Annotated in this window: 48 protein-coding genes and 3 tRNA genes (2 of these 51 running past the window's edge); 29 read left to right on the top strand and 22 right to left on the bottom strand. The window is 44.5% G+C overall.

What is annotated here, in order from left to right:
- Positions 1-254, top strand: partial view of an arsenate reductase ArsC gene (locus PVA46_RS04390; RefSeq protein ID WP_167695541.1) — the 3' portion only. It extends 163 nt beyond the left edge of the window; only the last 254 of its 417 coding nucleotides appear in the window; its start codon lies off the left edge, out of view; it ends in the stop codon at positions 252-254.
- Positions 255-320: 66 nt separating this feature from the next.
- Here PVA46_RS04390 and PVA46_RS04385 read toward each other — a convergent pair whose 3' ends face one another.
- The 7 genes from PVA46_RS04385 to PVA46_RS04355 all read right to left on the bottom strand — a co-directional run bounded on the left by PVA46_RS04385 (position 321) and on the right by PVA46_RS04355 (position 11,042).
- Positions 321-2,759, bottom strand: a complete 2,439-nt coding sequence (locus PVA46_RS04385) for a DsrE/DsrF/DrsH-like family protein (RefSeq protein WP_167695540.1) — start codon at positions 2,757-2,759, stop codon at positions 321-323.
- A 94-nt stretch (positions 2,760-2,853) separates the two neighbouring features.
- A complete protein-coding gene (locus PVA46_RS04380; protein WP_167695539.1) occupies positions 2,854-3,954 on the bottom strand; it encodes a PQQ-dependent sugar dehydrogenase in 1,101 nt (366 codons plus the stop codon).
- Between the two features lie 14 nt (positions 3,955-3,968).
- The gene (locus PVA46_RS04375; RefSeq protein ID WP_167695538.1) at positions 3,969-5,066 is read right to left on the bottom strand and encodes an acyltransferase family protein; all 1,098 of its coding nucleotides are present in this window, start codon (positions 5,064-5,066) and stop codon (positions 3,969-3,971) included.
- 91 nt (positions 5,067-5,157) lie between these two features.
- Entirely contained in the window at positions 5,158-6,762 is a 1,605-nt protein-coding gene (locus PVA46_RS04370) for an alpha-glucoside-specific PTS transporter subunit IIBC (protein ID WP_167695537.1), read from the bottom strand.
- Between the two features lie 108 nt (positions 6,763-6,870).
- Positions 6,871-8,202 carry a 6-phospho-alpha-glucosidase gene (locus PVA46_RS04365; RefSeq protein ID WP_167695536.1) on the bottom strand — a complete coding sequence of 444 codons (1,332 nt, stop codon included), beginning with the start codon at positions 8,200-8,202 and terminating at the stop codon, positions 6,871-6,873.
- 107 nt (positions 8,203-8,309) lie between these two features.
- Complete coding sequence (locus tag PVA46_RS04360; protein ID WP_167695535.1) at positions 8,310-9,113, bottom strand: MurR/RpiR family transcriptional regulator; 804 nt, start codon at positions 9,111-9,113, stop codon at positions 8,310-8,312.
- 51 nt (positions 9,114-9,164) lie between these two features.
- Positions 9,165-11,042 (bottom strand): BglG family transcription antiterminator, encoded by a 1,878-nt coding sequence (locus tag PVA46_RS04355; protein WP_167695534.1) that lies wholly within the window; start codon positions 11,040-11,042, stop codon positions 9,165-9,167.
- A 217-nt stretch (positions 11,043-11,259) separates the two neighbouring features.
- On the opposite strand from PVA46_RS04355, the gene PVA46_RS04350 reads away from it, so the two are divergent.
- From PVA46_RS04350 to PVA46_RS04300, 11 genes are all read left to right on the top strand, one after another.
- On the top strand, positions 11,260-11,700 hold the full coding sequence (locus tag PVA46_RS04350) for a PTS sugar transporter subunit IIA (RefSeq protein ID WP_167695533.1): 441 nt from the start codon (positions 11,260-11,262) through the stop codon (positions 11,698-11,700).
- Between the two features lie 45 nt (positions 11,701-11,745).
- Complete coding sequence (nagB, locus tag PVA46_RS04345; protein WP_167695532.1) at positions 11,746-12,528, top strand: glucosamine-6-phosphate deaminase; 783 nt, start codon at positions 11,746-11,748, stop codon at positions 12,526-12,528.
- Positions 12,529-12,690: 162 nt separating this feature from the next.
- On the top strand, positions 12,691-14,655 hold the full coding sequence (locus PVA46_RS04340; protein WP_167695531.1) for a BglG family transcription antiterminator: 1,965 nt from the start codon (positions 12,691-12,693) through the stop codon (positions 14,653-14,655).
- A complete protein-coding gene (locus tag PVA46_RS04335) occupies positions 14,648-14,935 on the top strand; it encodes a PTS sugar transporter subunit IIB (protein ID WP_167695530.1) in 288 nt (95 codons plus the stop codon). Before PVA46_RS04340 ends, PVA46_RS04335 begins: the two co-directional genes overlap by 8 nt.
- A 1-nt stretch (position 14,936) precedes the next feature.
- A complete protein-coding gene (locus PVA46_RS04330) occupies positions 14,937-16,271 on the top strand; it encodes a PTS ascorbate transporter subunit IIC (RefSeq protein WP_167695529.1) in 1,335 nt (444 codons plus the stop codon).
- A gap of 35 nt (positions 16,272-16,306) precedes the next feature.
- Positions 16,307-16,594, top strand: a complete 288-nt coding sequence (locus PVA46_RS04325) for a PTS sugar transporter subunit IIB (protein WP_167695528.1) — start codon at positions 16,307-16,309, stop codon at positions 16,592-16,594.
- Positions 16,595-17,854 carry a PTS ascorbate transporter subunit IIC gene (locus PVA46_RS04320; RefSeq protein WP_212603847.1) on the top strand — a complete coding sequence of 420 codons (1,260 nt, stop codon included), beginning with the start codon at positions 16,595-16,597 and terminating at the stop codon, positions 17,852-17,854.
- Entirely contained in the window at positions 17,854-18,588 is a 735-nt protein-coding gene (locus PVA46_RS04315) for a sugar isomerase domain-containing protein (protein ID WP_167695527.1), read from the top strand. The genes PVA46_RS04320 and PVA46_RS04315 overlap by 1 nt, the downstream gene beginning before the upstream one ends.
- 28 nt (positions 18,589-18,616) lie before the next feature.
- A complete protein-coding gene (locus PVA46_RS04310) occupies positions 18,617-20,014 on the top strand; it encodes a PTS mannitol transporter subunit IIBC (protein WP_167695526.1) in 1,398 nt (465 codons plus the stop codon).
- A gap of 4 nt (positions 20,015-20,018) precedes the next feature.
- A complete protein-coding gene (locus PVA46_RS04305; protein ID WP_167695525.1) occupies positions 20,019-21,212 on the top strand; it encodes a mannitol-1-phosphate 5-dehydrogenase in 1,194 nt (397 codons plus the stop codon).
- A 45-nt stretch (positions 21,213-21,257) separates the two neighbouring features.
- The gene (locus tag PVA46_RS04300; RefSeq protein WP_167695524.1) at positions 21,258-21,761 is read left to right on the top strand and encodes a lactoylglutathione lyase family protein; all 504 of its coding nucleotides are present in this window, start codon (positions 21,258-21,260) and stop codon (positions 21,759-21,761) included.
- Between the two features lie 23 nt (positions 21,762-21,784).
- Here PVA46_RS04300 and PVA46_RS04295 read toward each other — a convergent pair whose 3' ends face one another.
- Entirely contained in the window at positions 21,785-22,942 is a 1,158-nt protein-coding gene (locus PVA46_RS04295) for a cation:proton antiporter domain-containing protein (protein WP_167695523.1), read from the bottom strand.
- 162 nt (positions 22,943-23,104) lie between these two features.
- Between PVA46_RS04295 and PVA46_RS04290 the strand changes: the two genes are divergently transcribed.
- The 3 genes from PVA46_RS04290 to eno all read left to right on the top strand — a co-directional run bounded on the left by PVA46_RS04290 (position 23,105) and on the right by eno (position 27,429).
- Positions 23,105-24,472: a hypothetical protein gene (locus tag PVA46_RS04290; protein WP_167695522.1), complete on the top strand. Its 1,368-nt coding sequence runs from the start codon at positions 23,105-23,107 to the stop codon at positions 24,470-24,472.
- Positions 24,473-24,594: 122 nt separating this feature from the next.
- Complete coding sequence (locus PVA46_RS04285) at positions 24,595-25,959, top strand: hypothetical protein (protein ID WP_167695521.1); 1,365 nt, start codon at positions 24,595-24,597, stop codon at positions 25,957-25,959.
- Positions 25,960-26,109: 150 nt separating this feature from the next.
- Positions 26,110-27,429, top strand: coding sequence for a phosphopyruvate hydratase (gene eno / locus PVA46_RS04280; protein ID WP_167695520.1), 1,320 nt, complete (start codon positions 26,110-26,112; stop codon positions 27,427-27,429).
- 56 nt (positions 27,430-27,485) lie between these two features.
- Here eno and PVA46_RS04275 read toward each other — a convergent pair whose 3' ends face one another.
- The 3 genes from PVA46_RS04275 to PVA46_RS04265 all read right to left on the bottom strand — a co-directional run bounded on the left by PVA46_RS04275 (position 27,486) and on the right by PVA46_RS04265 (position 31,212).
- Positions 27,486-28,235, bottom strand: coding sequence for a hypothetical protein (locus PVA46_RS04275; RefSeq protein ID WP_167695519.1), 750 nt, complete (start codon positions 28,233-28,235; stop codon positions 27,486-27,488).
- A gap of 69 nt (positions 28,236-28,304) precedes the next feature.
- Positions 28,305-29,303 (bottom strand): NAD-dependent epimerase/dehydratase family protein, encoded by a 999-nt coding sequence (locus tag PVA46_RS04270; protein ID WP_167695518.1) that lies wholly within the window; start codon positions 29,301-29,303, stop codon positions 28,305-28,307.
- A gap of 136 nt (positions 29,304-29,439) precedes the next feature.
- Positions 29,440-31,212: an aminopeptidase P family protein gene (locus PVA46_RS04265; RefSeq protein WP_167695517.1), complete on the bottom strand. Its 1,773-nt coding sequence runs from the start codon at positions 31,210-31,212 to the stop codon at positions 29,440-29,442.
- A gap of 102 nt (positions 31,213-31,314) precedes the next feature.
- Here PVA46_RS04265 and PVA46_RS04260 point away from each other — a divergent pair.
- The 4 genes from PVA46_RS04260 to PVA46_RS04245 all read left to right on the top strand — a co-directional run bounded on the left by PVA46_RS04260 (position 31,315) and on the right by PVA46_RS04245 (position 34,108).
- Positions 31,315-31,387, top strand: a tRNA-Ala gene (locus PVA46_RS04260).
- A 121-nt stretch (positions 31,388-31,508) separates the two neighbouring features.
- The gene (locus PVA46_RS04255) at positions 31,509-32,732 is read left to right on the top strand and encodes a hypothetical protein (RefSeq protein WP_167695516.1); all 1,224 of its coding nucleotides are present in this window, start codon (positions 31,509-31,511) and stop codon (positions 32,730-32,732) included.
- Positions 32,732-33,409: a hypothetical protein gene (locus PVA46_RS04250; RefSeq protein WP_167695515.1), complete on the top strand. Its 678-nt coding sequence runs from the start codon at positions 32,732-32,734 to the stop codon at positions 33,407-33,409. The genes PVA46_RS04255 and PVA46_RS04250 overlap by 1 nt, the downstream gene beginning before the upstream one ends.
- A 66-nt stretch (positions 33,410-33,475) precedes the next feature.
- Positions 33,476-34,108: a hypothetical protein gene (locus PVA46_RS04245; protein WP_167695514.1), complete on the top strand. Its 633-nt coding sequence runs from the start codon at positions 33,476-33,478 to the stop codon at positions 34,106-34,108.
- On the opposite strand, the gene PVA46_RS04240 is transcribed toward PVA46_RS04245, so the two are convergent.
- The gene (locus PVA46_RS04240) at positions 34,105-34,749 is read right to left on the bottom strand and encodes a carbonic anhydrase family protein (protein ID WP_167695513.1); all 645 of its coding nucleotides are present in this window, start codon (positions 34,747-34,749) and stop codon (positions 34,105-34,107) included. The two genes, PVA46_RS04245 and PVA46_RS04240, sit on opposite strands and share 4 nt — an antisense overlap.
- Positions 34,750-34,926: 177 nt before the next feature.
- Here PVA46_RS04240 and PVA46_RS04235 point away from each other — a divergent pair.
- The 6 genes from PVA46_RS04235 (at position 34,927) to PVA46_RS04210 (ending at position 39,592) form a co-directional block, all read left to right on the top strand.
- Positions 34,927-35,005: transfer RNA gene (locus PVA46_RS04235), tRNA-Leu, on the top strand.
- Between the two features lie 94 nt (positions 35,006-35,099).
- A tRNA-Leu gene (locus tag PVA46_RS04230) sits at positions 35,100-35,178 on the top strand.
- 66 nt (positions 35,179-35,244) lie between these two features.
- A complete protein-coding gene (tig, locus tag PVA46_RS04225; RefSeq protein WP_167695512.1) occupies positions 35,245-36,579 on the top strand; it encodes a trigger factor in 1,335 nt (444 codons plus the stop codon).
- Positions 36,580-36,611: 32 nt separating this feature from the next.
- Positions 36,612-37,217 carry an ATP-dependent Clp protease proteolytic subunit gene (locus tag PVA46_RS04220; RefSeq protein ID WP_167695511.1) on the top strand — a complete coding sequence of 202 codons (606 nt, stop codon included), beginning with the start codon at positions 36,612-36,614 and terminating at the stop codon, positions 37,215-37,217.
- A 2-nt stretch (positions 37,218-37,219) separates the two neighbouring features.
- The gene (gene clpX / locus PVA46_RS04215) at positions 37,220-38,521 is read left to right on the top strand and encodes an ATP-dependent protease ATP-binding subunit ClpX (RefSeq protein ID WP_167695510.1); all 1,302 of its coding nucleotides are present in this window, start codon (positions 37,220-37,222) and stop codon (positions 38,519-38,521) included.
- A 60-nt stretch (positions 38,522-38,581) separates the two neighbouring features.
- Positions 38,582-39,592, top strand: coding sequence for an HhH-GPD family protein (locus PVA46_RS04210; protein WP_167695509.1), 1,011 nt, complete (start codon positions 38,582-38,584; stop codon positions 39,590-39,592).
- Between the two features lies 1 nt (position 39,593).
- On the opposite strand, the gene pta is transcribed toward PVA46_RS04210, so the two are convergent.
- The 8 genes from pta to PVA46_RS04170 form a co-directional block, all read right to left on the bottom strand.
- Complete coding sequence (gene pta / locus PVA46_RS04205; protein WP_167695508.1) at positions 39,594-40,595, bottom strand: phosphate acetyltransferase; 1,002 nt, start codon at positions 40,593-40,595, stop codon at positions 39,594-39,596.
- Positions 40,596-40,618: 23 nt separating this feature from the next.
- Positions 40,619-42,361, bottom strand: a complete 1,743-nt coding sequence (locus tag PVA46_RS04200; protein WP_167695507.1) for a [FeFe] hydrogenase, group A — start codon at positions 42,359-42,361, stop codon at positions 40,619-40,621.
- A 3-nt stretch (positions 42,362-42,364) separates the two neighbouring features.
- Positions 42,365-42,925: an NADH-ubiquinone oxidoreductase-F iron-sulfur binding region domain-containing protein gene (locus PVA46_RS04195; RefSeq protein ID WP_167695506.1), complete on the bottom strand. Its 561-nt coding sequence runs from the start codon at positions 42,923-42,925 to the stop codon at positions 42,365-42,367.
- Positions 42,926-43,035: 110 nt separating this feature from the next.
- On the bottom strand, positions 43,036-44,325 hold the full coding sequence (locus PVA46_RS04190) for a sodium ion-translocating decarboxylase subunit beta (protein ID WP_212603846.1): 1,290 nt from the start codon (positions 44,323-44,325) through the stop codon (positions 43,036-43,038).
- Positions 44,325-46,118 (bottom strand): biotin/lipoyl-containing protein, encoded by a 1,794-nt coding sequence (locus PVA46_RS04185; RefSeq protein WP_167695505.1) that lies wholly within the window; start codon positions 46,116-46,118, stop codon positions 44,325-44,327. Before PVA46_RS04185 ends, PVA46_RS04190 begins: the two co-directional genes overlap by 1 nt.
- Positions 46,119-46,133: 15 nt before the next feature.
- Positions 46,134-46,364 carry an OadG family transporter subunit gene (locus PVA46_RS04180; protein WP_167695504.1) on the bottom strand — a complete coding sequence of 77 codons (231 nt, stop codon included), beginning with the start codon at positions 46,362-46,364 and terminating at the stop codon, positions 46,134-46,136.
- A gap of 61 nt (positions 46,365-46,425) precedes the next feature.
- On the bottom strand, positions 46,426-47,142 hold the full coding sequence (locus tag PVA46_RS04175; RefSeq protein WP_246226704.1) for a Bax inhibitor-1/YccA family protein: 717 nt from the start codon (positions 47,140-47,142) through the stop codon (positions 46,426-46,428).
- 111 nt (positions 47,143-47,253) lie between these two features.
- Positions 47,254-47,595, bottom strand: coding sequence for a hypothetical protein (locus tag PVA46_RS04170; protein ID WP_167695503.1), 342 nt, complete (start codon positions 47,593-47,595; stop codon positions 47,254-47,256).
- 177 nt (positions 47,596-47,772) lie between these two features.
- On the opposite strand from PVA46_RS04170, the gene PVA46_RS04165 reads away from it, so the two are divergent.
- The 3 genes from PVA46_RS04165 to PVA46_RS04155 all read left to right on the top strand — a co-directional run bounded on the left by PVA46_RS04165 (position 47,773) and on the right by PVA46_RS04155 (position 53,497).
- Positions 47,773-48,978 (top strand): acetyl-CoA C-acetyltransferase, encoded by a 1,206-nt coding sequence (locus tag PVA46_RS04165; protein WP_167695502.1) that lies wholly within the window; start codon positions 47,773-47,775, stop codon positions 48,976-48,978.
- 93 nt (positions 48,979-49,071) lie between these two features.
- Positions 49,072-50,313, top strand: coding sequence for an exonuclease subunit SbcD (sbcD, locus tag PVA46_RS04160; RefSeq protein ID WP_167695501.1), 1,242 nt, complete (start codon positions 49,072-49,074; stop codon positions 50,311-50,313).
- A 40-nt stretch (positions 50,314-50,353) separates the two neighbouring features.
- Positions 50,354-53,497 (top strand): SbcC/MukB-like Walker B domain-containing protein, encoded by a 3,144-nt coding sequence (locus PVA46_RS04155; RefSeq protein WP_167695500.1) that lies wholly within the window; start codon positions 50,354-50,356, stop codon positions 53,495-53,497.
- Between the two features lie 37 nt (positions 53,498-53,534).
- On the opposite strand, the gene PVA46_RS04150 is transcribed toward PVA46_RS04155, so the two are convergent.
- Both PVA46_RS04150 and PVA46_RS04145 read right to left on the bottom strand, forming a co-directional pair.
- Positions 53,535-55,616 carry an AMP-dependent synthetase/ligase gene (locus tag PVA46_RS04150; protein ID WP_167695499.1) on the bottom strand — a complete coding sequence of 694 codons (2,082 nt, stop codon included), beginning with the start codon at positions 55,614-55,616 and terminating at the stop codon, positions 53,535-53,537.
- Between the two features lie 32 nt (positions 55,617-55,648).
- Positions 55,649-56,224, bottom strand: a complete 576-nt coding sequence (locus tag PVA46_RS04145; protein WP_167695498.1) for a hypothetical protein — start codon at positions 56,222-56,224, stop codon at positions 55,649-55,651.
- A 127-nt stretch (positions 56,225-56,351) separates the two neighbouring features.
- Between PVA46_RS04145 and asnS the strand changes: the two genes are divergently transcribed.
- Positions 56,352-57,671, top strand: partial view of an asparagine--tRNA ligase gene (gene asnS / locus PVA46_RS04140; protein ID WP_167695497.1) — the 5' portion only. Its footprint extends 75 nt past the window's final position; the window shows 1,320 of its 1,395 coding nt (coding positions 1-1,320); its start codon is at positions 56,352-56,354; its stop codon lies off the right edge, out of view.

The following is a 57,671-nucleotide window of genomic DNA, read 5'->3' as shown; positions in this document are numbered from 1 at the left end:
AACGTATTTATGCGATTGATATGCGTGAAAGACAATACTCTAAGTTGATCGACGCCTTGCCACAAGTAGATATCGTGATTACGATGGGTTGCAATGTGGAGTGTCCGCATGTGGTGGCGAAGCACCGTGAAGATTGGGGATTGGCGGATCCCAGTGGCGAAGTTGATGCAATTTTTATCGAGACGATTGATCGCATTGAGCGAAATATCAAAGATCTTGCTCGTCGCATTAGAGTGGGTGAAATCACGCTATAATATGTAGTTAGGGGAATTTTATACAAAGAGCAAGCTAGATAACTTTAGCTTGCTCTATTATTTTATTTAGATAAATAAATTCTTGTTGGCTGTCTCTGCCTTGTTGAGGTAATACCCCACTCCACCCAGCGAGATGCCATCGATGAGCTCTTCGGCCTTAACGCCCATCACATCCATCGACATCGTGCAGGCAATCATCTCGATGCCATTCTCTTGCGCCTGTTGCATCAACTCCTCAAGGCTAATCACGCTCTTCTCCTTCATCACCGCGCGGATCATCTTGGCGCCCAGTCCACCCATATTCATCTTAGAGATGGGCAATTTTCCGCTGTGTTTGGGGAGCATCATGGTAAACATCTTCTCCATAAAATTCTTTTTGCCGACATGGCTAGGGTTGGTTTTTTTGATCACCGATAAGCCCCAGAAGGTGAAGAAGAGCGAGACTTTTTTACCCATGGCTGCCGCTCCGTTGGCGATGATGAAGGCAGCAATCGCTTTATCAAGGTCGTTGCTAAAGACAACAATCGTCTGATCCTCCAGTTTTACGCCAAGGGCACTCTCGGCTTTGGGGGGATTCTTGCGGATCTGGGCATGGATGATTCCCTTACTGCTGTTAACGCTCAAGAGTTCATTCCCCGTTGAGTCGCACCAGCCTTTTACGTCGTGCAAAAATCCGGGGTCGGAGACTTGCACTTGTAAAACCGCCCCAACTTCGACCTTATCGATCTGTTTTTTAAGCTCCATTAATGGACCAGGACACTGCAAGCCAGTAAGGTTGAGTTCCACCACTTTATCGCTCATCAGTGGGGTAACCACCGACGCGGTGGCTTTGTCGGCGTGGTTCTTGCTCGAGGTTTGGCTAAAGCCGGGTTCTAGCTTGATTCCGCCAAGAATATTGCGTGCGTTATAGCCTTTGGCAAGGAGGTAGCGTGTTGCCATATAGCCTCGCACACCTACCGCACAGTAGACAAGAATTTCCTTAGTTTTGTCGAGTTTATCCAGACCACGGCCATTACGTAAATCATTAAGGGGAATGTGGATGCTATGCTCAAGTTTTTTATTGGCAACTTCAATATCATCACGCACATCTAACAACTGTTGCGACGTTTGATTGAGGTTGAGCGCCTCTTCAAAACGGGCAACCGGCATGAGTTTTTCACTGATATTAAGACCGACAAATCCCGCCATATTGATGGGTGATTTTGCCGAAGAGAAGGGCGGTGCGTAGCTCAACTCGAGATCGGCAAGGTCGTGGAGCGTACCTTTAAAGTGAATAACGCTGGCAATAACATCGATGAATTTATCGACGGCTTCATAGCCTAAAACTTGCGCCCCGAGAATACGCTCATCGGTGGGATTATAGATCACCTTGATGGTGAGTGGCGTTGAACCGGGGTAGTATCCTGCATGGCTATTGGGGTGGATATAGAGGCTCTGCGTGGGGATATCGTGTGCGATAAGCACTTGTTCGCTACTTCCGGTGCAGGCTGCGTTGAGGTCGAAGACTTGCAAAATCGCGGTACCCATCGCACCGATAAAGGCTTGTGGTTTTCCGCAAATGTTATTGGCAACCAGACGCCCCTGTCGATTAGCAGGTCCTGCTAGCGGAATGGATGCAGGTTGATTGTAGACTAGATGATCGACTTTAATCGCATCACCTAGCGCATAAACCTCTGGATGGTTGGTTTGTAGATGCTCATTTACCTTGATAAAGCCACGTTCGTCGCGATCGATACCACTATCTTTTAGAAATTTGGTTTCAGGTTGAATGCCAATGGCGAGGATAACTAAATCGCTGGTGATGGTCTCGTTGGAGTCAAGTTGCACCACGATGCGTTCATTTTCGGGTAGAAACGCCGTTGCTTTTTTCCCTAGATAAAGATCAAGACCAGCGCGCGCGAGCTCTTTTTCTAGGAAGCCAGCCATCTCTTTGTCAAAGGTTGCTAAGACATGGGGAGCAGCCTCTACCAGCGAGACAGCTACGTCGCGTAGGGCGAGGTTTTCTGCCATTTCAATGCCGATAAATCCGCCACCAATGACGGTAGCATTCTTGATATTCCCGCTGTCGACAAGCTCTTTAATGCGATCGCTATCGGGGACATTGCGCAGGGTGAGGATGCGTTTGTGATCGACACCCGGTAGCGGTGGCACTAAAGGCTTTGCCCCTGGGGAGAGTACTAAATGCGTATAATTTTCGGTGTAGGGCACGCCACTGGCAGGCTTAATGGTGAGGATTTTGCTCTTAGCATCAACCTGCACCACCTCGCTTTGGGTGCGCACATCGATGTTGAAGCGATCTTTAAATTTTTGCGGATTCTGTAAGACTAGTTGGCTGCGATCTTTGATGACATCACCGATATAATAGGGTAATCCACAGTTGGCGAAAGAGACAAAAGCATCTCGTTCAAAGAGGATAATTTGTGCCTCTTCATCTAAACGCCTTAGTCGAGCCGCCACAGTAGCGCCACCTGCTACGCCACCTACGATTAAAATCTTTTTGTGCATAAAAGCATCTCCCTTAACTAAAACTAAAGTATATCTTTTATTGTAATATTTTTATTATAAAAGATCAAGGGAAGAGATGCTAGCGTTTTATCCTTTAGCGTGGGCGCAGACGATAGAGCTTGCCAGCATCGTTGACGAGGTAGATGATGCCGTTGGGTGCTGATTTTACATCGCGGATACGCCCGATTTCGCCTTTAATGATGGTGTGAACAGCGGTAACCTTATTCTTGTCGACGCTGATAACAAAGAGCGTTTCTGCCTTAAGGGAGGGGATGAGAAGTTTGTTGGTGAGAGAGGGAATCGCGTTGTGGGTGTATAGGAGGAGAGAGGAGAAGGCTGGGGATGGCGTCCACTCTTTAATGGGGTCAACCATGCCGGCTTTGGTGCGCACTCCGATGCGACCGCCGCCATACTCTTGACCGGTGGTAACTTCTGGCCAACCATAATTTTGTCCTGCACGAATGATATTGAGTTCATCCCCGCCCTGTGGTCCTTGTTCGCTTTGCCAAAGGGTGTTGGTACGTGCATCATAGGCGAGCCCTTGCGCATTACGAATGCCCCACGCATAAATTTCTTTGGCAACGTTATTCTGCTTAATAAGCGGATTGTCAAGGGGGATCGTCCCATCATCGTTAAAGCGTAAAATCTTGCCAATGGAATTGGTTAAATCTTGCGCCTGATGACGATTATTGCGATCGCCACTGGCAAGATAGAGTCTATTTTGGGAATCAAAGGCAATAGCACCGCTGTAATGCTGGGTACGTACCTCCGACGGTGTCTCATAGAGCTGGGTAATATTGATAAGCGTATGATTGTGCCACTCACCACGGATAAGCGCGAGGGAAGAGCCATTTTTTAATCTTTTGCTATAAGAGAGATAGATGTAATTATTTTGAGCAAAATTGGGGTGTAACGCAATATCGAGTAACCCAGCTTGTCCGCGATTTTCTATCGGAAGGGAGAGAGCAATGGTGGTAGTTTTGAGCGTATCATTGGTAAATTCCACCAAAAGAAGGTTTCCTGTCTTAAATTCGGTGAGGAGAAGATTGTTGTTAGGTAGTGAGGCGATGCCCCAGAAGCGTTCACCAGAGAAGATCTCTTCTAAAATAAAATCATAACCCTGCTTAATGACGGTGTTTGCAAAGAGATGTACTGGCGCAACCATAAGACATAAGATATATAAGAATGTTTTCACGCGATTACGATTCCTTACCTTTTATTATAATGTCTTGTAAGGTTTTTGTCAAATGAATTCTTCCTTTTACGGGTAAGCCATCTTTTGGCTAGAAGGTAGCTTGCAATAAAAATACTGGTTGCTAAGAGAAAGATAAGCCATCCTTGTGTAATTTCTTGGAGAAAGATGCCGAGTAGACCAAGCAGAAGAAAGTGAATAATGTAGATAAGATTGGTCATTTTGCTTGTGTTGCTGAGAAAAATCCAGCGACTTTTGACGATTTGTGTGACCAAAAAGATAAGTGCTAACCACCAGCCGATGAATGCTCCATACAAAATTTGTACAGGAAAGGCATGGTGATAATAGGCGACATCACTCGCATAACCTGTGGGTAGATCCCATTGCCAAACCCCTAAAAAATAGAGAGCTATCACGGCAGAGGTGATGAATCCTAGCCATAGATAAAGCGATCTTTTTTGGGGTCTCTTCTTTGCTAGCACCGAAAAGAGATAGCCCAAAATAGGATAGAAGATCCAGGTAAAGAAGGGAAAGTAGGAGGACTCATCGATACCAAACCATAAGGCATAGAAAGGATTTATCCAAAAACGATAAGGAAAGTGCTGTTGCAATAACCAAGAATTTATCCCCAAAAATAGCACGAGTAAGAGCAGATAACCTCGCACCTTTATTCCTATCTGCTTGGTAAGGGCGAAGAAGAGAAAGGCCAAGCCAGCAAATTGTAAGATATCGACAAAGAGCAAGTAATAGTAACCAATTTCAATAAGGCTAAAGGGATAATCCTCCCATAAAAGATACTTGATGAGCTCTGGCACCACCGCACGAAAAAAATTGAAGAGATAGGCACCGAAGAAGAGTGTCATACCACGTTTAGCTAAGGCTTGAGGCGTGCTATGCGTGGAGAGGTGAACACCTACCCCCAGCATAAACATAAAGACCGGAGCGGCGGGAACTCCGCCCAAAAAGCCAATAATTTCGCCAAACCAACTCTCTTCTTGCAAGGCTAGCGAACCAAGGGCGATAAGGGTGTGGACATAGACCATAAAGATAACGGCTAACCCTTTGGCAATATCGAGGGTACTATCGCGTGTGAGCGTTGTATGATTTTTTTCCATTTCTTGTTGTATGGTAGGCTAAATTTATCTTTTTGTCAAGGAGAATATTCCTAAAAAAAGAGCTAGGGATGTTGCCTAGCTCTCAGAAACGTTATTGTAAAAGTTGATCCAAAGAGGCACGTACGTTAGGCACGGTGGGACCTATGATGATTTGATAATTTTTATCTTGTGTCATGAGACCCATAGCTCCAACCTCTTTAAAGGCCTCTTGGGGAGCAACGATGTTACTATCGATGACTGTGATGCGTAGCCGTGTGGCGCAGTTGGTGGCATTCGCGATATTCTCTTTTCCTCCCAAAAGATCGAGATAGGCGATGGCTTGTTGCATGTATTTGTCGGTTGCTAGGGTAGCATTTTGCTTATTGTGCGCTTGTTGTGCTTTGTAGTCTTCTTTACGATAGAGTTTTGTTTCACCAACAATCTCGCGCCCAGGTGTGGTTAAATTGAACCTAAGGATAAGTGTTCTGAAGACTACGGTGTATAGTGCGATCCAGCCAAGTCCAATGCCGATATGCATGAGTACCGCAGCGGTATGTTTGGGGAGCATGGGTACCCAGAAGGTCGCCATTGCTTCGATAGCACCACTACTGGGTAAGACGATACCGATTGCATAATAGAGTGAGGTCATTGTTGCAGAGAGCAGGGCGTGAATGACGAAGAGAAAGGGTGCAACAAATAAGAAAGTGAATTCGATAGGCTCGGTGATACCGGTCAAAAAGGATGTGAGCGCCGCGGGAATAATTAAGCCCAATGTCTTAGTGCGATTCTCTGGCTTGGCGGTAAGATAAAAGGCAATGGCTGCCCCAGGTAGACCAAAAATTTTTGTACTACCATGCATCAAGAAGCCAGCAGAAGGGATAAGTTCGCGGAGATTTCCTGGAGTTTGAGCGAGGTAGGGAATATTTTTAATCCAGTTGGCTAAAGCGCCACCCTCCACTACAGCATCGCCATTAACAAAAGGAATGTAGATAAAGTGATGGAGTCCTGTCGGAATCAGGATGCGTTCTAAGAAGGTGTAGAGCCAAATGCCAAAGGTTCCGCTATGAATGAAGAAGTTTTGCATGCTAGCGATAGCACTTTGAATATTGGGCCAAATCAAAACTGTCACTCCAGCTAAAGGAATCATCGTAAGCATAGCGATGAAGCCTACAAGCGCCATCCCTTGAAAGAAGGAGAGGGCTTCGGGTAGTGGTTTATTGAAGAATTTGTTGTGAATCATTGTGGTGATGTAGCCTACCATCATGCCACCGATAATACTCATATCTAATGTTTTTACGGATGCAATCACAGTTAATCCACTTGTTCCGCCAACCTCTTGCGTAAAGTCGATGCCCAATGATGCTCCCCATAAGGTTAGGATGGCATTAATCGCATAATGAAAACTCATGAGGGTTACTAGCGTAACGATTACGGCGCGTTCGGGTGCTTGTTTTGCCATGGTGGCGGGAAATCCCAGTGCAAAGATGATGGGCATTTGTCGAAAAATCGTCCAAGCGGCCTCTTCTACTAAAAATAAGAATGCTTGTAAGCTTTCTGCCATGGCTAAGGGACCTACTAAGCTAGGATTTTTGAAAATTTGAATCACAGCAAGTAGTAATCCAACCAATGGTAGTAATGCAACAGGCACAAACATAGCTGCACCAAAACGTTGCATTGCCTCGAATAATTTTGTTTTAAGGGGTGAAGAGTGTTGCATATAAATGCTCCTTTTAATTACGATAAAAAGAATCAAGAAGCCATCGCCTTAACGCTAAGTAGTGGGGGTTAAGGTGCTCTTAAAGCGATGACTTATGTGGCTATGAACTTACTTGAGTGCGGGCCAGTACTCTTTATTTGCTGTAATGAGATCGTCTAAAATAGCCTTGGCAACGTCAGCACTGGGTACGGTTTTAGACATCGTAATAGCTTGCCAGAGTTTGAGGTAAGAGCCTTCGATCCAAGCATCTACGGTGAGCTTTTCTACCGCAACTTGTTGCTCCATGAGACCTTTCTGAAAGGTGGGAATGGCGCCAACATGGAGTGGTTCATAGCCATTAGCGCCGAGAAGACAAGGGATCTCGACCATGGCATCCCAAGTAAAGTTTGAGATATTCCCCCGATTTTCGACGATCAATAACATGCGCTCTTTGGTATTGTATGCGATAGCTCTTGCGAGATCGATAATATAAGAGGCGTGTGCGCCAATTTCAAAATGCGTATCTTTTGCATGACCTTGGGCAACTAATCGTTGGCATTCGTCAAAGACACGTTTTTCTCGTCCTTCCATCACCTCGTTGGCACGTGTGTGATGCGGATTACTGTGTGCAACCACGCGATCGGGATAGAAATAATACTTAAGATAGGTGTTGGGGAGTGTCGTGGGATCGAGGGTAGCAACATCTTTTACCATCTCGAAAGTTTCGCGCCAAGAGGCATCAAGATGCGGATCACTGGCTAATTGCGGGGAGAGATAGCCGTGTTTTTTGGTATACTCCTGAATTTCAGGCATGAGATCCTTGCCTTCTTGATCTCGAATGGATGTCCACCAGCCAAAGTGATTAAGACCATAATAGCGAATGTCGAGCTCTTTGCGTGATGGTAAGCCTAAGATAGCCGCGAAATTTTCTTCAATACCAATGGGCATATCACAAATATTAATCACCTTGGATGTCGGGCAGAGTCGACGTGTAGCCTCGGCAACAATTGCTGCCGGATTTGAGTAGTTGAGCATCCAGGCATTGGGCGAATATTGTTCCATATACTTGATGAGTTCGACCACTCCGCCAATGGATCGCATGCCATAGGCGATACCACCAGGGCCACAGGTCTCTTGTCCGACTACGCCATGTTTAAGCGGAATTTTTTCATCTTGCTCACGCATTGCATACTTACCCACGCGAATGTGTGCCATAACAAAATCGATGTTGCTAAATGCCTCTTTAGGATCGGTGGTGTAGCTAAACATGACTTCTGGGGCACGTTCTTTTACGAGTAGGGCGCACGCTTCGCCCACAATCGCTTGACGTTTTGCGTCATTGTCGTAAAGCTTGAGTTCCTTGAGCGGGAGATCAGCTTGTCTCTCTAACAGCAGTAGGACAATTTCGGGAGTAAAGGTACTTCCGCCACCGGCAATAAGAATAGACTGTTTTTGTAACATATAAAAACTCCTTGTTTGTTGATATATGTTCAGTCTATCATGAGAAAGAGGAGATCGATTAATCGATGAAAAAAATGTTTATAGTGCGTGATTTTTTGAAATTTTTTTCAAGATTTGTTCAATGCTAGAATTAAAAATTCACAAAAGAAGATCATCTTCAATTGAAAGAGTGAGGTTAGGTCAGGGCTGATACGTTGGGTGTAGTCGGCAATGGTAACAATTTTGTCGGTGTATTGGCATAGCAATCCTTTAGGATTTGTGGTGATCATAATGTTTGGTAGTTGGGCGCGTTGGATATCCTGCATGCGACGCTCCAAGACGGGAGTTTGTGCCGATTTGGATATTGTGATGACCAAGCTGTGGAATTTAAGAAGCTGTTGGAATGATTCGTCTGGCATGATAGTGTCGACACAGTTGCAGTACTTGCCCAATTGCTGGAGTTGATAAGCCAGCGACTGCGCAATGATCGCAGAGAAGCCCGTTGCGAGAATCACAATATGCTGTGCCGACCTTAGCGATGTTATTAGATACTCCAGACTGGCGAGATCTACATGATGAATAAAGTGTTGAAGTTGTTGACTAGAGAAGCGATAGAGTTGATGTAAATCTTGCTGTAGGGAAGCGTTTGCGGCGCTGGGCAGGATGGATTGCTGGATCTCTTGGTAGATCTGGTTTAAGGTGAGCTTGAGTTCAGCATAGCCACTAAAGCCCAGCGTATTGATGAGTCTCGCGATGGCAGAGATGGATGTATCTGCTTGGTTTGCAAGCTTTTGCATAGTGAAGTGCTTGTTCATAGCTTGTGGAATCAGTTGAAAAATAATCTCTTCCTCCACTACAGATAAGGTGGCTTGCGTGCGCCTTTCGAGCTCTTGCACGGTGAGTAAAATGAGATTTTCTTGAATATTCCGCATACTATGCTCCTATTAGAGTAGTATACGATGGATTTGACGAATGTGCAAGCTTTACGCGTGGGAGGTAAAAAGCTCTTTAATGATTTTGATGGGGTGAGGCTGACGCAGAAGGTCATAAATTTCGCGTAGTACTTGTGGCGTTTGGCGTTGATCTTCGGGGCATAGGCAGATTAGGAGGAGGTTGCGGACAACGTGATGATGCCATTGGATTGCCTTTTCTCCTAGGTAGATGGTTAGTGAGCTACGTCGAACATAGTGGGGTGGGAGTTGAAGGACGACCCAGTCGTGATTGGTGTCGACTTTTTGAAAATTGTCGGTGAGAGTGATCTCTTCTTGGAGATTGATTGTGGTAAAGTGATATTGTAGTAGGGCGCGAGCCACAAGCGCAAAGATTTTAGGTTTGGTGTGTAGGCGGGATTCGCTAAAGAAGAGATTTTTATGGATAAGTTGTGGGATGAGTGTAAATTGAGGTAGAGGCAGGGTTGTTGGCATGTTTTGAGGTGGATGGTGGCAGTAACAAAGGTATTTCTGGAGGAGATTTTCTTGAGCTTGGTGGGTGAGTTTAGGGGTGATGAGGTGATAGGAATCATGGATGGGCAGGGGGTAGGTGGAGATGAGGAAGCATGATTCTTTTTGTGTAGAGGATAAGAGATCGATGGCGGGGAGATCTTCTAGGTGCGCGCTGGCAGGGAGTATCGCGGTGAGCTCTTTTTTAAGGAGCAGGTGGGAGGGTTTGTCAAGGTTGCTTAGGAGATAGACCTTATGAGAGGTTGGTTTTTCTAGGGTGAGGATGAGATAGGCTAAGAAGGTGCAGGCACTAAGGGTGGTGTAGGGAAGATCGTGGTGGTGATGGTAGTAGGTGAGGGTGAGCAGGGCAATGTTGAGCATAAGACTATGATGCTGGAGCAGAATATTCGAGGTGTGAGGATCGACATCGATGGCAAGCTTGGCTTGGAGTTGAAAGAGCGTATAGGCACGGGTGAGTGCATTTTGCGTCTCTTTGGATGCAATGGTTGCATTATCTAGCGTGTGGGCGAGGAGCATGAGGATCTGGTACAGATGTCTTGATTGGGGTGGGCTAATGGTGGGGGCAGATGTGAGGTTAAGGGTAACTAACTGGGTGTAGAGAAAGCGCTTGTTATTATCGCTGTGCAGGTGTGGTGGGAGAATACGATTGAGTAGACACTCTAGCGGATGAGGCAGATAGAGTTGCATAATGGGTGGGAGGATGACACTGGTGGGGGATTCGTATAGAAAAATTAGAAAGATCACGGCCAAGCAGAGTTTGGCATGAGGGCTTTGCTGATGACGTGGTAGACTTTGGAGTAATTGATCGAGAGCTTTGAGCGCTTGATCCCGACAACCTTGGGGATAGAAGGCATGTAATTGGTTAAAGAGTTGTTGCGCGGTGGTGGGTGGTTGTGGAAGAATACGATTGATCTTTTGGATAAAGAGTAGATGGAGTTGGGCTTTGCCTAAAAAATTGTTAGAAATGTAGATCTTTTGTCGTACCAGTTGGATGTGTAGATTGGTGAAGGTGGTGAGATCGCCTAGGATCTTTTTGTAGTCGGCAAGGATCGATGTTTTAGCGACATTAAATTGTTGACTTAATTGCGTGACTGATGGACTCTCTTTATCCCTGATGAGCATGTGGAGGATCTTGATTTGTCGGTGTAGTGGAATGTTTTCTTTGATAATTTGATCGAGAAAAATCTCTTGATTGGATTGTTCTAAAAAGATGCCTTTACTGGGTTCTTTGTGTAAGGCGAATGTTTTTTGATCGAGTAAATGCTCTAGTTGCTCAAGGTAGTAAAAGATGCTTTTACTCGAGACGTTGAGGGCTTTTGCATAGAAATGCACGGGCTTGTAGGTTGACTCTTTGGCAAGAAGTCGAAAAAATTCAATGGCACGTTGATAGCTGTAAGACATAACGTATCTCCTTATATTATTAAATATTATATCCTAGGATACTTTCTTGTAAAGGCATAAAGTTGGGTCTAAATAGACAAAGTATCTCGCTAAGGATGAAGAAATGTTTTATTTTTTGTATATGCTAGGACAATAGTGGTTGCAATTTGTTGAAGAATGGCTTAAAATAGATTGAGGAGTAGATACTTCTTACTATGGACAAGAGGGGTAGACAAGGATGCTACAGAAATTCATCACTAAAGAGCGAATTCAAATTATCGAACAGGCAGCGGATTGGGTAGATGCCGTCAACATGGCAGGCGCGCCACTCCTTCAGCAGGGACTCATTATGCCATCTTATTTAGAGAACGTGATCCGTAACATCAATGAAAATGGCCCTTATATTATATTGAAAGAAGGTTTCGCCTTGCCTCATGCCCAAGCCGGTGAAGAAAATGTGAAAGAGACTTGCATGAGTTTACTGATTACACGTCAGGCGGTAAAATTTTCCGACGATCCTGCAGATGCGGTAAAAGTGATGATCTTATTAGCGTCGGTAGATGCCAATGCGCATATGGGGGCGATGGTCGACTTGGTGGAAAAGCTAGACGACGATGCGTGGCTTGAACAGCTAGGTGAGGCACAAAGCATCGATGAGGCTTATGCGTTACTGCGCTAATAAAAATAGGAAAATCACATAAATTTTATTTTTAAGGAGCAGAAGATGCAAGTTAAAATCAAAGCAGATGACAAAGCCGTAGGTACTTGGGTTGCCCAGTATATCGCCAAGCGCATTAACGACTTTAAGCCCACTGCCGATCGTCCTTTTGTCTTAGGACTAGCCACGGGTAGTACCCCCATCCCCACCTATCAGGCTCTTATTGAGCTACACAAGGCAGGTAAGGTGAGTTTTGCTCATGTGGTTACTTTTAATATGGATGAGTATGTGGGACTGCCTCAGTCGCACCCCGAGAGCTACTACTCGTTTATGTGGCGACACCTTTTTGATCATATCGATGTAAAGAAGGAGCAAGTGCATATTCTTAACGGTAATGCCAGCGACTTAGCCAAAGAGTGTGCCGATTACGAGCAGAAAATTCGAGACTTTGGCGGGATGGAGCTGATCATCGGAGGAATTGGTATTGATGGGCATATCGCCTTTAACGAACCGGGTTCGAGCCTCACTAGCCGTACGCGTAAGCAACCTCTTTTACACGAGACACGTGTTGCTAATAGTCGCTTTTTCGATAACGATATTAGCAAAGTTCCCACCCACGCACTTACCATGGGCGTTGCTACGGTAACCGATAGTCGGGAGGTATTGCTCTTGGTTACGGGACATAATAAGGCGGAAGCACTTGCCCGTATTGTCGAAGGAGCGGTAAGCCACTGGTGGACAGCTAGTGTCTTACAGATGCACAACCACGCATTGATTCTCTGCGATGAGTCGGCATGCGATCGTCTGCAAGTCGCAACTTACAAGTACTTTAAAGAGATTGACGTTTAATATTTCTCTTGATAAGATTTGTGAAAAGAGCACTTCTTCGGAGGTGCTCTTTCTGTTATTTTTGCACGGGACTTTTTCTTTGAAAAGGTTGACATAGGAGTGTCAAGTAGATTGCGCTTGCGTAAAATGTGATTGCCCGTTACAATGAAATTAGGTAAAGTGATGTTACATAAACGGCAAGCAGAAATCATTCAGAATCTCCTCTACGAAGGCATCTCGACGGTAACTTCACTGGCAAAGTTGATGCAGGTGAGTCGTCAGACGATTTATGAGGATCTCTATTGGATTGAGACTTGGCTTAAACAACGTAAAATGGGACGCGTGCAACGCAGTCGTAAGGGGCTTTCGATTGTAAAGGAGCAGAGCCACTCCACGCAGATGATTATTTTTGAGCTCTTTCATGATAAGAAGAGGCTCAATGCGACGCTTCCTAGAGAGCGTCAGGCGTTGCTTTTGGTCGAATTATTAATGAACAAATCTTTAACAATGGATAAGTTAGCACAACAATTGATGGTCAGTCGTACGACGCTGTTACATGACATCCAAGAGCTTCGGGCGATGCTTGCCGAGAGTGGGTTAGATTTAATTTATGATAAAATTCAGTATCGTTTTGTGGGTGATGAGTTAGCGATTCGTGCCTTTTGTATCCATTTTTTAGCGCCTTATACAGCACAATTACAGGCAATGCCTTTTTGGCAACCTTCTCACTATCAGGCTCTCTTTGCCGAGATTCAACAGAGTTCGGCGTTAGCGTTGGATGTGGCGTATTTAGCGCTTCATTTACAGTCGGTGCGGGTGGCCGGTGGCGAGTATGTGGCAAATCCATTGACGGCGCTGGAGTGGAGCGGATTGCTACCTTTGTATGAAAAAATCTCGACTTATTTTAATTTCACAGAAGAGGTTGAGTCTGTTTATGCTACGCTAGTGATTAGTAGCTTTTTTCGCTTTCCTGAGTCAACATTGCATCCCTCTTTAGCCATGCTTAAGGAGATGAGCCACAAGCTGGTAACGGCTTTTCGTACCATTTTCCAGCAAGAGTATCAAGATGAAGCACTTATCACGACCTTGAGCCAACATTTAAAGGCGACATTTTATCGCGATAAATTGGGAATTCTTTTAGAAAATCCGCTTTATGCCGAAATTAAAGAGCGTTATGCCCAGCCTTTTGCGTTGGTGAAATTGATCTTTGAGTCATATTTTTCACGCCCATATTTAATTGAACAGGAGTCGAGCTACCTTACCATTTTGCTCCTAAGTATGCAGGAAGATGTGCAATTGGAGGAGCGTCCTGCGCGCATTTTGGTCGTCTGTTACGAGGGCATTGCCATTGCCCAGCTGATTCGTCAACAGCTTTATGCCTTGGGTATAGGCGAGGGCATGGTGGTTTGTGGGAGCATCACGCCTTCTTCTTTGATGGATGAGGTCGATCTGATTCTCTCCACGAGTTCACTTTCGCTTACCACGCGTGCGCAACAATTGGTGGTCTCGCCGATCTTAACAGCACAACAGGTGAGCCGTATTTTGTCTCTTTTAGACTGGCAGATAGATTTTTTGCAAGATGGTAATCAATTTCAGCACTTTTTGCGAGGATTTCTGGGCGAGAAGGTCTACAGTGAGTGCATCGAGGCCTATATTAAGACCCATCATCTAGTTCCGATGCAGGATAGTCGAAACTATACGCTTAAAGCGCTCTTGCCGATAGAGCATATTCAGTATGTACCATCGGTATCTAACTGGGAAGAGGCGATTAGACTTGTTGCAGAGCCTCTTTTGGCACGAGAGATCATTCCCTTCGCCTACCTTGATGAAGCGATCAGGAATGTCCATAAGTATGGACCTTATATCGTGTTGAAAGAGGGCTTTGCACTACCTCATGCGAGCGTTAAAGTGGGCGGTGGCGAATTGGCGCTAAGTTTGTTGATTTTGGAAGAGCCGATTGCTTTCTCTCATGAAGATTTTGTGTGGGTTTTGTTGATGCTGGTTCCCAAAGATGAGGAGTCGCACTTGGTGGCAATTGCGGAATTTATTGACAAAATTGATCAGGATGATTGGTTTGGGGCGCTAAAAAAAGTGTCCTCAAGAGAAGAAATTTTACATTTAATCCAAAAGGAGGAGATAAATGAGTAAAAAAGTCAAAATTTTGACGGTATGCAGTAATGGGTTGGGGAGCTCCCTAATGCTCAAAGGCGTAGTGGAGGCGATTTTAGACGAACATGGTATTGCGCATGATGTAGAGCATTGTGATTATAATTTGGCAAAGAGCAAAGGTGCTGATTATATCATTACTGTAAAAGAGTTTACGAAACAAATGGAAGGATTACCTGTATTGGAAGTACGTAGTTTTATTAATCGTAAAAAGATCGAAGAAGATCTCGCCTCATGGTTGGAACAATTAAAAGGAGCATAAGATGCGTATTTTATTTTTATTACAGAGTATCTTGAGTGAACCCGCCTTGATTCTCGGCTTAGTGGCGATGATTGGTCTTATTGCTGGTAGAAAGTCGTGGGATAAAGTTCTGGTGGGAAGCATGGGACCGATTCTGGGCTATTTGATGTTAGGTGCTGGGGCAACCGTGATTGTGGAGAATATGGAAGCTTTGGGTCTAATGATCGAGAAAGGTTTTCATATTAAGGGCGTAGTGCCTAATAACGAGGCGATCGTTGCTACGGCGCAGAGCGTGCTAGGCATGGAAACCATGGCGATTTTAGTTGCAGGATTGGTTTTTAATCTCCTCATCGCACGGTTTACGCGTTACAAATATATCTTTTTAACGGGACATCATAGTTTTTTCATGGCAGCATTACTCTCTGCAGTGTTGGCAACGATTGGCTTGAGTGGCTTCCAGCTGATCCTTATTGGCGGATTTTTCCTTGGTGCTTGGAGCGCCATCTCGCCTGCGATTGGACAGAAGTATACCGAGTTGGCAACCGATGGTGATGGCATTGCGATGGGACACTTTGGTAGCTTAGGATATTATTTGTCGGCTTTTATTGGGGAGAAGATTGGCGATAAGAGTCAGAGTACGGAGAATTTAAAGATTTCTGAAAAGTTAGGATTTTTGCGCAATTCCACCCTCTCTACGGCGATTACCATGGTGGTTTTTTATAGTATTGCTGCGATGGTTGCAGGGTATGACTTTGTCTTGAGTTTATCTGGAGGGCAACATCCTGTGATTTTTGTCTTTTTGTCGGCATTGAAATTTGCCGTGGGCGTAGCAATCGTCTATAATGGCGTACGGATGATCGTGGCTGATCTTCTACCAGCGTTTCAGGGGATTAGTCAAAAGTTGATTCCTAATAGTGTGGCTGCTGTCGATTGCGCGGTCTTCTTTCCTTATGCCCCAACGGCAGTGATTATCGGGTTTGCCTTTAGCTTTTTAGGTGGAGTAATTGGCATGTTTATCTTAGGTGCAATGGGCTGGGTGTTGATTATTCCTGGATTGGTGCCACACTTTTTCTGTGGAGCTACGGCAGGAATTTACGGTAATGCTACGGGTGGTAAGCGTGGAGCTATGATTGGCGCGTTCGTTAATGGTTTACTGTTAGCCTTTTTACCTGCGATGCTACTCCCTGTTCTTGGTGCACTTGGCTTTGCTAATACTACCTTTGGCGATGTCGACTTCGCGGTGATTGGCATTCTTTTGGGACAAGTGGGACAACTACTAGGAACTGTAGGCATATATGGTTTGGTGGGTATTGTGTTGTTGATATTAATTACTCCTAATTTTATGCGTAGGAAGTGATTTTATGATTATATTTATCTTAACGGAGAAAGAAGATGAGTGAAAAGAGAAAAATTTTGGCCGTATGTGCCTTTGGCGTGGGATCTTCTATGGTATTGAAGATGCAATTAGAGAAGGCATTTAAGGCAAAAGGTATCGATGTAGATGTGGATAATACGGATCTCGCACAAGCTCCGAGCATGCAGGTAGATGCGATTTTTACCTCGCCACAATTTATTCCCGAGCTCGAGCCTAAGGTGACAGTGAAGGTTTTTGGCGTAGAGCAATTTATGAATGCCAAGCAGGTTGAAGCTGCGATTGATGCCTATTTAGGAGGCGCATAGATGCAACTCTTTGTGGAGCGATTGGTTAATGATATTTTTCGTCAGCCAGCTATTTTGTTGGGCTTAATAGCCATGCTTGGATTGCTTTTGCAACGCAAAAATTTTAGCGATGTCATTAAAGGTACCTTGCTTACTGCTATCGGTGTTAGCATTTTAACCTTTGGTACGGATATTATCGTCTCATCCATTTTACCGTTGCAGAGTGCATTTAGTAGCATTAGCACGCAGGGAAATGCGGTGGTAGATACCGTTGATGTGATTGCCGAATATGGTGGCAGCATTGGACTTGCGATGTTGATAGCTTTTATTATTAATGTTATCGTGGCACGTTTTACCCCGATTAAACATATCTTTTTAACTGGACACATGCTCTTTTGGATGCCTTATATTTTTGTAGCGGTTGCTGTAGAGAATGGTATGTCTGGCTGGTCGATTACGCTTTTTGCCGGCATGGCATCGGCGCTATACTTTGTGGTTATGCCGGCACTTTTGACCCCTTTTGTCTCCAAGGTTACCGGCGATCGTAGCTTTACGATTGGGCATCCTGCCGGATTTTTGGCGCTCATTGCCAGCTTGATCGCCAAAGTGGTGGGTAATCCCGCACGATCTACGGAGGATGTAAAAATTCCTGCATTTATGGGCTTTTTTAAGGAGATTGCTATTGCTGGAACGGTGGTACTCTTTTTGGTGTATACGGTGGTGGGTCTTTGGTTGGGGCGCGATGTGATGGGGGTTGAGGCTGGGCAGAGTCTATTTACCTTCAATTTTATGAATTCACTTAAATTTGGTGCGGGGCTTACCATTATGCTGTCGGGCGTTAGAATGATGATCCAACAAATTCTTCCCGCCTTTCAAGGAATTTCGGCAAAATTAGTGCCTAATTCGATTCCCGCACTCGATTGCCCGATTATCTTTAACTATCGCCCAAATGCTGTAATTATCGGCTTTATGGTTGCGATGGTTACTTCTACTATCGCTATTTTGGTCGTTAATAGTTTGGGGATTGTCTCCTTTTTGGTCTTACCTTTAGTTGTTACTTCCTTCTTTGAGTGTGGTACGGCAGCGGTTTTAGCCGAGGGTCAAGGTGGCTTACGTGGCGCAATTATTGGCACCTTTGTCGCCTCGTTGGTGATGGTTGGTTTGTTGATTCTTTCGATTCCTATTTTTGAGGGGACAATCGCTGCATGGATGATGATTTTCGGTGGTAACGACTTCTCCTTGTTTGGTTATATTGCAAATCTATTAGCAGGAGTATTTTAATGTTACGACACGATTATATCACAAAGTTGACATCGCTTTTGGCACAGGTCTCTACGGATGATACTATTGATGTAGCTGCGCAGATAATTGTGCAGGCAATTACGGAAAAACACTTGATTTATGCTTTTGGCGCGAGTCATGCGGGTATTCTAACTGAGGAGATGTTCTATCGAGCCGGTGGATTGGCCTTGATTAACCCTGTTTTTGATAAAAATCTCATGCTTGATGTAAAACCAGTAACTAAGACATCTGATATGGAAAATTTAGCAGGATTTGGAAAAATTATCGCGCAAAATGTCCCTTTTAAAGCGGGTGATGTGTTAATTGCACATTCAGTCTCGGGGCGTAATGCCGTGATGCTCGATTTGGTCTTATTTGCTAAAGAGCGTGGCGTGAAGGTGGTGGCGATTACAAACGTTGCTTACTCAAAAAGTGTTGCTTCACGACATGAAAGTCGTAAGCGTCTCTTTGAGATTGCCGATATTGTCATCGATAACCATGGGGAGATCGGCGATGCCTCTATGACTTTACCAGGTAGTGGGCATAAGGTTGCACCTACTTCTACGGTGGTCGGCGCGGCAATTGTCAACTCGCTATTATTGGCGATTGCTGAGCGTCTACCGCGCGAAAAAGATCGAGTTTTACCTATCTTTGCTAGCGCAAACATGGATGGTACGCGCGAACATAATAATCGTATTTTTAGTGACTATAAAGATCAAATTTTATATCAATAAGACTTTAATTATATAGGAGAGAATAGCTATGGATATGAAAGTTGGCGTGCAAAAATTTGGACGCTTTTTAAGTGGAATGGTAATGCCCAATATCGGAGCATTTATCGCGTGGGGTATCATTACGATGTTATTTATCCCTACAGGGTGGCTGCCTAATGCTCAGTTAGCGTCATTGGTTGATCCGATGGTGCAATACTTGCTCCCACTGTTGATTGGTTATACAGGTGGACAGATGGTTGCCGGCACGCGAGGAGGTGTGGTTGGTGGGATTGTTACATTGGGTGTAATTGTGGGTGCGTATCCCTCACCGATGTTTATGGGCGCAATGATTGCTGGACCTTTAGGTGGTTATGTGATTAAGCTTTTCGATAAGGCGATTGCCGGCAAGGTACGAGCTGGATTTGAGATGCTAATCAATAACTTTTCCTCGGGCATTATTGGTGCGCTCTTGGCGATTGTTGCCTATTACGTGATTGGTCCTGTCATGGATAATGTGGCGCATGCGCTCTCTGCTTTGGTGGCTAGTATCGTTAATATGGGGTTACTGCCTCTTGTTGCACTCGTGGTAGAGCCAGCTAAAATTCTCTTCTTAAACAATGCGCTGAATCATGGTGTTTTTACGCCTTTGGGTGCAGAGCAAGTGCGCGAGGTGGGTAAGTCAATCTTCTATCTTATCGAGACGAACCCAGGGCCTGGCTTAGGCGTACTCTTAGCCTATACTCTTTTTGGCAAGGGTGCCGCGAAAGCATCGGCTCCTGGGGCGATTATTATTCACTTTTTGGGAGGTATCCATGAGATCTACTTCCCTTATGTATTAATGATGCCTGCTCTCTTTTTGGCAGTGATTGCAGGTGGGGCTACGGGTATCTTTGTCAATGTTCTCTTTGATAGTGGACTAGTGGCGGTTGCCTCTCCTGGTAGTATCTTAGCGATTATGGCGGTAGCGGCAAAGGGTTCACATCTTGGTATTTTATTGTCGGTTACTGCAGCTACGGCGGTGAGTTTTGTGATTGCGATGCCGATTGTTAAGTTTAATTCTAAAGAGATGGGCGATGATGCCTTTACGCAAGCCCAAGCCCAAAAAGAGAGCATGAAGAGTACTGCTAAGACCGAGAAATCTGCAGAGAGTACGAGCATCAAAGCGATTAAAAAGATCATTGTTGCCTGCGATGCTGGTATGGGATCGAGTGCGGTGGGTGCTACGTTGTTAAAAAAGAAAATGGCTGCTGCCGAAGTTACGGGTATTGAGGTAACCAATAGTGCGATTGACGCTATCCCCATGGATGCGGATTTGGTGATTACGCAAGAGAATTTAGCACCACGTGCCGAAGCAAAGGTTGAGGGGCGAATTCCAGTACGTAGGCTCAATAACTTTATGAATCATGCGTTTTATGATCAGTTGATTAAAGAGCTAAAAGGAGAGTAGTGAGATGAAAAAAGCGTTACATTTTGGCGCAGGAAATATTGGGCGAGGATTTATTGGGAAAATCCTCTATGATGGTGGCTATCAAACCATCTTCGCCGATGTGAATGAAGAACTTATTACCGCGCTTCAGAAGGAAAAGACCTACTATGTGGAGATTGTGGGCGAATCGCGTCAACGGGTACGGGTGGACGGCGTATCGGGGATTCTCTCTCATCATGAAGAGGCTTTAATCGAACAGGGCTTAACGGTTAATCTTATCACTACGGCGGTAGGACCCAATATTTTACCTTACATTGCTCCTGCAATTGCCAAGATTATCGGGCATCGCGCCAAAAATAATCAAGAGGAATTTCTAACTGTTATCGCTTGTGAAAACATGATTCGTGCAACCGATGCTTTACGCGACGAAATTTTTTCACACCTTACTGATATCGAAATCAATTATGCCAAAGAGTGGGTTGCCTTCGCCAATAGTGCTGTCGATCGCATTGTTCCGCCAATGGAGCGTACAGCGAATCAGAGTACTTTAGATGTAATGGTAGAGGAATTCTTCGAGTGGGTGGTGGATAAAACGCAGTTAAAAGAGGATTTAGGGATCAGCGATATTGTCTATACCGACAACCTTGAGGCCTTTATCGAGCGCAAGCTCTTTACGTTGAATACTTCGCATGCGGTGACTGCGTATGCTGGGGCGCTTCTTGGTTTAGAGACAATTGCTCAGAGTATCAACGATGGAAGAATTCGTGCATTTGTGCAACAAGTTATGGCGGAGACGGGTGAAATTTTAATTCGTCGACACCAATTTGATCGAGCAAGTCATGAGGCGTATCAACAAAAAATTATGAAGCGTTTTGCGAATGTCTATTTAAAGGATAGTTGTCAACGTGTGGGGCGCGATGTGGCTCGTAAAATGGGCGCTAATGATCGCTTTTTTAAGCCGATTGGTTACGCCAAAGCGCTTGCAATTTCGTACTCTTCTTTATTGATCGGGGTGAGTTTTGCGCTCTCTTTTTCGGAAGAGGAAAGACCTTCGGTTTGGGCGAGCGTAAAGGAACCATCTGATGGATTAGAGCAGTGGTTCATGACGATTCATGGTGATGAAAAGATTCTTAGTAAAGATGACTATATTCAGTTGAGAACACTTTTAGATCATCCAGAGGCAAGTCTTAAGGGTTGCGTTACGCCTTGTATAAAGTAGGTAATTAGGGTATATTGATGGCATCTATTACACAACAAGGAGTAAATGATGGCTGTATACCCTAGAGCCTTCTCGCATATTGGGCTATCTGTGCCTGATATTGATAAGGCGTATCAATTTTATACCGAGGTGATGGGCTTTTACACGTTGATGAAGCCAACCAAGGTTTTGGAGGATGCCTCTACCGCGATTGGTCAGATGTGCATTGATGTCTTTGGTGAAAAATTCGATTACTTTCATATTGCCCACCTCTCCACCGTCGATGGCATTGGAATTGAGCTCTTTCAATTTCCGCAAAACAAAGAGGCGCGAGGCGAATTTCGTCCCTATCAAAATGGTGTATTTCACTTTTGTATTAAAGATCCCGATGTCGAGGGCTTGGCAAAGCGCATCGTCGAGGCAGGTGGCAAGCAACGCATGCCCATTCGCTACTACTATCCCGATAGCAAACCTTACGCAATGGTCTATATGGAAGATCCTTTTGGTAATATCATCGAGATCTACTCGCACTCCTATGAGCTCCATTATGGTAGTGGCGCTTACGAGTAAATAGGATCATTTTTAGATACTCTTTAAGATAGCAGTTTTTTCTCGCCCCACTCCATGAACATCGCACCCAAGGGCGCGGTGAGGAGGATGGCGAGGATTGCCATGGTTAAGATCAACTCTCCTGATGCGAGCCCTGCCTCTAGTGCCAGCGCGCCGATGGAGGCTTGTACTGTGGCTTTGGGTAGATATGATATAGCGCAAAAGAGCTTCTCTTTGGCGGAGAATTTGCTTCTGATTAATGCAACAAACACGCCAATAATACGCACCCCTAGTGCGAGAATAATCACGAAGAGCATGGGAGCTAGCTGTTGGTTGAGCATGTTCAAGTTCAGTTGTGCACCCACCAAGACAAAGAGCCAAATTTGGGCAAATTGCCAAAGCGTTGCAAAGGGTTGCTTAACAGCGATTTTGATGGCATGATCTAATTGAATAGCAAAGAAGATGACAGCAATTAAGCCCGAAAATGGCAGACGGATAAGCTCTTCCAGCGAACCAAGCAAGAGTGCGATCGCGATAATAATGAGTAAGCTTTGAGTGCGAATTTTAGCATATCTTTTATATAATATATTGAGTATTGTGGCAAGCCCGTAGCCTATCAAGAGTGCAAAGAGGATCGAGAGGAGTAGGGTGCTGCCTATTGCCAAGAGGGAGAGGGATTGTCCCAGTGCGATGGTGAGTAGCGCACTAAAGAGAATAATGACAAAGATATCATCGAGGCTAGCGGCGCTCATGATGAGCTTGGCGAGGTTGGATTTTTTGTTGTTGTGGATAAGGCGTAGCATATGCGGAACGATAATGGCTGGCGATACGGCGGCGATAACGGTACCCAAGAGTGCGGATTCGAGCAGAGATAGCCCCAAAAAGTGATGCGCTAAAAAGAGATAAGCACCAATTTCAAAGAGGGCGGGGAGCAACGTTAGCTTGAGGGTGGTAGCACCTAAAGCTTTAAGATCGCGCAATTCAAGGTCTAATCCCACCCGCAAAAGGATAATAAGAAGCGCAAATTTACGTAAAGCTGGACTGATCTGTAGTAACTCGTTGGGTAAAAGATTGGGCAACAGCTGGGCTATCAAAATGCCACTTACCAATAATACGAGTACTGCCGGTAACTTGAACTTCTGGCTTAGTAGCAAAGCTATCGCCCCAATCAAAAAGATTCCGCCCAAACTAAATAGTAGCATCGTTTGCCCCTTCTTAACAGATTTATCAACATTATAGCAGAAAGTAATGGATATGGGTAGCGTTTATCTATTATTATAATTTGTTTAATAATTAAGTAATTTGTATTGAAAAAATATAGGGAGTGTTGTATACTTTAAAAAACTAAGAGGAGTATTTCTATTATGTTTCAATTTTTAAAAAAGGGTGGAGTATTTTTAGCGTTGATTATGGTGGTGAGCTGTAATCCGAAAACCCAAGCCCCACCACCTAGTGGCTCGCTTAATTTATTGGAGTTAATGCCAAAAACCGATTATGCAATTTATATGCTATTTGGCTCGCCTCCGGCAATGCAAGCTGGCATGCATTGGCAAACACACAATGTGCCAAGCGTCGTATGGACAAATCGTGTTTATCAATTTGATCCAAACTATATACCTAGAAACGTAGAGATTATCGAAGACAGCAAACTCGAGTCAATTCTTTTGAATTCTGGGGATAATTTAGGGCGAGATCTTAAGAATACGTATACCGTTTTTGAGCAGAGAATAGATAAACTCTTTCGAGAAAATCCTCATGCAACATACACTGTCTATGCAACGGATGGTTTTTTAGAGATGGTGCCCTACTTTATTTTTAGTAAAGGGATTAAACCGGAACAAGTGGTTGTTGAAATTTTAAATGATATGGCGAACGTCAGTTATTTTTATCGGGTAAACGCCACCCAAGCAGAAACTTTATTTGAAGCACATCGTATGGAGGCCAGAGATTTTATCAGATCGGCTACGAGTAATCCATCAGGTATGGGGACGTGGAATTCTGAAAAACTACCATTAGGCTATGAATTAAGCGGGCGATTTTGGTTTATTTCGAGAGCGGTGTACGACGGAGTTCCTTTTATGTCCCGTATTAACCATCGAGAATTACCTTTTTCTTCTTGGTACCATAGTTTGTCTAGTTATCAGCGTTCAAATTTAGAGAGGCTGATGTTCTTTGATGCTAAAGAGATAGACAAGGTGTTGTTTCCTAATGGTTCTACTAAGACCCCCATTATTATTGCCGGAGCATATCGCGCTAACCCCAATGATTCGGGACTTATTGTCTCAGAGCATTTTGAGGCGGAAATGCAGGCGATTTTAGATCATTTTGGTGATCAATACACCTACTTCTTTAAGGGGCATCCGGTGTTACCCGAAGGTAGTTCTAGTGAGCGTCAATGGATGCAGGACAAAGGCATTCATATTTTTCCTAGTAACACGCGCTTTCCCTTTGAATTTTTGATGTTTCATTACTCAGATTTAATCGTGGGTGGTTATCCAACCTCATCTTATTTGTCGGCGAGCGCACAACAATTTCGCTTTCATATCGGGTCGATAACGGATCCACGTTTAAGTTTAATGTATAGTTGGGGCTACTGGCCTAACCTGCACATTATCGATGTATCTGGTGGTCGAAGTATGTTTAGTTTTGACACACCACACGACTTTAATGACTATTACTATGATCCAGCTTTAGGCGTATATGTTCTTTACCCGAATGTAACTAGCAGATAATTTAGAAGACAAAAAGGAAAAGGGGGATCTCTTCTTTTCCTTTTTTCTTATATCAGACTTGTCAAAAGATATAAATTTATGGTAATATAATAGAGATTCTTAGATATGGGGTGGGAGATTAAGTGGGTAAACTAAAGAAATTCTGGTATGCGGTGGTTTTGGTTGCTTTTGTCGGCGGATTAGGACTTTGGCTCTATGGTGATAAGACGGTAGAGTCACAGCATATTGATACCAGCTTAATGAGCGATGAGGTACTGCGTGCAAGCTTGATGCCCGAGGGTGATTATGTCGTCTATTTTTTATGGGGTACGATGCCCAATATTTACGCTGGCATGCACATGCAACTGCATGATAAACCCAGTATCTTGTGGGCGGTTCGACCAGAGAATTTCAACTTTGATTATCTACCAGCACATGTTATTTGGATTGATGATCCGCATATTTCTGATATTCCTCATGCGAAATCGAAAGATTTTATTCCCGTACTAAAAGCGAATCATGGGGCTTTTGAACAGGCTATTGATCGTATTTTAGCAGAAAATCCTGATGCAGTATTTCATGTTTACATGGCAGACTATGTGGCTTACTGGGCGATGAATTACTACTTTATCAGTAAAGGTGTCTCAACAGAGCGCTTGCATGTTGATTTTATATCCGAGGGTTCTTTTACCCTGAATGAATACTTTAATAAGTATGTTTGGGTTTATCCAGGCGACTCTAAGATCAAAGATATGTTAAAATGGATACAGCGTAAATTTCTACTCAAGGCTACCTTTCAAGACGATAAGAGAAAGGCACAGGCTGCCATGAAGCAGGCACAGAAAGATATTACAAAAGTAACCAATCATGGGCCACATTATTTGTTTGCCACCACCTTGCTTTATGATAATGCACGCCACTGGCTCTTTCATGATGCGGAGATTTTTCCTATCCCCTATGTGGCCAATCAACAACACTTCTTTCCGTTACCTATGTTTCGCTTTTATAATTTATTAGATATGGAGGAGCAGAAGCAATTTGAGCAATTAATGAATTTTAATAAAGCAGAATTTGACAGTGTACTCTATCCTGAAGGTGAGACAAAAAAACCGCTCATTATCATCGGTAGTTGGGACTCGCGCAACCCAGATAAGGAGAATAAACGTATCTCAGCTGACTTTGAACAAGAGATGCGCGAGTTGGTAGAGATTTTTGGGGCAGATCATCGGATCTTTTTTAAAGGTCATCCGGCTTTACCTTACGGCAACGAAGCTGAAGAGGCGTTGATGCAGGAGTTAAACTTTGAGCAATTACCTAACGTCAATTTTCCCTTTGAACTACTCGTCATGAGTTACCCTGATCTTGTGGTAGGTGGCTATCAGAGTAGTGTTTTTATCTCTGTCCCCCCTGCGCAGTTGCAATTCATTTTAGGAGAGTTATGGATGCACCCGATGAAGTATTTTTATGAGCACAACTATTGGTCAAACGCCATTCACATTAACCCTTAATCGTTTCGGATGCTTTTGGGAAAACTTTAGCATAATTTTTAGAAAAAATGGTTATAATTCCTCTTTTCCTAGATTAATCCCTTGCTAATTTTTCGATAAAATGGTATTCTATAAGAGAGATAAATTGAATTTTTCGTGAGGAGAGTATTTATGAGCAGTATGATTGCTATGGTTCATGCCCGTGAGATTTTGGATTCACGCGGAAACCCCACCATCGAAGTGGAAGTTCACCTAGAAGATGGTAGCTTTGGTCGTGCGGCCGTTCCTTCTGGTGCTAGCACCGGTACCCGCGAGGCACTAGAGTTGCGCGATGGCGATAAGAGTCGCTACCTTGGTAAGGGTGTACAGAAGGCTGTGGAGAATGTTAATGACATTATTGCAGATGAGATTATTGGTCTTGATGCCCTAGAGCAAGTTGCTATCGATCGCTTGATGATCAAGCTTGATGGTACCGAAAATAAGGCTAAGCTTGGTGCTAATGCAATTTTGGGTGTCTCCATGGCTGTAGCTTGTGCGGCTGCCGATTATTTACAGATTCCTCTCTATCGCTACCTTGGTAACGCGCATGCCAGCACTTTACCTGTACCCATGGCAAACGTACTCAATGGTGGTTCTCATGCCGATAACTCGGTCGACTTCCAAGAGTTCATGATTGTGCCAGTTGGTGCGCCTAACCTCAAAGAGGCGGTACGCATGATGGCAGAGGTTTTCCACTCGCTAAAGAATATCCTTCACGCCGAAGGGTTGGCTACTAGCGTGGGCGATGAGGGTGGTTTTGCTCCTAACCTCAAGAGTAACGAAGAGGCCCCTGAGTATATCATGAAGGCCATTGAGAAAGCCGGTTACACTTATGGACATGGTAAAGATTTCATGATTGCCCTTGATCCTGCTGCCTCGGAATTCTATGATGAAGCAAAGAAAAAATATGTCTTTAGCAAGAGCGACAAGCGCGAGCTATCGAGCGACGAGATGGTTGCTTACTGGGCAGAGTGGGCTAAAAAGTACCCAATCATCAGCCTAGAAGACGGTCTTGCCGAGAGCGACTGGGATGGTTGGAAGAAGCTCACCGATGCCATTGGCGATAAAGTTCAGGTGGTGGGTGATGACCTCTTTGTTACCAACTCTAAGATCCTCAAAGAGGGTATTGATAAGGGCATTGCTAACTCTATCTTAATTAAAGTTAATCAAATCGGTTCGGTTACCGAGACTATTGAGGCTGTAGAGATGGCTAAGAAGGCTGGTTACACGGCTGTTGTCTCTCACCGTTCTGGCGAGACCGAAGATAGCTTTATTGCTGATCTTGTTGTTGCATTGGAAGCGGGTCAGATTAAGACTGGTTCGATGAGCCGTTCTGATCGTATTGCTAAGTATAACCGCTTGATTCGCATTGAAGAGGAGCTCAACTACACGGAAGAGATCTCCACCTACCCAGGTAAAGATGCCTATTACTGCTTACGCAACAAGCGCTAAATTTTCTCTATAATAAAAAAAGAAAGAGAGCTCTCGGTATGAGAGCTCTCTTTATGCTACTCTTCTAGTGAGGGAAAGAGATCTTCAAGATTGACGGCGATTTCTTCCTCAATCATCTGTGCAACCATCTCGATATATTCTGAAAAGGTTTCATACGTCCAAAAGAGGAAAGCCTCCCCACCGAAAAAGGTCTCAATAAAGGTGTACCCCAGATGAAAGAGCATACGAAATTTTTCTTCATCGCTGGACTCATCATCCAAACCATAACGCTCTAGCCAATCGGTAAGCATTTTATCCATATCTCCTTTATGGTGTTCATTAATCATCGTAACTAACGATACAGTGTAGAGAGCTAACCCAAAGATATTTTCGGGGAGATGAAGATTTCGTTCCTCGAGTGCCAGATAGTGCTCGCGCCCCAGCAAATTAAGCAGGGCTATTTGGACGAGATCGGGATCGATGAGATTGATAGGCATTTGGGCGAGCAGAGCATTTATTTGCTCAAACACGATTAATGGTACGGACAGATCATATATCTCTTCATCGCCAGCTTGCCAGAGGTCATACGCTTCGATAAATTCAGGGAAGGTCGTTCTTAACTCTTTGGCTACGTTCTTTTTGCTCAAATCACCAGAGAGGTAGAGCATATCCAGCCACTCTTGGGCAAATTCTTGACGTAAAGCGTGCCATTCCTCGGGAAAATTCATTTGGGAGTAGAGGCGATCCTCGCCTGCTGGCTGCGGTTGTGCATGGCTGACAACGAGCAGGCTAATGATGCTTAATAAAAATAAAATAGGTTGTTTCATAAAAAATCCTTCATATAAGAGTATAAATATCTATATTATACAGGAAAAATTAGTATAGAACAACGTGTTTTAGCTTTTTTCAGAAGAAAAGTGCTTTTTATACCATGCCAATGTCTCTTTAATGGTGGTTGTTAATGGACGGATTTGCCAATCAAGTTTGCGTTTTGCTTTACTGCTGTTGTAACTAAGGTGCGATTGGGTGATGCGTAGCGAACCTGAGGTAATCAGTGGGTCGCGCCCGCCGAGTTTATGGGCAATTTCAAAGTAGAGCGCGAGGAGTTTCGCCGCAGTAATGGGGAGTTTGGGTGGTTTTTTTGTCGTAACCGTACCGATGAGTTGTTCCAACGACGCATGAGTACCGCTACAAATATAGAGTTCATAAGCGGGTGCATGGTGCATGGCGTGAATTGCCAATTTCGCAACATCGCGACTGTCTACAAAGTCGAATCCGCCATCGATATAGGCAGGTAGTTTGTGGTTATAGCTATCCCAGATCACTCTACCTAGGCGCGACTGCCCGTAGTCGTAGGGGCCGATAATGCCTGCAGGTGCTAAAATCACGAGGGGTAAGTTCGCGGATTTAGCTAACTCTAGCGCTTTGATCGAGCCAATGGCTTTGCTCTTCCCATAAGGAATAAAGGTGTCATTGGGGCGAAAGCCAGCACTTTCGTCGACAATTTTTTCTCCTTTTTGGTAGCCAATCGCCTCTACCGATGATATATGGATAAATTTTTTCACGCCCACAGCAATCGATGCCTCGATAACGTTTTGTAGCCCCTGCACATTGACAGCATAGAGTTTTTCGTAAGCACCCGGAACGATAGAGATAAGCGCTGCACAGTGATAGACATGCGTAACTCCTTGCATTACAATGAGTAGTTCCTCTTTATCTTGTAGGGATGCTTGCACATATTCGATGTTAAGATCGTTAATCCCTTCATCTAGCAAAAGCCTCTTAATATGATTGTTGCGATGAATTAAGAGGCGCATACTTCGCACCCCTTGCCCGTAAAGTTCCATAACCAAGGCACAGCCAACCAATCCCGATGCTCCAGTAATAAATATCATATTATGTTACTCCTATTGATTCTGTATGTAGAATTGCTTATAGGATAGACGATCTTTTTGTTCTTGTCAATAGAAACGTAAAAATAAGCGCAAGTCTTCCTCTATGTAGAGAAGGACTTGCGCTTATCGGGTTAGGCTAAATGGGCGCGGTTAATTTTGCGAGAAAGGCTTGATGCTCGGCATCTAAGTGAGGAGATAGCTCATCATAAACTTTTTTATGGTAAAGATTTACCCAAGCAATCTCCTCTGGGTTCATGAGGCTCTTTTCGATGGCATGGGTGTGGAATGGCACGAGGGTGAGAGGTTCCCACTCAAGGAAGGTATCGAAGAGATTCTCTTTATGGCTGGGGCGGGAGATGTAGATATTTTCGAGACGTACACCGTGGATGCCTTGGCGATAAATTCCCGGCTCGTTACTGATAGTCATTCCAGCCCGAATGGGGATGGTGTTGAGCTTATTGATGCGGAAGGGTTCTTCATGCACGCTTAGCATCGCGCCAACGCCGTGACCGGTTCCGTGTCCAAAGTTGATGCCTTCCCGCCAGAGGAGCGCGCGAGTGATGCCATCGAGCTGTGCGCCTGTGGAAAACTCGGGAAAGGGAGTGCTAGCTAAGGCGATGTGCGCTCTGAGCACCATGGTGTAGTCGTACTTTGCCATGAGCGAGGGTTTTCCGATACAAGGTGTGCGCGTGATGTCGGTGGTGGCACCCCAGTAGTGTGCACCAGAATCGATGACCAAGAGTCCGTCGGTGAGCGGGGCGTGATGGTCGAGGGTGGGGCGATAGTGGACAATCGCGCCGTTGCTTGCCGTGCCGACAATGCTGGGAAAGCTCTCCCCACGATAGGCATGCTCTTTTTCTCGCTCTTGGGTGAGGGCTAAAACAACATCGTATTCACTGTGGAATTCGCCATCCTCTAACCGTTTAAGAAAGCGCACATAGGCTACGCCGTCTTGACGATACTGGGTTTTGAGCCAGTGAATTTCGGTCTCATTTTTGATCATTTTGAGGTGTTGCACCCAGTCGTGTCCAAGGCTGAGTGTATGTTTGGCTGTAATTTGTTGGTAAAGATGGTGGTTTAGGTGTTGTGCACTGCTGTAGATGGTGTTTTTATCGATATTTTGAAGATATGCACCGATTGTTTCATAGGGGTGAATGGTGATAGGTGCTTGGTTGATGGCTTCGTGTGCTTCTGGGGTGAGCGCCTCTGTGGCACAGAAGAGGTCGGCAGTAGCATCGGCGTGGACAAGCAGATATCCATAAAAGAAGGGGTTAAATTCTACGTCTGACCCACGCAGATTTAATATGTAAGCAAGGGAATCTAGCGGACAGATGAGGTATGATGCAATCTGCTCTTTTTTCAAGATATCGGCAAGGCTTTGTAGCTTTTGCTTGGTTGATACGCCGGTATACTGCTCGGGCAAGGGGTAGATAGGCTGAGCGGGTAGGGGTGGGCGAGTAGGGATAATCTCTTGATAGAGGTCGACCTCGCCGATAAGGTGAATATTTTTCTGCGTGGCGAGGCTCTTTTGCCACTGGCTAAAGAGGGTGGTGGGCGTGGTCTGGGCGTCGATACCAATCCGTGCATCTGCGGGGAGGTGCTGGATGAGGTAATCGAGGATAGAGGGCGTTTGGGGCAAACCATCCTTCATGAGGGTCATGCCAAGATCGTCGCAGAGTTTGGTAGCCTCGAGGTGGTAGCGTCCATCGCACCACAGGAGAGCCTCGGTGGTGGTTACCACAAATGTTCCTGCCGAGCCGTGAAAGTGCGAGAAGAAGGCACGCGCCTGAAACCTATCGGCAAGATATTCGCTAGCGTGCGGATCGCTGGACAAAAAGATGTAAGCGCTCATTTTATGACGCAAGAGCGCCTGTCTAATCAACTTTAAGGTATCATCATATCTATTCATAGTTATAATTATGTGCGATTTTTTGGAATTTGTCTAGTAAATTTGATAAGGCCACTTGACATTTTTTGGATAATCGGGTAGTATATAGACATAGTTTAGTACGGGGGTATAGCTCATTTGGTAGAGCGCCTGCTTTGCAAGCAGGATGTGAAGGGTTCGATTCCCTTTACCTCCATAGATAATAAATGGAAACTCTCTATTTAATTTGAGATTCCCCAGTAGAAAGAGAGAATACGTTTGTTGTATTCTCTCTTTACGTATTTATCGACATAGTTATTTATCCTAGGAGTTAGGCGATGAAAAAGTTGGCAAAAAGAAGATTCTCCGCGGCCACCACAGGGCGTAGTAGTAGCTCTAGCAGCAGCCGAAGCAGCAGTACCACTAGTCGTAGTTCTAGCTCCAGTAGTAGTCGATCGAGTAGCAGTAGTACGAGCCGAGTAAGTAGCTCTAGCAGTAGTCGCCCAAGTAGTAGCTATACGAGCTCTTCTAGTAGTTCGTACAGTCGCCCAAGTAGTTTTAGTAGCAGTAGTAGCTATACAAGTTCTTCTAATAGTTCCTATAGTCGCCCAAGTTATTCTAGTTCGAGCTACCAGTATAGCAGTAGCTCCACGGCGACAGAAGACCCCGAGCTTCGTCTCTTGCGTGAGCGAGAAGAGCGTTTAGCGGCCGAGATGCGTCGACTTGAGCGAGTTAAGCTTGATGTACGACGACGGGTGCAATTGCATGAACAGAAACTAAGGGGCTTGATAACATTGCATCGTAGAGTGGTTGATGTGATTGACTGGCAACATATCGCCAAGCTGAATGCGCCTTATAATCCTGCAGGCATCGGGCGTGAGGAGTATCGTGTGCGCGTAGAGGCACAGCGTTATGAGCCTAGTTTTTTTGATAAACTCTTTCCGTCTTCCTTACAAGCATCGCAAGAAAAACTTATTCGGCAGATAAAAAAGGCACGCGAACTTGATCAAGCCGACTATGCGCTGTGGGAAGAGCTCCACGTGCTTGCCGATAAGATGTTAGCGATGGATGGGCAGAGTGCACTACGTGTGCTCAATGATGCCAATATCTTTACCGAATATGCTAAGGGCAGTAAGCTTGCGTTTAATGCAAATACGGGACATAGCCCTAGTCTTGAGGGAACGTTACGCGTTGATTTTAAAGAGATGGTACCTAGTTATCGGTTGCGCGCATCGTCAGATGGGTTGTCTGTCGTAGAAACGGGGATGGATTTGGCGGAGTATGATGGTATAGTCTTAACACATATAAGCAGTTGTGCTGTAGCCATTGCGCATGAAGTTTTTTCCCTTGTTCCACAGAACCATATTATTGTCAATATCCATGATACACGCATCGGTGGGGTGATTTTTTCGGTGGAATTAATGCGTAAAGAGCTTATGACAGTGATTGAAAACTCTTATATGCACGAGTTTATACGCTCGTGTAATCATCGTATCGCCTATGACGCGACAGCGCATACCTTTGGTATTGTAGAACCTTTCGCGCTAAAAGAGGGTGAATAATGACGGAATTTAATAAACGCTTAGTGCAAGCATCGAGGCAGAAGATAGAGAAGACATTCGACTCCACCCTGCTGATGGGTAATTTTCGTAATAGCTATGAGGATGTATTTGTAGATCGTTATCAAAATTTTCGAAGTAATACATTCTTTATTGTCTGGGTGGTTAGTATTTCTTTTATACTATATGGGATATTTTTCCCAAAAATACCCCATCACCCTTCCCCGACAACTCCTGCTTCTGTAGCAATGGTTGATACGTATGATTATTCCACATCTTTAATTAAAGAGGCCATTCGCGAGGGCTTTTCGGAGGAGCTAGCGATTGGTGCGCGTCTCTTTCCAGAAGATACCAATCAGATGAAAGATCTTGATTACACTCTAACGTATATAGGCGATGAGACCCTAACGAAAGTGTGGCTTTGGGATTATGCCGGGGTGGACGGCGATGTGGTCTTGGTGAAGGTGAATGGAGTTGAATTTGCACGACATACGCTTACGCATGATCCGATCTCTTTTGAAATCCCGCTGGATGAGGTCGAGACGCTGGTGGAGGTGGTGGGCATTACCGACGGCGGTGGCGGTATCACCTATGCTATCTACTTTGATTTTGATGGTGCAAGTTATTTTAATCGTGTACAGAAAGGAAGCAATAATCACTATACATTTATCCGTGAATAGATTTTTGCCTATCGATTTCTTCTTAAGAAGCGCGTATAAATGCCGATAGAAATGACAGGAGCGTATATGTATCGAGTGAATTTGCGTAGATTGATCGGCTTAGGCGTGATGTTGGTGCTTTGCGTGGGCGCGGTTTTTGCTCAAGAGGACGAGATTGAGTGGGAAATTAAGAATGTTATCCATCGGCAGGGATATATTGGTCATGAGCAGACGGCAATTGCGATGGCGAAGGTCTTAATGGAAGCTAATTATGGCAAAAATTTTGTCGTGGAGAGTTCGCTTACGGCAAAACAAGAGCGTCGTAGTATGGATGCGATTTGGCGTGTGTATGGGATACTCACGAGCGAGGCTGATGATGAGGAGCCTCAAGTAAGGTTGTTGGTGGTTTTGGATCGCTATACTGGCGGTGTGCGGGGAGTTACGAATTTTACGAAAAAGCAAAATCCTTACACGCCATTTCTCTTAAAGTCGAGTAAAAAGGGGCATATCAATGATAAAAAGGTTGCCACTACTCTTGCGGAGGTAATTTTACGCTCACTTTATGCCGACCGCCTTACATCCCAACTACCTTTAAAAGTGCGTCATAAACAGGGGATTTGGTATATTAACGGGACGCCGGCCAAGGGATCAGATGAGCCGATGGTATTGTTAAAAATGAGTCGAAAGGACGGTTCGATTCTGGCTTTTGACTTAGCTTAAGGTTGGTGATAGAGTAGCGGGCGATGATTAAGCGGTTGGACATCGCGCGCAGTGAGATGGTACATCTTGCGGAATCGGGTGAGTTGATCTTCGGAGAGCTCGATGGGTTGGGCAAAGAGGTACCACTCGACATTTTCGGTGAGCGGTGGCGTGGTTAGCGAGCCTAGATAGTGATAGTAGGCGCGCGATTGTGGCAGGAAAGGCGCGAGGTCGATTGTGCCTGCATGCGAGCGACTCTTTTGGTTGACTTTCTCTAAAATATCCGCAAAGAGTGGGTTGGGTTTTCCGATTTTCATGAGGATGGCAAGCACGGCGATGCGCCCACTTTGCGAACGGTGGACAAGGTGAAGCTCAAGATCAAAGCGTTGATCGTCGATAATATGTTCGGCTGGGCTGTGGAAATGAAATTGCAAAAGATTAAATTTTCGTCCATTAATCATGCTTTTTGCCTGCGCGTGGACAAGGATGGTGGTTTGTTCGCGCAAAATATGGGAAACCTCAATGTGGTTGGGTAAGATGATGTTTCCTTCGTCTTCCATCTTCCTGCTTTGGTGCGATAATACATGAATAGGCGACTGCGCGTGTCCACAAATGGGTTGCCAGTTTGCTTGATTTTTGTACTCTAAACCATGATGGATCATAAATAAATCTCCTTGTTAAAAGCATTTATCCGTATTTTAACTATAAAAAGATCGTGTAAACTACTTTAACCTAGTATAGCGGATACTCTTTTTTTTGACAATAGGGGATAATATGGAAAGCAACCCCCTTGACAAAAAATTTTTTTTAGGGTATGATGTAATCATCGTTTATTACACGCGAGAGTGGTGAAATGGTAGACACACTAGTCTTAGGAACTAGCGCGCAAGCATGTGGGTTCAAGTCCCACCTCTCGTATTTTTAATGCCTTCATCTTCCATATAAAGAGTTCCATTTTATCCCTTGACATAAAGACCTTTTTTTGCTATGATGTAATCAGCCTTTATTACACGCGAGAGTGGTGAAATGGTAGACACACTAGTCTTAGGAACTAGCGCGCAAGCATGTGGGTTCAAGTCCCACCTCTCGTAATATCTAGCGCTCTTATATAGAGCAAAACAGGATAGACTATAATATAGAGAAAAGAGGTTTTGGACGTGAACAAAGAAGTTGTATATCAAGATGAGGATTCTACCGCCCATATCACGGTAACCATCCCGCAAAAAGATGTGGTTGCAAAGTATGAGGCGCTCATTAATGAGTATTTAAAAGAGACGCAAATGCCTGGCTTTAGAAAAGGGCATGTCCCCAAACCCGTCTTTGAAAAAAAATATGCGCAATCTATCCAAGCCGAGAGTGCTAGTAAGCTCATTGAAGAACACCTACAAAGCGCTCTTACTGACCTTGAGCGTGAAGTCGTTCGCGTGCGTTCCCCTCAAGTGGAGAAGATGGATCGGCTAGAACTCGATAAAGATTTCACCTTCACCCTAAAGGTTGATGTTATGCCTAAGATGAATATTAATGGCTATAGTAAGGTGAGTGCGCCATCTTATCAAGTTGAGGTCACGGAGGAAGATATCAATACCGAGCTCAAGCGCTTGCAAGAGCAAAATGCCTTTGTTGTTAATAAAGATGGCGTGGCGGAGAGTGGTGATGTATTAGATGTTAATTACGTTGAACTTGATAGCTCCGGTCTCGAGGTTACTGGCACGCAACGTCAGAATTTTGTCTTTACCCTCGGTAATGGTCAAAATCTCTATGACTGGGATAACGAACTGATGGGTGTTAAAGTTCGTGAGGAGAAGACCTTTACAAAGGACTTCCCCAGTGATTATGTGCACAGTGATTTATCCGGTAAGAGCATTACTTTGAAGGTGCTTGTTAATTCGCTAAAAGGGAAAAATTTACCCGCTCTTGATGATGAATTTGCTCAAGACGTAAGCGATCATTTTAAGACGCTTGAGGAGCTAAAGGCGGATATTCGAGATAAATTTACACAACATAGCCAGAGTGTGGCGAGGATTCGTCGTTGTGATGAAATTTTGAAAGAGCTTGTCGAAAAAGAGCCTTTTAATGTGCCGGAAGGGTTGGTTTTATCAGAAATTGAGGCACGCTTTAGTCAACTAGCGCGTCAAATGAATATGAGTGAAGACCAACTTCTTAAGATGGTTGGTGGGGAAACCTCTGGCTTGGTAGAACAGTGGCGTCCAGAAAGTGAATCTGCAGTAAAAAATAAACTCATTATCGAAGATATCATTGCTAAGGAAAATATTGTTGTTACAACCGAGGAGTTTGATGCGCATGCAGAAAAGTTAGCGAAAGAGTATCGCAGTAGCGTTGAGCAACTTAGTGCGCAGGTCGGTGATACTAACTTTAAGGCCTATATTGAAGAGCAGGTCAAGAGCGAAAAGGCGTTAGATTGGTTGAGTTCTCAAGCGAAAATCAGTAAACAGCATCAACTCTCTTTAACTGAATTTAATCAGCTAGGGTAGGCGTAAAATCTTTAAACCAGAGAGGTTATTGGATGAATGTAGAAGAGACTAAAGCATATATTGTTCCACATGTACACGAGCAGGTTGCTGGTGGAGAGCGTGGCTATGATATCTATTCTCGCTTATTGAAAGATAGAATTTTATTTGTTGATGGTGAAATTGCAGATAATATGGCCGATGCTATTGTTGCACAGTTACTATTTTTGCAGAGTCAAGATGCAGACAAAGATATTAGCATGTATATTAATAGCCCTGGTGGATCGGTTACGGCTGGTCTAGCTATTTATGATACGATGCAACTTCTAAAATGTGATGTCGCAACGTATTGTATGGGGCAAGCTGCGAGCATGGCTGCGTTGATTTTTGCAGGTGGTAGTGCGGGTAAGCGCTACTGTTTGCCAAGTAGTCGTCTTATGATTCATCAACCATGGGGCGGTGCTGGTGGGCAGGCCTTGGATGTGAGTGTTCAAGCGAAAGAGATTTTAAGATTAAAAAAATTAATGCATCAATATTTGGCTCATCATTCGAAGAAGAGTGAAGAGGAGATTGCAAGAGATATGGAGCGTGATTTCTTTATGAGCGCTCAAGAGGCGGTTGCTTATGGTCTTGCTGATAGTGTTTTAACTAGGAAGAGATAGCCATGGCGAAAAAAGGTAAAGAGTATCAATTTTGTTCGTTTTGTGGTAAGCCTGCAGACGAAAAGCGTCGACTCATCGCAGGTCCAGGTGTCTGTATTTGTAATGAGTGTATTAATGAGTGTGCAAATATTTATCGAGAAGAAGAGGGCGGTAATGTCGGTGAAGAGCAATTCTCGGCACCTATTCCTACCCCTTCGGAGCTTAAAGCGCATTTGGATGAGTATATTATCGGACAAGATTCTGCAAAACGAGTCTTTTCGGTTGCGGTCTATAATCATTATAAACGCATCCGTAGTCGCGTAGACGCTAAAGATGATGTGGAGTTAGAAAAGGCTAATGTCCTAATGATAGGTCCCACTGGTTCTGGTAAAACATTGCTGGCTAAGACTTTAGCAAAAAAACTAAATGTTCCTTTTGCTATTGCTGATGCTACTACGCTTACAGAAGCCGGTTATGTTGGTGAGGATGTAGAGAACATTCTTTTGAAGCTCATTAAATCTGCGGATAATAATATTAAGGCTGCGGAGCAAGGAATTGTTTATATTGATGAGATTGATAAGATTGCACGAAAAAGTGAGAATGTGAGCATCACGCGTGATGTTTCTGGCGAAGGTGTTCAGCAGGCGCTTTTAAAAATTATTGAAGGGACGATTGCCTCGGTACCTCCTCAAGGTGGGCGAAAGCATCCTACGCAAGAGATGTTACGGTTGGACACTTCAAACATTCTCTTTATTTGTGGGGGAGCATTTGTTGGGTTGGATAAAATTGTCTCGGCGCGCATTTCTAAGAGTCCTCTAGGTTTTTCTGAAGGGCACAACAATGAACCTAAGGAATTTAGCGAGTTGTTTGCTAATTTGCATCCCGATGATCTGATTCGTTTTGGACTGATTCCTGAATTTGTCGGGCGTTTACCGGTTAATGTTGCTTTAGATGAGTTGAAGGTAGAGGATTTGAGTCGTATTTTGGTTGAGCCAAAAAATGCAATTATTAAGCAGTACGAAGTAGGATTTGCCTTAGACGATGCGCAACTTTTTTTTGAAAAAGAGGCGATTGAAGCGATAGCGAAAGAGGCAATTATCCGTAAAACTGGTGCGCGTGGACTACGTGCAATTATCGAAAAGGCGATGACGGATATTATGTTTGATCTTCCAGATGTTCCCTCACCCAAAAAAGTAATTGTTACTGCCGAGGTTATCGAACAAGGTGTTAAGCCGACACTTATTACCGAGCCACATTTGATTGCGCAACCGTGGTCAAAAGAGCTTTATGATGGTACGCTTAAAGACGAACTGGATATTGGTTAGTGATAGTTTTATATAATAGATGTATTTAGGAACTTAGTTGCTGATGCATCTTAAGCTATTATGAATAATAATTTATTACAATGGTTTAATCGTCTTGACCCGCTACCTTGGCGCTGGGATAAAGATCCCTATGCTATAATGGTGTTGGAGTTGATGTCTCATCAAACAACATTGGCTGTAATGCTTAAGCGTTATCCTTTGTGGATGGAGAAATTCCCCTCTTTTGAAGCTCTCGCTCGGGCTTCTGAAGAGGCTGTTTTTCTGGCTTGGGAAGGCTTAGGTTATTATCGCCGAGCGCTTTATTTGCATAAAAATGCTAAAAAAATTATGTTGGATGGCTTGCCTGTTCCCACCATAGTGGCATGGCGTTCATTGTGGGGGGTGGGGGAGTATAGTGCGGCGGCAATTTTATCACGTGCTTACGATCTTCCAATTCTGGCTATCGACGTGAATGTAAAAAGAATTATTATGCGTTTTTTAGGTAAGTCTTTTTGGGATAAAAAAGATGCAGAGACTTTTTTAACATATTTTCATGGCGATTTTGTTCAAAATCCAGCTGATTTCAATCAGGCGCTTATTCGATTAGGTCAACTTATTTGCACCAAACGAGTAAGCTACTGTCGGGACTGCCCTATCGCGCATCATTGTGCATCCAAATATATGTTACGATTAGAGTCTAAAAATAAAAAAGATATTATTCGGCAGGATCGCTATATTCTTTTAGGCACTTTTGAAGATAAGTTTTTTTTAGAAAAGATTGATTCGGGTATTGGTAAAGATTTTTATCGTATACCAGAAATCCAAGAAAATATCTGGCACGAACTACGGGCAAGTCAATTAGATGATGCTACTTTGCTTAAGGTGCGCAAGCATCATTATACTAAGTATCAAGATACATTATATCCACTATTAATCGTGTTTACAGATGAAGACGACATAGTCAATATCCTACAAAAAGAAAATTTTAGTTGGCTAAGTAAAGAAGAGATTAAGGAGAAACCGCTGCTCTCTGCCTACCGCAGAATCATGGAAGATGCGTTGGCGTGGCAAGAGAGAAGAGATTTATTTTAAGCTATGCTTGTGCTAACATCACCGCGCACGTATTGACAATATCTTCGACGGTGGCTCCCCGTGAAAGATCAGAGATTGGCTTGGCGAATCCTTGCATGAATGGTCCATAGGCGCCGGCTTTGGCGAATCGTTGTACGAGTTTGTAACCAATGTTTCCCGATTGTAAATCTGGGAAGATAAGAGTATTTGCTTTACCTGCAACCGAGCTATTGGGTGCTTTTTTCTTGGCAACGCTACTGGCAAGAGCTGCATCTAACTGCATTTCACCGTCGACGTTGAGGTCGGGACGTTTGGTTTTCACTAGGCGTACAGCTTCGACAACTTTATCTACATCTGGATGCGAGGCCGAGCCGTAAGTGGAGAAGGAAAGCATCGCACAGATGGGTTCCACCCGTAAAAAGTTGCGACAACTCTCACTGGCTGCGATGGCGATTTCGGCCAATTGTTCCGCATTTGGCGAGGGAATAGTTGCGCAGTCGGCAAAAATGAGCAAGCCATCAGCACCCATTGATTTATCGGGAACATCCATCACAAAGCAACTACTAGCATATTTAACATTAGGCGCAGTTTTGATGATTTCAAATCCCGAGCGCAAAACGTCTCCGGTGGTATGATCGGCACCAGCAACCATGCAATCGCCATCGCCTAAGCGTACCATCATCGCGCCGTAATTGAGCACTTTTTTCATGTCCAGACGCGCTTGCTCAATGGTTTTTCCCTTATGTTGACGTAATCGCACGTACTCTTGGGCGTACTCTTCGGCTTTATCACTCTCCTTGTTCGGATCGATGACCTCAAAAAAGTCTCCATCCAGAGAGAGTGCACACTCAAATGCGACCGCTTCGATCTCTTTTGGATCACCAATGAGAGTAATTTTAGAAGCAAGCCCTTCTTCTTTTAAAATTTTGGCAGCTTGTAGTGTGCGAGGCTCATAGCCTTCGGGCAAGACAAGATGCTTTTGACTCTTTTTCGCCAAAAATTTTTGACGTTGAACAAAGTCCATAATGATTTTTCTCCTTCCGTAATTTATTTTTTTTCAAATGGACGTGGTGTATAGTGAGTATGGAGAAGCTCATGTGCTTTATGGCTTCCAGGGTGCTCCAGAAGCGTGGCATAGATCTCCTGCACACTGGGGTTTTCATGTGATTGACGAATACTCATATCTTTATCCGTATCGTACAATCCTTTGGCTCTTAGCGCACGGGTATCTTCTTCCTTGCTATAGGTTTGCCCGCCACCAGAGACACAACCTCCTTTACACGCCATCACCTCGATAAAGTGCCAAGGAAGCTCCTCATTGTTCTTTTTTGCTTCACGCACACGATCTAAGACATGTTGAACATTGACCAACCCATGGGTTACCGCGATACGGGCATCTTGTCCGGCTACTTTAATGGTGGTCTCTTTAATATCAGTAAGACCACGCACGGCTTGGAATTCGAGTTTCTCGAGCTTCTCCCCCGTACAGGCTGCAGCAGTGCGCAAGGCCGCTTCCATAACTCCGCCGGTTGCCCCAAAGATCAATCCCGCGCCAGAGAAGTCGCCCAAGAGAGAGTCTGGAGCTTCGTCTTTGAGGTTGGTAAAATCGATACCCGCTTGACGAATCATGCGTGCCAATTCTCGTGTTGTTAAAACCAAATCGATATCTTGTAAGCCGTCGCTTTGCGCCATCTCCTTACGATCTTTCTCCTCTTTTTTGCTAGTACAAGGCATGATAGCAACATTAAAGATAGTTTGCGGATCGATGTTATTCTTTTGTGCATAATAGCGCTTGGTGAGCACACCTGTCATCATCATTGGCGATTTGGAGCTGGAGAAGTGGGGAATCATATCGTCGTAGAAGCGCTCAAGATACTCAACCCAAGAGGGGCAACAGGTGGTGATCAGTGGGAGCATCTCTTTGTTTTGGAAGCGATGGACGAATTCGGTAGCCTCTTCCATGATTGTCATATCGGCACCAAAGTTGGTGTCAAAAATAGCATTAAAGCCGAGCCGACGTAGCGCTGCGTAGATTTTACCAGCAACATTGTCGCCTTGTTTAAAGCCAAATTCCTCGCCTAAGCTGACACGCACAGCAGGCGCAATTTGCACCGTTGTAAAGAGTTCTTTGTTCGCGATCGCATGGCGTAAAGGGATAAAGGCCTCATTCTCTTTAAGGGCGTTTACCGGGCAGTGTGCTGCACATTGACCGCATTTCACACAAGGGCTCTCGGCGAGGGTGCCACCACCAACGGGTTGAATGCGTGCCTCACGTCCTTTACCCACGAGCTCTAAGGCATTGACATTTTGTTGCTTAGAGCAGACCGATACACAGCGCATACACTGAATACAGTACTTCATATCCATCACAACGGCACAGCTATCGTCTACGGGGATATCGGGAACTTCGCGGGGAAGATCGTTGGTGCGCAGGTTGAACTCAGCGGCGAGATCTTGGAGTTCACAGCTACCGTTACGTCGACATAAGAGACAATCTTGAGGGTGTTTAGCCAATACTTCGCTTAAAATCGTGCGACGGATACGCAAAAGATCCTCATCGTGGGTGGTGTAGCTCTTACCCGCAATCGCTTTCATATTACAGCTGCGCACGGTCTTGCCATTTTCCATCTTTACCACACAGATACCACAAGCGCCTGTTGCTTGTACATCGGGGTGATAGCAGAGGGTGGGCACTTTGAAACCAGCCAAGGAGGCGGCTTTTAAAATGGTCGTGCCTGCGGGAACTTCAATGTCGATATTATTGATTTTTACTTGAATGGATTCACTCATTTCTTATGCTCCTTGATGTGTTGAAAAGTAGGTTGGCCACTTTTCCATGGCAAACAAGAGGGGATCGGCGCCAAAAATGCCGATGGCGCACATACTAGCGCTCTTCATGCTGATGCCAACATCTTGGAGTTGATTGACAATTTGGGTAACATTTACGGGAGCATCTGTTTGATAGGAGGCGAGGAGTTGATCAATCAGCGGGCCACCTAGTCGGCAAGGATAGCACTTTCCACAGATATTTTGTTCGGTAAAGTGCATATTAGCGCGTAGCAATGTCGCCAAATCATCAATATAGAGCTCATTTTTAGTGACAAGTGAGGATGTATCGGCGTTTTGCGTGATATGTGCAACGAGTGCAGGCATGGTCTCGAGGGTTAGTTGCGTAAAGACCTCACTTTTGGGGTAGATTTGCACCATGATCGCCCCATCATCGGGTAGCGACGCCTTCATGACGAGGGCTTTACCCTTGGTTGCGAGATCGATCTCGCGTTTAAATTTTTTAAAAAATTCATCTGCTCCTTTGTCTGCCGAGACAGCGATTAACAAAAAGTCATGCTCAAGCATCTAAGCCCCCTATTTCCTTTAAAATGTGCTCTCTAAAGAGGGATGATTCTATAGAGAGCAATTATCTTCTTTAATGATAGTGTACTCGAAAATTGAAAATTATGCAATTACTAAAGGAGATTTTCTAGTAGTGGAACGACTTTTAGGAGGATTCCGGCGACAACTGCTGAACCTAAAACGCCGGCGACATTGGGTCCCATCGCGTGCATTAAGAGATAGTTAGACTCATTTTCCTCGAGACCAACCTTGTTGACCACGCGTGCGGACATAGGCACCGCCGAGACCCCAGCTGCACCAATGAGCGGGTTGATGGGGGTTTTGCTCCACTTAGACATGAGCTTTGCAAGGATAACGCCACTAGCTGTGCCAATGGCGAAGGCAACAAGTCCTAAGGCGATAATGCCAAGAGTCTGGGGGGTGAGGAATTTATCGGCAGACATTTTAGAGCCAACAGCGAGTCCTAGCATGATGGTAACAATGTTGATAAGTTCGTTTTGCATGGTTTGGCTAAGACGTTTGGTGGCACCCACCACGGAGGTGAGATTTCCAAACATTAATGCGCCGATGAGGGGGGTGGCTGTAGGTAGAAGGAGGATGGTTAGGAGAAAGACGACAATGGGGAAGAGAATTTTTTCGCGTTGAGAAACCTCACGTTGCTGGTGCATGACGATGGCACGCTCTTGTTTGGAGGTTAAAAGGCGCATAATCGGAGGTTGAATGACCGGAACTAGTGCCATATAACTATAGGCAGCCACCGCAATCGGGCCAAGAAGATCGCGACTTAGACGCGAGGTAACATAGATACTGGTAGGGCCATCAGCACCTCCGATGATACCAATGGAGGCGGCATCACTTAGGGTATACTCGATACCGGGAATGATGTTGAGCACCAGCGCCAAAAAGAGCGCGGCAAAGATACCAAATTGAGCAGCAGCCCCTAAGAGGAGGGTTTTGGGGTTGGCGATGAGTGGGCCAAAGTCTGTCATTGCGCCTACGCCCATAAAGATGAGGAGGGGGAAGAGACCGCGTTCGATGCCAAATTCGTAAAATTGACCGATAAATCCCCCAGGAGAGATAAAGTGATTAACTGCTTGCCCAATTGCTTGGGTTGAGCCTAAAAGCGCGTCGTCGGCTAAACTAGGCTGAATGGTACTTACCGCACCGATCATCGTCTCACTTGCCATGGGGATATTGGCAAGGATCGCACCAAATCCGATGGGTAACATTAAGAGAGGCTCAAATTCCTTTTTAATAGCAAGATAGAGGAGTAAGAGTCCCACGCCAATCATTAGGAGACTAGCAAAACCAGAGTGCGCAAAGTCCGTCCCCGACTGCATAAATTGATAAATGCCTGTCTCTTGCCCAAGGCTAGAGAGAATCTCAAGGATAAGCTCTTTCATTATCCACGCTCCTTGATAGAGAAGAGGCGATCACCACTCTTAACTTGTTGGGTATTTTGCACATAAATTTGATCAATGGTGCCATCTACATGCGATTTTATCGGACTCTCCATCTTCATCGCCTCCATGATTAAAACCACCTCGCCAGCTTTTACGGTTGCCCCTGCCGGTTTAAGGAGTTTTAAAATCAGCCCCGGAAGAGGTGCATTTATCGTATTACTCTTAGTGGATTGTGGCTGGGATGGCGCACTCTCTTGGTTAAGATTCATTCGATAGGTTGTGCCATTGACCGTTGCCTGATCGCCGTTAATTTCAACAACAAAACTCTCGCCATCCAATTGAATGGTGATAGGTTGGTCGCTGGAGAGTGTGGGTGCGCTGGTTATCGCGCTCTTTGCTTCTTTTCGAACATTAATGGTCGACGCACCCTTAAGAAAGAGTACGCCTTTCTCTCCACAACTTGCAATAATAAAGATGTTCTCGTCGGTGGTGGGTAGATTTTCTTTGGTAAGGATATCCCGATAATGAGGGAGGCGCAACTGCGGATTGGCATCGTTGATTTCTAGCACCTTTTTAGTGTTCACAGGTAAGTTGAGTTGCTCACTGGCTAGCTTTACGATTTCAGGATCGGGGGCAACGGGAGTTTTGCCAAAGTAGCCCAAAATCATCTTGCCGTACCCATCGACAATCTTTTGCCAATCGCCATGCATGACGTTGTTAAATGCTTGCTGAAAATAGAATTGAGAGACGGGAGTTACCGATGTACCAAAGCCACCGCGTTTTACGGTATCGGCCATGGCTCTGGTGATTTGCGGAAATTTATCCATTAAGTCATTGTCGCGAAGCATTTGGGTGTTTGCAGTGAGTGCGCCACCAGGGAGCGGACTAAAGGGGATAATCGGATTGACCTCTTTTGCCTCTGGGGGAAGAAAGTAATCTTGCATTGCCTCGGTAAAGGCGCTCTCTAGGGCGAGGATTTTTTCGGGGTCGATATCCAAGGTATAGTCGCTATAACGCAAGGCATGCCACATACTTAGCAGATCACTCTGGCAAGTTCCGCCAGAGACGGGAGCCAAGGAGAGATCAACTTGATTTGCTCCTGCCTCCACCGCGGCCAAATATTGGGCGATGCACGTCCCAGCTGTATCGTGGGAGTGGAAGGCGATTTTTACGCTGTCTCCTAGAATTTTTCGTGCGCGCTTGATCGTTTCATAGATGACGGCAGGCGTGGATGTTCCTGAGGCATCTTTAAAGCAGAGACTATCAAAGGGAATTTGGCTTTTAATAATCTCCTTTAGCGTCTTTTCGTAGAAGTCGGCATCGTGCGCTCCACTAGTGCCCACGGGTAACGACATCATGGTGATACAGACCTCGTGTTTGAGCCCAGCGTTATGGATGCTTTGTCCTGAAAAAATGAGATTCTCTACGTCATTGAGTGCATCAAAATTACGGATCGTCGTCATACCATGTTTTTTGAAGAGCTTCGCATGAAGATCGATAATATCGCTACTCTGGCTGGTGAGTGCAACCACACTTACCCCACGCGCGAGGGTTTGGAGATTTGCTGAAGATCCAACAGTGCTGCGAATATTGTCCATAATCTCGAAGGCATTCTCTTTGGTGTAAAAAAAGGGACTTTGAAAGAGCGCGCCCCCCCCGACCTCCAAATGCTCAATGCCTGCCTCATGCGCCATCTTAATGATGGGTAAGACATCTTTACTCAAGACGCGCGCACCATACACCGACTGCAATCCATCACGAAAGGCAGTACACATAAAATCAACTTTTTTCATACGATATATCCTTTTTTATTTTGATTGTCGATGATGAAGGGCGATATGAATCGCCAAAGCGTGCTTCTCTTTTTCTGATTGGTTAGGTGGGCTCTCTTGCGTTCCCGAAATAACTTCTTGCGATGAAAGAATATTTCTCATGATATGCATCACCAAAATCAACAGAAAGAGAAAGAGAAAGACTGTAGAAAAACCAATAATGGTAACAATCGCGCCGTTTGTTAATTGTTGAAAGTATCCACTCATAAGATAAACTCCTTAAATGAAAAAGGGAGAGACTCGCTCTCCGCTTTTGTTATGGTTTCTATTAATCTCGACGTGATAAGAGGCGTAGCATGAAGAGGAAGATGTTGATAAAGTCTAGGTAGAGGGTAAGCGCGCCCATAATGCCAAGACGACTGCGAGTCTCGTGATCGTCTAGGGGAACTTGTTCTTGCCAGCTAGCGATTTTTTGGGTGTCATAGGCGGTAAGTGCGGTAAAGATAACCACTCCCACAAAGGAGATGATATAGTCGAGCGTACTATTACCCAAGAACATATTGATGAGTATCGCAATCACTAATCCCCAAACCGCCATACGAGCAAAGTGCCCAATACTGGTAAGATCGCTACGTGTCATTTTTCCAAAGAGACCAGCGCCACCAAACATTGCTGCCGAGGTAAAAAATGCGGTGTAGAGCTGATTCGCGGTGTATGCTAAAAAGAGAATCGAGAAGGTGATGCCCGTAAGCGTTGCATAGAGAATGAAGAGTCCCTTGGCCGTGGAGGCGCTCATCTGAAAAATACGTGCGCTAAGATACATCACTACGCCAATTTGGGCAACCATTAAGAGGATGGGGAAGAGAGATCCCTTGCTTAGATAGCCACGAATAAGCGCATCATTACTAGCGACAAAGAAGGCAACGCCTCCGGTAATAGCAAGCCCAATGGCCATCCATAAGTAGGCGACGCTTAGGAGCGAGCTGGTTGCTGTTTGATAGCCCTCCATCTCGCGAAAACGATTAGACTGACGGTTTCTGTCCATAAAGTTAACTCCTTGTTTATTGCAGAGAGAGGAGACTCTTTCTACATATTAATAGTATTAGACAAAATAAGTATACAATAACTCGCCACATTTGTCAAAGCGTTTAGCCATTTACCGCAGAAGATTTGCAAGAAGACTTTGATTCATTGCACGTATGGTGGCAATTTGGGGGTGCATAACAATAAAGAGCGTTTGCCTCTCTTGCGCGAGGCTAATGTGGTGGATAAGCCAGCCGTGAAGCTCAAAGTAGAGGAGGATGACGAGGAATTCTTGGCTAACTAACGCTTCGTCGTTGAGCAGGTAGGCAACCATCACCTCCTCGATCACTTGGTGCGGTGTGCCGATGCTATCTAATAGCTCGATAATCTGCTCATATTCTAGCGAGATATCTTGACTAAAGAGTGCTGAGGCAGGTACAAGTAAGCAGAGAAGGAGCAGTAATTTTTTGATCATAATTACCCTTTTCTTTTTATGATAACACAGTTGTCGGATAAAAGCAAGATATTTTTGTTATATTTAGATAACTTTTCATTATTTTTGCAAAAATCAATTAAATTATCGATTTTATCTTGATAAAAAATTGATTTTCGCGTATCATAGAGACAATTAGGAAATAAGGAGAATGTCTTTATGGAGAAGGTTTACATTGTTGGAGCAAAGCGTTCGGCAGTTGGCGCATTTTTGGGCGGCTTGAGCACGCTTAGTCCGGGGAAATTGGGCGCGATGGTGGCGAAAGATCTCCTCAAAGAGGCTAAGATTAGTGGCGATGCCATTGACGAAGTGATTGTGGGTAACATCTTGAGTGCCGGTCAAAAACAGGGTGTGGGTCGTCAGGTTTCGATCCTTGCGGGGATCCCACAAGAAGTGCCCGCTTGGTCGATGAATATTCTCTGTGGTAGTGGTCTTAAAAGTGTCATGACCGCCGCCCAGATGATTCAAAGTGGTACGCACCACCTCATTCTTGCCGGTGGTACCGAGAGTATGTCGCAAGCCCCATACACTGTGCCTGCCAATACCCGCACGGGTGCAAAAATGGGTAATCTTACTATGGTTGACACCATGATCAACGATGCCCTAACCGATGCGTTTCACGATATCCACATGGGCATTACCGCCGAGAATATCGCCGCTAAATACAACATCTCGCGACAGGAGCAGGATGCCTTTGCCTTTGAGAGTCAACAGCGTGCCATCAAGGCTTGCGATGCTGGTAAATTTACTTCTCAAATTACGCCTATCGAGATTGTCAGCAAAAAAGAGACTATTCTCTTTGCTAAGGATGAGTACATCAACCGCAAAACCACCCTCGATAAGCTTGGTCAATTACGCCCTGCCTTTAAGAAGGATGGTTCGGTAACTGCAGGCAATGCCTCGGGTATCAACGACGGCGCGGCCTTTATGTTGGTGGCCAGTGAGTCGGCAGTGAAGAAGCATAACCTCACGCCGTTGGTAGAGATTGTTGGCATGGGTACCGCTGGTGTCGATCCGCAATATATGGGATTAGGCCCTACGCCTGCCATCGCTAAGGCATTGAATCATAGTAAATTATCCCTTAAAGAGATTGATCTTATCGAACTTAATGAAGCCTTTGCTGCACAATCCTTGGGCGTAATGCGCGAGTTGATTCAGGAACACGGTGTCGATCAAGCTTGGCTTAATGAGCGTACCAACGTTAATGGTGGCGCGATTGCGATTGGGCATCCCGTTGGTGCTTCGGGTGCACGTGTATTAACCACTTTGATCCACGAGATGATCGCTGGCAACAAGCAACATGGCCTAGCGTCGCTCTGTATTGGTGGTGGCATGGGTGTGGCGCTGATTGTGAAGAAGGTTTAGTTTTTATTTTTAAAGAAGAAAAGAGCCTCTTTTATCGAAAAGGGGCTTTTTTTTTGTCATAAAATCGGCTACAATAGGGGGTAGGAGGCATGCATGCGTAAGCTAAAAGTATTGCACACTGCCGATTGGCACTTGGGTCGTAATCTTAAAGATATTCAGCGTGAGAGTGAATTTATCGATGTGCTCAACCAGCTCTACCAATACTTGGAGCGCGAGCAACCTGATCTGATCTTGCTAGCTGGCGACATTTTTGATAGCAGTTTGCCAAGCATTTGGGCGCAACGTCTCTATTATGATTTTTGTAGCCGAGTGAGTCGATTAGCATTTACGCCTGCGGTGGTGATTACGGGAGGTAATCATGACTCTGCCTTACTCTTAGATGCACCACAACAACTGCTCTCCTCTTTTAATATTTATGTGATAGGTGGTAGCTATCTCGATATTAATAAGGAAGTTATTCCTGTTGACAATCAAGAAGGTGAGCGTATTGCCATTGTCTTAGCCGTGCCCTATCTTCGCGATAGTCAACTCAAACGCGCGAGACGTGCCAGTGAGGTAGAGAGTTGGTCTGAGCAATTGCATGATGCTATGCGTCTGCATTATCAAGAGGTGATTGCCCAAGGTCTCGCGCTACGAGGCGATGCCAATATTCCGCTGATCGCGATGGGGCATCTCTTTATGCAGGGAGGTGTAATCAATGAGCACGATGGCACGCGTCCACCGGTAGGTACGCTAGGTGCTTTTGCTGCCGATACCACCTTTGATGCGATTGATTATCTGGCGTTAGGGCATCTTCATCAGCCACAGATGGTGGGTGGGCGAGAGCATTGGCGCTATTCTGGATCGCTGTTAAAGTCTGCCTTTAGTGAGACGGGGCATGAAAAATCATTGACGCTTATCTCTTTTGAAGGGAAAAAGATAGAGACAATTGAGCTATTACCCTTACAATCTCCCATCCCCTTAATACGACTAACTGGTACATTTGAGGAGCAAGAATTAGCTATTGCTCGTTTAGAAAAAGAGAGCACTAACGTTTATGTAGAGATGCAGGTGAGTGAGCGATTCTTAACGCCAGCGAGTATGTTTCAGTCGCATTTAAAAGAGAAGAGTAGCCCTGTCATGATTCTTCAGTTGACGCGTCTGCAAAAAATGGCCGCGCTTGACATAATGAATCATTTACCACAAAAAGGGATCTCTTTAGCGCAAATTACTCCTATCGAGCTCTTTAAAGAACGCTTGCTTGTGGCTCAGTTAGAAGATTCCGCCTTGGAGCATAAGCTCGAGAAGCTCTTTCTTCAATTAGAAAAAGAACTCTTGGAGCAAGAGCGCGAGTGATTTTTCTGTTTAAAAAAGATATCTTATTTGGAGTAGAATAATGCGAATAGAGTCAGTAACTTTAACGAATTTAGCCTCGCTAGAGGGCACTTGGTATATTCCCCTAAATGAGCTGGCTTACCAAGAGAGTGGCATTTTTGCGATTACGGGGAAGACGGGCAGTGGGAAGTCAACCATTTTAGACGCGATCTGTTTCACCCTCTACCGTGCCACTCCGCGTTTAGGCACAGACATCCAAAAACTTATCTCTCGATCGAAAAATTCAGGTTCGGCACAAGTTGTCTTCATTGTGGAGAATCAACGTTATCGTGCTAGCCATCTCTTTCATAAAGCGGGTAAGAGCGGAAAGGGGAAGAGCTCCACATCCGAACTCTATTTAGAGAATCTTACGAAAAATATTTCTTATATCGATAAGCCGTCTTCTGCCGTAAAACAATATCATGAGCTTATTGAGTCGATTGTCGGCATGACATTTGCGCAATTTCGTCAGAGTATTCTTCTTGCGCAGGGTGAATTTGCGGCCTTCTTAACCGCAGATGCGCATGAACGTGCGAATATTCTTGAATATCTTACCGACAGTTATATTTACGGGAAGATTTCGATTTACGCCTATAACTACTTTAAAGAGCAAGAGCAGAAAGCCAAGAGTTATCAGGAGCAACTTCAGTTATTATCTACAAATAATGAGATCGTGAATCCTACGGAAGAGCTGAATGGGATCAAGCATATACGTAAAGAGAAAGAGCAACATTTAGCGAGTCTTCAGCAAGAAAGCAAGAAGCTTACGGCACAAATAGATACGTTGATACGTTGGTCAGAGGAAGAGGAAAAACTAAAAAATTATCAGCAAGCGTTAGCAATTCTGAAGAAAGAAGAGGAGATAAAAACGCATAATTATCAACATTTTCTAAAAGAATTCGATATTTTTCAGCATAATTATCCTCTCCAAGAGAACCATTTAACCGCTGGTATTGCATTGCAATCACAGATAGCACAGGAGGAAATACGATTATCCGAAAAATTAGTGAATCAACAAAAAAGAGAAGAGCTATTAGGCGAGTATCATTCTAAGTTTGATAGGATACTAGAGGAAAAAAAGATGCTTGAGCAAGAGTTATCCCATTTGTCTGCTCAAATGCCTAGCAAAGAGAGCATCTTTACCCATGAAAAGATATCTGCCCTGCAAGTGAGTAAAGAGATCTTGACGAAGATGTTTACGCAATGGCAGAGTGCAGAAATGAGGTGGTTGTCGCCAGAAAAAGTAGAGGCATGGGCTGATTATCGAGAGGCGAAGGAACAATTAGCACGATGGATTGCGCCAGAGTATTCGCTTGAAGTGCATGAAAAAGCGTATTTATATCATCAAGAATGCGAAAAAATCACTCTTTTTGAAGAAGAAATTAGCGCGTATCAGTGTGAAAAAGAGAAAATTTCTGTAGAGTTGGGGGAGTTATCTCATCTATTAGAAAAGCGAGAGATAGAGCAATTTAGTTATTCAATGAGTCTTAAATTTTTTGATTATAAGAAAAATTTATTCGACAAAGATTCTTGTCCTTTATGTGAGCAACCGCTCTTGCATCTTCCGGAGTTTAATGAAATGAAGAAGCAGGAGATGGAGCGGCAACTTCATGAGACAGAAGAATTTATCTCGAACATGCAATTGCATAAAAAAACGCTAGAGGCTCAATTTTCTCGACTAGAAGAGCGCATAGAAAGTCTACATCGACATCTACAGTCAGTAAATTTGCTCCTTGAGGATCTTCGGAAAGAGCTTCCATCGCCACTTAAAGAGATCTCTTTTGAAACAATGCAGGCTATGCATCAAGAGATTATTATGCATGAAAAAAGAGGTGAGTTACTACGTAATAAGGTTAGCAAGGGACTCTCTTTGGAGTATGAATATCAAAATTATTTAGATATTTGCAATGAATTTACTGAATTATTCCATAATACGGTCGCCTCCTCGGTTGAGTTTTCTCTAACCAATAATCTTATAGATGATTATTCGCGTTATCAAGAGTATCTCACGGAAACCTTTCTTGCGTATGATCACTATCTTAAATACTTACAAGATGCGGAGCATTGTAGAAAAAAAATCGAACAAAATGAACAAGAAACGATCTATCTACAAGAAAATATCGATAGAACCATGCGTGAATGTGAAGAGCTTCGTGGTGCGATCGCCAAGGATAGCACCTCCTTATCCGCACAACGACAATCGTTTGATATGCTTTATGGAGAGGCGGATATTGTCTTATCTTTATCGCAGTTAAGAGAAGAAAAAGAACGCTTTGTGCAACAGCATGATTTTTTGAATCACGATAGAATCATTGCTCAAGAGAAGTGTGAGCAACAGAATTTATGGATTAAGCAATGTAAAGAACAGATAAATAACTATAAAAATAGATATGAATATTTGAGTAATTATTCTTTTTGTTCGAGTGAGATTGCTACAATACTATTAGAGCTAAATCGTTTACTTGAAAAAAATAAGCTAGACCATGAGCAAATAGTTACTGAATACCATAAGTGTATACGGCAAGAGGGCGTATTAGATGAGCAGTTGCGTGCTTTTATGGCGCGTGAAGAGAAAAATCGCCAATTAATGGTAGAATATGACGCATTTTTAGCAGATTTTGCCGTAGTGCAAGAGATGAATCGTTTAATAGGGTCGGCTGATGGGAAGAAGCTGAAGAGTTTCGCCCAAGCATTAACGCTTGAGCAGGTCATTCTAATGGCAAACCACTATCTCTCTTTTATGCAAGATCGTTATAAGCTTGCCCGTAATGAGGATGAGTCCTTGCACTTGGTGGTTATCGATCTCTTTGATGGTGATCGTAGGCGCGAGACCCAGACGCTTTCGGGTGGGGAGAGATTTATTTTGAGTCTGGCACTGGCGCTTGGCTTGGCGAATTTGGCAAGTGAAAAAGTGAAGATTGAGTCATTCTTTTTGGATGAGGGATTTGGTTCTTTAGATCAGGAGTCGTTGGATTTAGTGCTTAATGCGTTGGTCTCTTTGAAGGATATGGGAAAAATTGTCGGGCTAATTTCGCATGTCGAGACGCTAAAAGAACGTATCGATTATAAAATTGAGGTGCGAAGTTTAGGCAATGGGCGCAGTGAGTTGCGTGGCTTGGGGGTAGAACTCCGAAAAGAGTCGGTTGGTCAAAAAGAACTTTTTTAGCATCAAAAAGGGGAGAATTTCTCCTCCCCCTTTGAGATTATTTCTCCTCTTCTTTCGCGTTTAATCGGGCAACCACTTGCGTTAAAAGCTCTATATTTTTCTGGTTGATGGGTTGTTTCCCTGCATCGCTGTACATGTAATCGATCTCATTTTTGTACTTTTCAAGCACTTTAAAACGCACCACTTTCATGGTACTATTCACTTCAAAAGGCTCGTCCACAAGCACAAATGTATTGGGTACCCAAACCTTCGGGAAGGCATCTTTGTAGGTTGCATCGGTGCGGAAGGCAAAGGCATCTTCCTGAATCTCCTTAAGAAGATCTTCTATATTAATAGAATTTTCCTTTTCACTGGAAGAGAGGCTGAAGGCCTCCTTAATGTGTGCATGCCGAACTTTGGAAATACGCTCTTTGAGTTCGCTACCAATGTCGATAGACTTGAGTTTTTTGAGGAGAGATTTCTCTGTCATCTCTTTGATACGTAAAGCAATAGCTTCCTCATTGATGACTAATAATGCTGAGGTATAGGGGCTATGATCGGCATAAAGAATCGCTTGTTGTACCAGCGTAGCGGTGGATTGAATGGCCTCTTCAATCTCTTCTGGACTATACTTTTCGCCCTCTTTACTAATAAGCAGAGCCTTTTCACGTCCCGCGATAAAGAGAAATCCATCCTGATCAACATAACCACGATCGCCGGTGTGTAACCAGCCATCTCGTACTGTTTCGGCGGTTGCTGTGGGATTTTTGTAGTAGCCAAGCATGACGGATTCCCCTTTAACAACGATTTCACCGACCTCGTTGGGATTACAGGTTGTGCCATCTTCACGAACGATTTTTCCATCGAGTGCTTTGAAAAATTTACCTACCGAGCCGATCTTCATTGACTTTGGCTTACTGCCTGTAACCGAGATGACAGGTGAAGCTTCCGTCATCCCATAACCGACATAAAAGGGAATGCCAACTGCCCAGAAGAATTCTTGGAGTTTTCGATCGATGAGTGCACCGCCACCAAGAAGCATATCGATGGGTAGTGCTTTGCGAATTTTAGGAAAGATCACTTTGTTGCCTAAAAGACGCGGGACAAAGGTTGTCATACGGGTAAGCATCGAGGGGCGATGGTAGAGATCCCCGTTGTAGGCGATGCTAGCGTTGAGTGCCCAGTGAAAGAGGGTATTAGGAACTTTACCTTGAGACTCAATGGTTTGGAGAATTTTTTTCATGAAATTTTGCGCCAGAGCAGGCACAACCATGAGCATATGTGGCTTTACTTCTTGAATGTTCTCTGGAATGGCACGAATCATGCCTGGAGCGCCACCGCGTGCATCCAAAAAGTAGAGTTGGGCGTGTTCGAGCATCCCGATATAGATACCTACCGTATGGGCGAACGCATGATCGACGGGCAGGATAACCAAAAGCGTAAATTTCTCTGGTGCAGGAAAGTAGTGATAATCAGCCGGATACCCACTGTTAACGTAGTAGTTTTTATGGCTAAGCATGACACCTTTGGGGTTTCCTGTGGTACCAGAGGAGTAGCTAATGGTCGCAAGATCGTCTTCTTCCACGCGAGCCATAATGGCTTGTTGCTCTTGAGCGAAGGTCTTATCGCTAAGTAATTGCGCACCTCGGACCAAGGCATCGTCAAAGAAGAAGATATTCTCCTTAGCTAGCTGCTTATCGGCAACAATTTGGTCGACGACACCGCGATCTTCATCTATATAGATGATCTTAAGATTTTTAAGCGTTTCTTTCGCTAACTCTTTAACCTTATTGATCGTCATTTTGGAGCAGGCAATCACTTGACTCTCGGAGTGATCGATACGAAACTGAATCTCCTCAACGAGGAGTTTAAGGGAGAGGGGTACTGCGATACCGCGATTGTGGAAAATTCCTAACTCGCTGATTGCCCACTCAGGACTCCCTTCGGCTAAGATAGCAACCTTCGCTTTATCGGCTAGGTGAAGCTCTCCTCGTAAAAATGCGGCGAATGCGAGCGCTTTTTCTTGCACTTGCTTAAAGGTTTCGCCTTTCCAGCCTTGCGCGGTTTTTCTATAGAGAAAGAGCGCATCAGCGGAGTAGTCTACCGCCGACTGGAGCAAAGAAAGAAGTGTTTTTTTCATAAAAACATCCTTATATAGACAAGAAATAAATTTTAGCGAGAGAAATCTTGCAATATCTGGCTAAGTTCTTGGCTTTGAATAATGAGTTCCCACTCTACGGAGGCAAGATTTGGGTAATGTTTTACTAAATTATCGATGCTTTGCGCATGCTTGGTGATGAGCAGAAGGTCTTCAATTTTAAGAGGATCCAGCCCCGTAGCGAAGGCAAGTTGCCCTAAGGCCGAAGTTTTTGGATCTAATCCATTGAGTTGGAGATCTTGTTGAATTTCTAGCAGACGTTGGGCGGTAATAAAGTCGCCTACGATGGGTTTTCTAAGGTTTTCTTGTGGAAGTTTTAAATAAGAGGCGATAAAATCACGGCGCTCTTGGTGTGTTGTGAGTTCAAATAGCTCTTTATAGGCTACTTTGGCGGCCACAAGATGATGCTGATGGGTGGTGGGTGCATAGCTGTAGCTAAAGAGTCCTAATCGCGAATCTTCTAAGGGCAAGCGCACGATTTTTTCTTTATGCATTTTATTGGAGTAAAGGCTAAGGCTCGTAATAATAATCAAAAAGAGCACTCCTAGTAGAAGAACTTTTTGGCGATTACTTTTCTGTGGTTTGAACATGCATACCATCCTCACTAAGATCATAATAATGTATAGAGAAGGATATGTCAAGGGGCTTGATTAATTGATTTGAATTAGGTAAAATGAGAGCGTTAGCGTTGAAAATTAATGGTATAGGAGAAGAAAAATGATACGCCTATTACGTGTAAAAGAGGTTGTTGCCGCCAAAGCTATCGGCAGTGAGGTGATTGTTGCTGGCTGGGTGCGCAGTATGCGCGATGCAAAAGAGCTTTCGTTTATTGAGCTTAATGATGGATCGATGATGGGGAATTTACAGATAGTCGTGGATAAAAATAACTTCTCTTATAATGATACCTTACGTGAGGTGAGTACGGGTGCGTCCATTAAGGTGAAGGGCAAGGTCACTGCGAGTGTGGGTAGTGGGCAGGAGATAGAGATTTTAGCAAGCTTTATTTCGGTGTTGGGTAGTGCGCCAAATGACTATCCATTGCAAAAAAAGCGCCACTCCCTAGAATTTTTGCGAGAAATTTCTCACTTGCGATCGCGTACCAATACTATTGGCGCAGTAATGCGGGTGCGCAATGTGGTGAGCTTTGCTATCCATCAATTCTTTCAGGAGCGAGACTTTGTCTATATTCACACCCCCATTATCACCAGTAGTGATGCCGAAGGGGCGGGGGATATGTTCCAAGTAACGACTATCGATATGGATAAAAAAGGCGCTGGTGAGGTTGATTATAGTCGCGACTTTTTTGGCTGTAAAACGCATCTTACGGTGAGTGGTCAACTGGCGGTAGAGAGCTACTGCATTGGCTTGGGGCAGGTTTATACTTTTGGCCCCACCTTTCGCGCCGAAAATAGTAACACCGTACGCCATGCTGCCGAATTTTGGATGATTGAACCTGAAATGGCCTTCTATCAATTAGATGAATTGATGGCGATTTCCCAAGATTTCTTGCGCTATCTGATTAATGCTGTCTTAGAAAAGTGTCCGCAAGAGCTTGAGTTTTTCAACGAGCGGATTAAACCCGGACTCATCGAGAATTTACGCACAGTGGCTACCTCAAACTTTAGCCACATGACCTACACCCAAGCGATTGATGTCTTAAAAAATGCGATTGCCAATCACGGTAAGGTCTTTGAGCATCCTGTTGAATGGGGGATAGACCTCAAGAGCGAACACGAACGCTATCTCACCGAAGAGCATATTCGCGGACCCGTCATGGTTACCGATTACCCCAAAGAGATTAAAAGTTTTTACATGAAGCTCAACGACGATGGGAAAACGGTGCGTGGCATGGATATCTTAGTACCGGGTATTGGGGAGATTATCGGTGGTAGTGAGCGTGAGGACAATTACGATCTTCTCAAAGAGCGCATGATCGCCGTGGGGCTTGATGTAGAGGAGTATGGCTGGTATCTTGATTTGCGTAAGTACGGAAGCGTGCCACACTCGGGCTTTGGCTTGGGACTAGAGCGCTTTGTG

It is taken from the genome of Entomospira culicis (assembly GCF_028748145.1).
GTDB classification, from domain to species: Bacteria; Spirochaetota; Spirochaetia; order WRBN01; family WRBN01; genus Entomospira; species Entomospira culicis.
The sequence above is the reverse complement of the archived record's forward strand: the minus strand, read 5'-3'. Positions and strand labels throughout refer to the sequence as shown.

Excerpts from the sequence above, each read along its gene's own strand:
- PVA46_RS04385 (WP_167695540.1), bottom strand. The coding sequence starts at position 2,759 with ATGCACAAAAAGATTTTAATCGTAGGTGGCGTAGCAGGTGGCGCTACT.
- PVA46_RS04375 (WP_167695538.1), bottom strand. The coding sequence starts at position 5,066 with ATGGAAAAAAATCATACAACGCTCACACGCGATAGTACCCTCGATATT.
- PVA46_RS04370 (WP_167695537.1), bottom strand. The coding sequence starts at position 6,762 with ATGCAACACTCTTCACCCCTTAAAACAAAATTATTCGAGGCAATGCAA.
- PVA46_RS04365 (WP_167695536.1), bottom strand. The coding sequence starts at position 8,202 with ATGTTACAAAAACAGTCTATTCTTATTGCCGGTGGCGGAAGTACCTTT.
- PVA46_RS04360 (WP_167695535.1), bottom strand. The coding sequence starts at position 9,113 with ATGCGGAATATTCAAGAAAATCTCATTTTACTCACCGTGCAAGAGCTC.
- PVA46_RS04355 (WP_167695534.1), bottom strand. The coding sequence starts at position 11,042 with ATGTCTTACAGCTATCAACGTGCCATTGAATTTTTTCGACTTCTTGCC.
- PVA46_RS04350 (WP_167695533.1), top strand. The coding sequence starts at position 11,260 with ATGCTACAGAAATTCATCACTAAAGAGCGAATTCAAATTATCGAACAG.
- nagB (WP_167695532.1), top strand. The coding sequence starts at position 11,746 with ATGCAAGTTAAAATCAAAGCAGATGACAAAGCCGTAGGTACTTGGGTT.
- PVA46_RS04340 (WP_167695531.1), top strand. The coding sequence starts at position 12,691 with ATGTTACATAAACGGCAAGCAGAAATCATTCAGAATCTCCTCTACGAA.
- PVA46_RS04335 (WP_167695530.1), top strand. The coding sequence starts at position 14,648 with ATGAGTAAAAAAGTCAAAATTTTGACGGTATGCAGTAATGGGTTGGGG.
- PVA46_RS04330 (WP_167695529.1), top strand. The coding sequence starts at position 14,937 with ATGCGTATTTTATTTTTATTACAGAGTATCTTGAGTGAACCCGCCTTG.
- PVA46_RS04325 (WP_167695528.1), top strand. The coding sequence starts at position 16,307 with ATGAGTGAAAAGAGAAAAATTTTGGCCGTATGTGCCTTTGGCGTGGGA.
- PVA46_RS04320 (WP_212603847.1), top strand. The coding sequence starts at position 16,595 with ATGCAACTCTTTGTGGAGCGATTGGTTAATGATATTTTTCGTCAGCCA.
- PVA46_RS04315 (WP_167695527.1), top strand. The coding sequence starts at position 17,854 with ATGTTACGACACGATTATATCACAAAGTTGACATCGCTTTTGGCACAG.
- PVA46_RS04310 (WP_167695526.1), top strand. The coding sequence starts at position 18,617 with ATGGATATGAAAGTTGGCGTGCAAAAATTTGGACGCTTTTTAAGTGGA.
- PVA46_RS04305 (WP_167695525.1), top strand. The coding sequence starts at position 20,019 with ATGAAAAAAGCGTTACATTTTGGCGCAGGAAATATTGGGCGAGGATTT.
- PVA46_RS04300 (WP_167695524.1), top strand. The coding sequence starts at position 21,258 with ATGATGGCTGTATACCCTAGAGCCTTCTCGCATATTGGGCTATCTGTG.
- PVA46_RS04295 (WP_167695523.1), bottom strand. The coding sequence starts at position 22,942 with ATGCTACTATTTAGTTTGGGCGGAATCTTTTTGATTGGGGCGATAGCT.
- PVA46_RS04290 (WP_167695522.1), top strand. The coding sequence starts at position 23,105 with ATGTTTCAATTTTTAAAAAAGGGTGGAGTATTTTTAGCGTTGATTATG.
- eno (WP_167695520.1), top strand. The coding sequence starts at position 26,110 with ATGAGCAGTATGATTGCTATGGTTCATGCCCGTGAGATTTTGGATTCA.
- PVA46_RS04275 (WP_167695519.1), bottom strand. The coding sequence starts at position 28,235 with ATGAAACAACCTATTTTATTTTTATTAAGCATCATTAGCCTGCTCGTT.
- PVA46_RS04270 (WP_167695518.1), bottom strand. The coding sequence starts at position 29,303 with ATGATATTTATTACTGGAGCATCGGGATTGGTTGGCTGTGCCTTGGTT.
- PVA46_RS04265 (WP_167695517.1), bottom strand. The coding sequence starts at position 31,212 with ATGAATAGATATGATGATACCTTAAAGTTGATTAGACAGGCGCTCTTG.
- PVA46_RS04255 (WP_167695516.1), top strand. The coding sequence starts at position 31,509 with ATGAAAAAGTTGGCAAAAAGAAGATTCTCCGCGGCCACCACAGGGCGT.
- PVA46_RS04250 (WP_167695515.1), top strand. The coding sequence starts at position 32,732 with ATGACGGAATTTAATAAACGCTTAGTGCAAGCATCGAGGCAGAAGATA.
- PVA46_RS04245 (WP_167695514.1), top strand. The coding sequence starts at position 33,476 with ATGTATCGAGTGAATTTGCGTAGATTGATCGGCTTAGGCGTGATGTTG.
- PVA46_RS04240 (WP_167695513.1), bottom strand. The coding sequence starts at position 34,749 with ATGATCCATCATGGTTTAGAGTACAAAAATCAAGCAAACTGGCAACCC.
- PVA46_RS04220 (WP_167695511.1), top strand. The coding sequence starts at position 36,612 with ATGAATGTAGAAGAGACTAAAGCATATATTGTTCCACATGTACACGAG.
- clpX (WP_167695510.1), top strand. The coding sequence starts at position 37,220 with ATGGCGAAAAAAGGTAAAGAGTATCAATTTTGTTCGTTTTGTGGTAAG.
- PVA46_RS04210 (WP_167695509.1), top strand. The coding sequence starts at position 38,582 with ATGAATAATAATTTATTACAATGGTTTAATCGTCTTGACCCGCTACCT.
- pta (WP_167695508.1), bottom strand. The coding sequence starts at position 40,595 with ATGGACTTTGTTCAACGTCAAAAATTTTTGGCGAAAAAGAGTCAAAAG.
- PVA46_RS04200 (WP_167695507.1), bottom strand. The coding sequence starts at position 42,361 with ATGAGTGAATCCATTCAAGTAAAAATCAATAATATCGACATTGAAGTT.
- PVA46_RS04195 (WP_167695506.1), bottom strand. The coding sequence starts at position 42,925 with ATGCTTGAGCATGACTTTTTGTTAATCGCTGTCTCGGCAGACAAAGGA.
- PVA46_RS04190 (WP_212603846.1), bottom strand. The coding sequence starts at position 44,325 with ATGAAAGAGCTTATCCTTGAGATTCTCTCTAGCCTTGGGCAAGAGACA.
- PVA46_RS04185 (WP_167695505.1), bottom strand. The coding sequence starts at position 46,118 with ATGAAAAAAGTTGATTTTATGTGTACTGCCTTTCGTGATGGATTGCAG.
- PVA46_RS04180 (WP_167695504.1), bottom strand. The coding sequence starts at position 46,364 with ATGAGTGGATACTTTCAACAATTAACAAACGGCGCGATTGTTACCATT.
- PVA46_RS04175 (WP_246226704.1), bottom strand. The coding sequence starts at position 47,142 with ATGGACAGAAACCGTCAGTCTAATCGTTTTCGCGAGATGGAGGGCTAT.
- PVA46_RS04170 (WP_167695503.1), bottom strand. The coding sequence starts at position 47,595 with ATGATCAAAAAATTACTGCTCCTTCTCTGCTTACTTGTACCTGCCTCA.
- PVA46_RS04165 (WP_167695502.1), top strand. The coding sequence starts at position 47,773 with ATGGAGAAGGTTTACATTGTTGGAGCAAAGCGTTCGGCAGTTGGCGCA.
- sbcD (WP_167695501.1), top strand. The coding sequence starts at position 49,072 with ATGCGTAAGCTAAAAGTATTGCACACTGCCGATTGGCACTTGGGTCGT.
- PVA46_RS04155 (WP_167695500.1), top strand. The coding sequence starts at position 50,354 with ATGCGAATAGAGTCAGTAACTTTAACGAATTTAGCCTCGCTAGAGGGC.
- PVA46_RS04150 (WP_167695499.1), bottom strand. The coding sequence starts at position 55,616 with ATGAAAAAAACACTTCTTTCTTTGCTCCAGTCGGCGGTAGACTACTCC.
- PVA46_RS04145 (WP_167695498.1), bottom strand. The coding sequence starts at position 56,224 with ATGTTCAAACCACAGAAAAGTAATCGCCAAAAAGTTCTTCTACTAGGA.